General features: G+C 65.8%; 46 protein-coding genes and 1 tRNA gene (1 of these 47 running past the window's edge). 29 read left to right on the forward strand and 18 right to left on the reverse strand.

Annotated elements, in window-relative coordinates; translation table 11 throughout:
- Positions 1–96 precede the first annotated feature (96 nt).
- The 3 genes from L284_RS41840 (at position 97) to clpX (ending at position 2,999) form a co-directional block, all read left to right on the forward strand.
- Positions 97–726 (forward strand): DJ-1/PfpI family protein, encoded by a 630-nt coding sequence (locus L284_RS41840; RefSeq protein ID WP_031342861.1) that lies wholly within the window; start codon positions 97–99, stop codon positions 724–726.
- 159 nt (positions 727–885) lie between these two features.
- Positions 886–1,554, forward strand: coding sequence for an ATP-dependent Clp endopeptidase proteolytic subunit ClpP (gene clpP, locus L284_RS41845; RefSeq protein ID WP_021235378.1), 669 nt, complete (start codon positions 886–888; stop codon positions 1,552–1,554).
- Positions 1,555–1,736: 182 nt separating this feature from the next.
- On the forward strand, positions 1,737–2,999 hold the full coding sequence (clpX, locus tag L284_RS41850; protein WP_021235379.1) for an ATP-dependent Clp protease ATP-binding subunit ClpX: 1,263 nt from the start codon (positions 1,737–1,739) through the stop codon (positions 2,997–2,999).
- Between the two features lie 201 nt (positions 3,000–3,200).
- On the opposite strand, the gene L284_RS0124710 is transcribed toward clpX, so the two are convergent.
- Complete coding sequence (locus L284_RS0124710) at positions 3,201–4,022, reverse strand: cation diffusion facilitator family transporter (protein WP_235054506.1); 822 nt, start codon at positions 4,020–4,022, stop codon at positions 3,201–3,203.
- 11 nt (positions 4,023–4,033) lie between these two features.
- Positions 4,034–4,159: a hypothetical protein gene (locus tag L284_RS48940; RefSeq protein ID WP_021235381.1), complete on the reverse strand. Its 126-nt coding sequence runs from the start codon at positions 4,157–4,159 to the stop codon at positions 4,034–4,036.
- Positions 4,160–4,541: 382 nt separating this feature from the next.
- Here L284_RS48940 and L284_RS41855 point away from each other — a divergent pair, with 382 nt between their 5' ends.
- Together L284_RS41855 and L284_RS41860 are read left to right on the forward strand one after the other, a co-directional pair.
- Positions 4,542–7,052, forward strand: coding sequence for a TonB-dependent receptor (locus tag L284_RS41855; protein ID WP_021235382.1), 2,511 nt, complete (start codon positions 4,542–4,544; stop codon positions 7,050–7,052).
- 120 nt (positions 7,053–7,172) lie between these two features.
- Positions 7,173–7,565 (forward strand): DUF1801 domain-containing protein, encoded by a 393-nt coding sequence (locus tag L284_RS41860; protein ID WP_021235383.1) that lies wholly within the window; start codon positions 7,173–7,175, stop codon positions 7,563–7,565.
- 12 nt (positions 7,566–7,577) lie between these two features.
- Here L284_RS41860 and mtgA read toward each other — a convergent pair whose 3' ends face one another.
- Together mtgA and L284_RS41870 are read right to left on the reverse strand one after the other, a co-directional pair.
- Entirely contained in the window at positions 7,578–8,237 is a 660-nt protein-coding gene (gene mtgA, locus L284_RS41865; RefSeq protein ID WP_407635854.1) for a monofunctional biosynthetic peptidoglycan transglycosylase, read from the reverse strand.
- A 134-nt stretch (positions 8,238–8,371) separates the two neighbouring features.
- Entirely contained in the window at positions 8,372–8,752 is a 381-nt protein-coding gene (locus L284_RS41870; protein WP_040714020.1) for a winged helix-turn-helix transcriptional regulator, read from the reverse strand.
- Between the two features lie 103 nt (positions 8,753–8,855).
- Here L284_RS41870 and L284_RS41875 point away from each other — a divergent pair, with 103 nt between their 5' ends.
- Both L284_RS41875 and L284_RS41880 read left to right on the forward strand, forming a co-directional pair.
- Entirely contained in the window at positions 8,856–9,605 is a 750-nt protein-coding gene (locus L284_RS41875) for an SDR family oxidoreductase (protein ID WP_021235386.1), read from the forward strand.
- Between the two features lie 86 nt (positions 9,606–9,691).
- On the forward strand, positions 9,692–10,723 hold the full coding sequence (locus L284_RS41880) for a patatin-like phospholipase family protein (RefSeq protein WP_160172148.1): 1,032 nt from the start codon (positions 9,692–9,694) through the stop codon (positions 10,721–10,723).
- A 144-nt stretch (positions 10,724–10,867) separates the two neighbouring features.
- On the opposite strand, the gene hutU is transcribed toward L284_RS41880, so the two are convergent.
- The 4 genes from hutU to hutI form a co-directional block, all read right to left on the reverse strand.
- Positions 10,868–12,532, reverse strand: coding sequence for a urocanate hydratase (gene hutU, locus L284_RS41885; RefSeq protein WP_021235388.1), 1,665 nt, complete (start codon positions 12,530–12,532; stop codon positions 10,868–10,870).
- A 16-nt stretch (positions 12,533–12,548) separates the two neighbouring features.
- The gene (hutG, locus tag L284_RS41890; RefSeq protein WP_021235389.1) at positions 12,549–13,355 is read right to left on the reverse strand and encodes an N-formylglutamate deformylase; all 807 of its coding nucleotides are present in this window, start codon (positions 13,353–13,355) and stop codon (positions 12,549–12,551) included.
- A 133-nt stretch (positions 13,356–13,488) separates the two neighbouring features.
- Positions 13,489–15,045, reverse strand: coding sequence for a histidine ammonia-lyase (gene hutH / locus L284_RS41895; protein ID WP_021235390.1), 1,557 nt, complete (start codon positions 15,043–15,045; stop codon positions 13,489–13,491).
- Entirely contained in the window at positions 15,042–16,253 is a 1,212-nt protein-coding gene (gene hutI, locus L284_RS41900) for an imidazolonepropionase (protein ID WP_031342867.1), read from the reverse strand. The genes hutH and hutI overlap by 4 nt, the downstream gene beginning before the upstream one ends.
- An 83-nt stretch (positions 16,254–16,336) precedes the next feature.
- On the opposite strand from hutI, the gene L284_RS41905 reads away from it, so the two are divergent.
- Positions 16,337–17,722: a formimidoylglutamate deiminase gene (locus L284_RS41905; RefSeq protein WP_021235392.1), complete on the forward strand. Its 1,386-nt coding sequence runs from the start codon at positions 16,337–16,339 to the stop codon at positions 17,720–17,722.
- On the forward strand, positions 17,719–18,435 hold the full coding sequence (locus L284_RS41910; protein ID WP_021235393.1) for a UTRA domain-containing protein: 717 nt from the start codon (positions 17,719–17,721) through the stop codon (positions 18,433–18,435). The genes L284_RS41905 and L284_RS41910 overlap by 4 nt, the downstream gene beginning before the upstream one ends.
- Positions 18,436–18,516: 81 nt before the next feature.
- Here L284_RS41910 and L284_RS41915 read toward each other — a convergent pair whose 3' ends face one another.
- Both L284_RS41915 and L284_RS41920 read right to left on the reverse strand, forming a co-directional pair.
- Positions 18,517–19,383, reverse strand: coding sequence for an aldose 1-epimerase (locus tag L284_RS41915; protein WP_031342868.1), 867 nt, complete (start codon positions 19,381–19,383; stop codon positions 18,517–18,519).
- Positions 19,384–19,527: 144 nt separating this feature from the next.
- A complete protein-coding gene (locus L284_RS41920) occupies positions 19,528–20,424 on the reverse strand; it encodes a LysR family transcriptional regulator (protein WP_021235395.1) in 897 nt (298 codons plus the stop codon).
- A 216-nt stretch (positions 20,425–20,640) separates the two neighbouring features.
- Here L284_RS41920 and L284_RS41925 point away from each other — a divergent pair, with 216 nt between their 5' ends.
- The 13 genes from L284_RS41925 to trxA all read left to right on the forward strand — a co-directional run bounded on the left by L284_RS41925 (position 20,641) and on the right by trxA (position 42,126).
- Positions 20,641–22,122, forward strand: a complete 1,482-nt coding sequence (locus tag L284_RS41925; protein ID WP_021235396.1) for an efflux transporter outer membrane subunit — start codon at positions 20,641–20,643, stop codon at positions 22,120–22,122.
- 1 nt (position 22,123) lies between these two features.
- Positions 22,124–23,446: an efflux RND transporter periplasmic adaptor subunit gene (locus tag L284_RS41930; protein WP_021235397.1), complete on the forward strand. Its 1,323-nt coding sequence runs from the start codon at positions 22,124–22,126 to the stop codon at positions 23,444–23,446.
- 11 nt (positions 23,447–23,457) lie between these two features.
- Positions 23,458–24,213: an ABC transporter ATP-binding protein gene (locus tag L284_RS41935; RefSeq protein WP_021235398.1), complete on the forward strand. Its 756-nt coding sequence runs from the start codon at positions 23,458–23,460 to the stop codon at positions 24,211–24,213.
- Positions 24,213–25,421 (forward strand): ABC transporter permease, encoded by a 1,209-nt coding sequence (locus tag L284_RS41940; RefSeq protein ID WP_021235399.1) that lies wholly within the window; start codon positions 24,213–24,215, stop codon positions 25,419–25,421. Before L284_RS41935 ends, L284_RS41940 begins: the two co-directional genes overlap by 1 nt.
- A 1,273-nt stretch (positions 25,422–26,694) precedes the next feature.
- Positions 26,695–28,896: a catalase/peroxidase HPI gene (gene katG, locus L284_RS41945; protein ID WP_031342870.1), complete on the forward strand. Its 2,202-nt coding sequence runs from the start codon at positions 26,695–26,697 to the stop codon at positions 28,894–28,896.
- Between the two features lie 150 nt (positions 28,897–29,046).
- Positions 29,047–30,465 (forward strand): adenosylhomocysteinase, encoded by a 1,419-nt coding sequence (gene ahcY / locus L284_RS41950; protein ID WP_021235401.1) that lies wholly within the window; start codon positions 29,047–29,049, stop codon positions 30,463–30,465.
- A gap of 97 nt (positions 30,466–30,562) precedes the next feature.
- The gene (locus tag L284_RS41955; protein WP_021235402.1) at positions 30,563–32,917 is read left to right on the forward strand and encodes a sensor histidine kinase; all 2,355 of its coding nucleotides are present in this window, start codon (positions 30,563–30,565) and stop codon (positions 32,915–32,917) included.
- Entirely contained in the window at positions 32,914–33,375 is a 462-nt protein-coding gene (gene tsaE / locus L284_RS41960; RefSeq protein WP_021235403.1) for a tRNA (adenosine(37)-N6)-threonylcarbamoyltransferase complex ATPase subunit type 1 TsaE, read from the forward strand. Before L284_RS41955 ends, tsaE begins: the two co-directional genes overlap by 4 nt.
- Positions 33,372–34,361: an aminoglycoside phosphotransferase family protein gene (locus L284_RS41965; RefSeq protein WP_021235404.1), complete on the forward strand. Its 990-nt coding sequence runs from the start codon at positions 33,372–33,374 to the stop codon at positions 34,359–34,361. Before tsaE ends, L284_RS41965 begins: the two co-directional genes overlap by 4 nt.
- The gene (locus tag L284_RS41970; RefSeq protein ID WP_021235405.1) at positions 34,358–35,083 is read left to right on the forward strand and encodes a nucleotidyltransferase family protein; all 726 of its coding nucleotides are present in this window, start codon (positions 34,358–34,360) and stop codon (positions 35,081–35,083) included. Before L284_RS41965 ends, L284_RS41970 begins: the two co-directional genes overlap by 4 nt.
- Positions 35,084–35,209: 126 nt before the next feature.
- On the forward strand, positions 35,210–38,215 hold the full coding sequence (addB, locus tag L284_RS41975) for a double-strand break repair protein AddB (RefSeq protein WP_021235406.1): 3,006 nt from the start codon (positions 35,210–35,212) through the stop codon (positions 38,213–38,215).
- A complete protein-coding gene (gene addA, locus L284_RS41980; protein WP_021235407.1) occupies positions 38,212–41,724 on the forward strand; it encodes a double-strand break repair helicase AddA in 3,513 nt (1,170 codons plus the stop codon). Before addB ends, addA begins: the two co-directional genes overlap by 4 nt.
- An 81-nt stretch (positions 41,725–41,805) precedes the next feature.
- A complete protein-coding gene (trxA, locus tag L284_RS41985; RefSeq protein ID WP_021235408.1) occupies positions 41,806–42,126 on the forward strand; it encodes a thioredoxin in 321 nt (106 codons plus the stop codon).
- A 109-nt stretch (positions 42,127–42,235) separates the two neighbouring features.
- On the opposite strand, the gene L284_RS41990 is transcribed toward trxA, so the two are convergent.
- The 4 genes from L284_RS41990 to argJ form a co-directional block, all read right to left on the reverse strand.
- Positions 42,236–42,637: a hypothetical protein gene (locus L284_RS41990; RefSeq protein ID WP_021235409.1), complete on the reverse strand. Its 402-nt coding sequence runs from the start codon at positions 42,635–42,637 to the stop codon at positions 42,236–42,238.
- A gap of 86 nt (positions 42,638–42,723) precedes the next feature.
- A complete protein-coding gene (locus tag L284_RS41995; protein WP_021235410.1) occupies positions 42,724–43,536 on the reverse strand; it encodes an inositol monophosphatase family protein in 813 nt (270 codons plus the stop codon).
- Between the two features lie 23 nt (positions 43,537–43,559).
- On the reverse strand, positions 43,560–44,198 hold the full coding sequence (locus tag L284_RS42000) for a glutathione S-transferase family protein (protein WP_021235411.1): 639 nt from the start codon (positions 44,196–44,198) through the stop codon (positions 43,560–43,562).
- Positions 44,199–44,201: 3 nt separating this feature from the next.
- Positions 44,202–45,428, reverse strand: coding sequence for a bifunctional glutamate N-acetyltransferase/amino-acid acetyltransferase ArgJ (gene argJ / locus L284_RS42005; RefSeq protein ID WP_021235412.1), 1,227 nt, complete (start codon positions 45,426–45,428; stop codon positions 44,202–44,204).
- 75 nt (positions 45,429–45,503) lie between these two features.
- Between argJ and L284_RS42010 the strand changes: the two genes are divergently transcribed.
- The 3 genes from L284_RS42010 to secA all read left to right on the forward strand — a co-directional run bounded on the left by L284_RS42010 (position 45,504) and on the right by secA (position 48,976).
- Positions 45,504–45,788 (forward strand): hypothetical protein, encoded by a 285-nt coding sequence (locus L284_RS42010; protein WP_152524736.1) that lies wholly within the window; start codon positions 45,504–45,506, stop codon positions 45,786–45,788.
- 67 nt (positions 45,789–45,855) lie between these two features.
- The gene (locus L284_RS42015) at positions 45,856–46,134 is read left to right on the forward strand and encodes a hypothetical protein (RefSeq protein WP_021235414.1); all 279 of its coding nucleotides are present in this window, start codon (positions 45,856–45,858) and stop codon (positions 46,132–46,134) included.
- A gap of 103 nt (positions 46,135–46,237) precedes the next feature.
- Positions 46,238–48,976, forward strand: a complete 2,739-nt coding sequence (gene secA, locus L284_RS42020; RefSeq protein ID WP_021235415.1) for a preprotein translocase subunit SecA — start codon at positions 46,238–46,240, stop codon at positions 48,974–48,976.
- A gap of 170 nt (positions 48,977–49,146) precedes the next feature.
- Here secA and L284_RS42025 read toward each other — a convergent pair whose 3' ends face one another.
- A complete protein-coding gene (locus L284_RS42025) occupies positions 49,147–50,505 on the reverse strand; it encodes a GGDEF domain-containing phosphodiesterase (protein WP_235054508.1) in 1,359 nt (452 codons plus the stop codon).
- 121 nt (positions 50,506–50,626) lie between these two features.
- Between L284_RS42025 and L284_RS42030 the strand changes: the two genes are divergently transcribed.
- The 3 genes from L284_RS42030 (at position 50,627) to L284_RS42040 (ending at position 53,098) form a co-directional block, all read left to right on the forward strand.
- The gene (locus L284_RS42030; protein WP_021235417.1) at positions 50,627–51,406 is read left to right on the forward strand and encodes an NAD kinase; all 780 of its coding nucleotides are present in this window, start codon (positions 50,627–50,629) and stop codon (positions 51,404–51,406) included.
- Between the two features lie 133 nt (positions 51,407–51,539).
- Positions 51,540–51,614: transfer RNA gene (locus L284_RS42035), tRNA-Asn, on the forward strand.
- Positions 51,615–51,805: 191 nt separating this feature from the next.
- Complete coding sequence (locus tag L284_RS42040; protein WP_021235418.1) at positions 51,806–53,098, forward strand: ATP-binding protein; 1,293 nt, start codon at positions 51,806–51,808, stop codon at positions 53,096–53,098.
- Positions 53,099–53,182: 84 nt separating this feature from the next.
- On the opposite strand, the gene mfd is transcribed toward L284_RS42040, so the two are convergent.
- The 3 genes from mfd to L284_RS42055 form a co-directional block, all read right to left on the reverse strand.
- Positions 53,183–56,668 carry a transcription-repair coupling factor gene (mfd, locus tag L284_RS42045; RefSeq protein WP_031342873.1) on the reverse strand — a complete coding sequence of 1,162 codons (3,486 nt, stop codon included), beginning with the start codon at positions 56,666–56,668 and terminating at the stop codon, positions 53,183–53,185.
- A 63-nt stretch (positions 56,669–56,731) separates the two neighbouring features.
- Entirely contained in the window at positions 56,732–57,013 is a 282-nt protein-coding gene (locus L284_RS42050; RefSeq protein WP_021235420.1) for an FAD assembly factor SdhE, read from the reverse strand.
- A gap of 47 nt (positions 57,014–57,060) precedes the next feature.
- A complete protein-coding gene (locus tag L284_RS42055) occupies positions 57,061–57,486 on the reverse strand; it encodes a host attachment protein (protein WP_021235421.1) in 426 nt (141 codons plus the stop codon).
- A gap of 108 nt (positions 57,487–57,594) precedes the next feature.
- On the opposite strand from L284_RS42055, the gene recG reads away from it, so the two are divergent.
- On the forward strand, positions 57,595–57,671 hold the beginning of the coding sequence (gene recG / locus L284_RS42060) for an ATP-dependent DNA helicase RecG (RefSeq protein WP_021235422.1). Its footprint extends 1,981 nt past the window's final position; only the first 77 of its 2,058 coding nucleotides appear in the window; the start codon lies at positions 57,595–57,597; the stop codon falls past the right edge of the window.

The raw sequence follows: 57,671 nt of genomic DNA on the forward strand, positions 1-57,671 counted from the left end.
TTTTCGTTTGGGCGACTGTCGCATGCCGCCGGCATTTCCGGCGTAATCGGCCATTCCCGCGCTTCGGCCAGGCGCACGCACTTTGCGGAGACGATAATGCAGATCGCCGTTCTGACGTTCGAAGGCTTCAACGAACTCGATTCCTTCGTGGCCGCCGGCATTCTCAACCGCATGAAGACTGCCGGATGGGCCGCGCACATCACTTCGCCCTCGGCGCGGGTGACGTCGATGAACGGCGTGACGGTGGAGAGCCAGAAGCCCCTGGAGTTCGCCGAGGAGGCCGACGCGGTTCTGATCGGCAGCGGCATGCTCACGCGGGACATCGCCGCGGACGAAACGCTGCTGTCGCGGATCAGGCTCGACCCCTCGCGCCAGCTGATCGGGGCGCAATGTTCCGGCACGCTGCTCCTGGCGAAACTTGGTCTCGTCGGCGATCTTCCGGCCTGCACCGATCTCACGACCAGGCCCTGGGTAATCGAGGCCGGCGTGAAGGTGGTCGATCGGCCGTTCATCGCCCACGGCAACGTCGCCACGGCGGGCGGCTGCCTGGCATCGCAATATCTTGCCGCCTGGATGATCGCGCGCGGCCGATCCTTGCAAGCGGCGCAAGCCGCCTTGCACTACGTCGCGCCGGTCGGCGAAAAGGCCGTTTACGTCGAGCGTGCCATGGCGGCCGTGTCACCGTTCCTTCGCTCCGATCTGACCGCGTCTGCGGAAAATGCGTGAGCTGTCGCGCGGCGGATCGCTCGAAAGCGGTACAAGTTGCGCTGTGCCAGGAGTTTGCCCCCCGATAGTTGTGCGTCCTGCACCGAATGAAGGGTTAAAGCCCTTGAACATCGGGCGGGGGCACGCGACATAGGCGGTCCAAACCAGAAGAGGACTCCCATGCTCGACCTGTTTGGCGCCGCGGGCGCCCAAGGAAAGTTCACTACCGACCCCGTGACCGGCGCCCTCGTGCCGATGGTCGTCGAGCAGACCAGCCGTGGTGAGCGCAGCTTCGACATCTATTCGCGCCTCCTGCGCGAACGCATCGTCTTCATCACGGGCCAGGTCGAAGACCACATGGCCTCGCTGATCGTGGCCCAGCTCCTGTTCCTCGAGTCGGAAAACCCCTCGAAGGACATCTCGATGTACATCAACTCGCCGGGCGGCGTGGTGACGGCCGGCATGGCGATCCACGACACCATGCAGTACATCAAGCCGCGCGTGTCGACCGTCTGCATCGGCCAGGCCGCCTCGATGGGCAGCTTCCTGCTCGCCGCCGGCGAGCCGGGCATGCGCATCGCCCTGCCGAACGCCCGTATCATGGTTCACCAGCCTTCGGGCGGTGCCCAGGGCATGGCTTCGGATATCGAGATCCAGGCGCGCGAAATCCTGCGGATGCGCAAGCGCCTCAACGATCTCTATGTGAAGTATACCGGCAAGTCGCTCGACGAAATCGAGAAGGCGATGGACCGCGACACCTTCCTCGAAGCCGAGGAAGCGCTCGCGTTCGGCCTCGTCGACAAAGTGTTCGAAACGCGCCCCGATGGCGACAAGCCGGCCGAAGCCTGAGCATGACCGCAAGGCCGGAACCTGTCCCTGATCGGGGCAGGCGCCGGCCTTCAGTCCTCGCTGCAGGGTTGTTGGGGCTTTGCAACGGTCATGGGGATACCCATATCGGTCTCAGGATTGCAAAACCGGCCTTGTCCAAGGTAGACTCGACGAGTCGCCTCGAATGGGCCTAAAGACGGAAAATGACGAAATTGAGCGGATCTGACGCGAAAAGCACCCTCTACTGCAGCTTCTGCGGCAAGTCGCAGCACGAAGTGCGCAAGCTGATCGCGGGACCCACGGTCTTCATCTGCGACGAATGCGTCGAGCTTTGCAACGACATCATTCGCGAAGAGACCAAGGCCGGGATCGCGGGCAAGAAGGACGGCGGCGTGCCGTCTCCCCGCGAAATCTGCGAGACGCTTAACGACTACGTGATCGGGCAGGAGCGCGCCAAGCGCGTTCTGTCGGTGGCGGTGCACAACCACTACAAGCGGCTGAAGCACAGCGGCAAGCAGGGCGATGTGGAACTCTCCAAGTCGAACATCCTGCTCGTCGGTCCCACGGGTTCGGGCAAGACGCTGCTCGCGCAGACTCTCGCCAAGACCTTCGACGTGCCCTTCACCATGGCCGACGCCACCACGCTGACCGAAGCCGGTTACGTGGGCGAGGACGTGGAGAACATCATCCTCAAGCTGCTCCAGGCTTCCGACTACAATGTCGAGAAGGCGCAGCACGGCATCGTCTACATCGACGAGATCGACAAGATCAGCCGCAAGGCCGAGAACCCGTCGATCACGCGCGATGTGTCGGGCGAAGGCGTGCAGCAGGCGCTGCTCAAGCTGATGGAAGGCACCACCGCCTCGGTTCCGCCGCAGGGCGGCCGCAAGCACCCGCAGCAGGAATTCCTGCAGGTGGACACGACCAACATCCTGTTCATCTGCGGCGGCGCTTTCGCGGGGCTTGAGAAGATCATCGCCGACCGCCTTCAGAAGCGTTCGATTGGTTTCGGCGCGCATGTCGCCGATCCGGACAAGCGCCGCGTGGGCGAACTGCTCCAGAAGGCGGAGCCGGAAGATCTGCTCAAATTCGGTCTGATCCCCGAGTTCGTCGGCCGTCTGCCGGTGATCGCGACTCTCAACGACCTCGACATCGAAGCGCTGGTCAAGATCCTGCGCGAACCGAAGAACGCGCTGATCAAGCAGTACGCGAAGCTCTTCGATCTCGAAGACGTCGAACTGACGTTCACGGACGAAGCGCTTGAGGCGATCGCCCAGAAGGCGATCGACCGCAAGACCGGCGCGCGCGGCCTGCGCTCGATCGTGGAAGGGCTGCTGCTCGACACCATGTTCGACCTGCCCACCGAAGGTGACATCGCCGAAGTGGTGGTCGACAAGGACGTGGTCGAGGGTCGCAAGGAGCCTGTCCGCGTACTGAAGGGCGACAAGGCTGAGGCCGCAGCCTGAGCCTTGCGAGGCTGAAGCGCAGCAGATCGGCGCTGAGGCGACGGCGGTAGAGGAAAGACCCGTCCGGTTATCCGGGCGGGTTTTTCGTTGGTAGAAGCCTTTCGTCGAGGAGAGTGGCCCGCCGGCGGCCAGGCGGGCAGCATGTTCATATACACGCCGGATCGGGAGCCAAGACCCTCCCGCGATCGCGCCGGAGCGCCTTCAGACCACCTTTTCGCTCTCCAGCGCACAAGGCGATTCCGCATCCGTTTCGATCTGGATCGTCGGATGGCCGATGCCGAAGCGGCGCTCCAGTTCCTGCGCCAGATCATGGAGGAATGCGTCTCCCCGCGCCGCGCCGGGTATGACGAGGTGCGCGGTGAGCGCGGTTTCCGTGGTGCTCATCGGCCACACGTGCAGATCGTGCACTCGGGTCACGCCGGGAAGGGCGGCCAGAAAGTGCCGCACCGCCGCAATATCGATGCTGTCGGGCACGGCCATCATCCCCATCCGCAGCGACTCGCGAAGCAGGCCCCAACTGGACCAGGCGATCACGGCCGTGATCGTCAGCGAGGCGATCGGATCCACGGCCTGCCAGCCGGTGAAAAGGATCACCACGCCGGCGATCACCACGCCGGCCGAAACGGCGGCATCGGCCATGAGGTGGACGAATGCCGCGCGCAAGTTGAGGTCGGACTTGCTGCCTCTGGCAAAGAGCAGCGCCGACAAGGCGTTGACCGCGATGCCGAGGGCGGCGACGGCGATCATCGTCGTACCCATGACCGGCGCAGGCTCCGCGAACCGGCGGATCGTCTCAACCAGGATCGCCCCGATCGCGACCCAGAGCAGGGCGGCATTGGCGATTGCCGCCAGGATGGAGGAGCTTTTCAGGCCATAAGTGAACCGCTCCGAAGGCGGCCGGGCTGCCAGGATGCTTGCGCCCCAGGCGAGAAGTAGGGAAAGCACGTCGGAAAGGTTGTGCCCCGCATCGGCCAGGAGCGCCATCGATCCGCTGAGAAGACCAGCGGCCGCCTCGGCAATCACGAAGACGACGTTCAGCCCTGTTGCGAGTGCGAAGGCTTTCCCGATATCGCCCGGCGCCAGCGGGCCGTGATGGTGATGACCATGAGAATGCCCATGCCCATGAGAATGCCCATGCCCATGAGAATGTCCATGCCCATGAGAGTGTCCAGGAGGATGATCGTGTGTGACGCTCATGACGAATTCATCGCATGCGCCGGAACTTAGCAGCAAGCGATGACGTAACATTACATGCCACGAAATCGCTCGCTGTCGGAGCCGAGATGCCGCGCTGCGTGACATTTATGCCGCACCCATAATTGTCATATTGGGCCTTAAACGGCAGAAATCTCGGGAAAATGGACTAATCCTGAAGGGTGGTTCCCGCTCGAGTCAGAAAATTGCGCGGCCGAGATCGGAAATGAATCCCTAGCGTCAGAAGATTGTCATATTGCGCTGCTCTTAGCAGCCGCAGCAATTCTGCGGCAGGGCAACCTATTCCGCATTTGGCACCACCACTCTGAAGGTTTCCAGGGGGCTAAGATGAAGTTTCAATCCATTCTCTCCACCGCGACCAGCACGCTCGCCGTCGGCGCCGCGTTCCTCGCGGTTCCCGCGTTCGCGCAATCGACCGGCGCGGTCGACTTCGAAGAAGGCGCGATCGTCGTCACCGGCCAGACGCAGAACGGCGTCGCCGGCGTCAAGCTGCCGAACACCTCGAAGGCCAAGCAGGTCCTGACGCAGGAGATCATCCAGACCCAGGTTCCGGGCCAGACGATCAACGACGTCATCAACCTGATGCCGGGCGTCAGCTTCCAGAACAACGACGCCTTCGGTTCGGGTGGTGGTACGCTGACCATTCGCGGCTTCGACGATTCGCGCATCTCGCAGACCGTCGACGGCATCCCGCTTAACGACACGGGCGGCTACGCGCTCTATTCGAACCAGCAGATCGACCCCGAAATCATCGAGCAGGTCAACGTCAACCTGGGCACCACCGATGTCGACTCGCCGACCGCCGCCGCTTCGGGCTCGACCGTCAACATCCGTACCCGCAATCCCTTCGACGATTTCGGCGTGCGCTTCCTCGGTTCGGCCGGTGACTTCGGCTTCTTCCGCATGTTCGGCGAAATCGACACGGGCGTGCTGAACTCGAGCGGCACCAAGGCGTTCTTCTCGGCTTCGAAGGCAGTCAACAACACCGTCTACGGCGGCATTGGCGAGATCGACAAGACCCAGTTCAATGCCAAAATCTATCAACCGATCGGCGACAATGGCGACTTCATCTCGGTTGCCGGCCACTGGAACCGCAACCGCAACAACTTCTTCGGCTCGACGCCGCTGCGTACCGACCCGACTCGCGTCGTCGGTCCGGATTCGAGCAACCGCTTCCCGCTGACGAAGAAGGAGCGCTTCTACAAAATCGCCGACTGCCAGATCCCCGCTGGCGTGACCGGCGTTGCGGACCCGGCGAGCAGCTGCGGATCGCTCTACGACTTCCGCTACAATCCGTCGGATACGGGCAACATCCGCATCAATTCGCGCTTCACGCTGAGCGACAAGCTGACGCTGAACGTCGATCCGAGCATCCAGTACACCAAGGCCAATGGCGGCGGCACGGTGGATGCGCGTGAATTTGGTTATGAGCGCGGCGTTGCGGCTCCGATTTCGGGTTATATCGGCGGCAAGCCCTACTTCAACGGCGTCGATCTCAATGGCGACGGCGATACGCAGGACACCGTGCGAATCCTGGCGCCCAGCAACACCGAAACGTGGCGCATCGGCGTCATCGCGTCGCTTCGCTACGACATCAACGACTTCAACCGCGTCCGCGTTGCTTACTCGTACGACCGCGGCCGTCACCGTCAGACCGGCGAAACCAGCCTGCTGAAGTCGAACGGTTTCGGTTCGGACGTGTTCTCGGACAACGCGCTGGCCGATGCCGACGGCAACATCCTGCAGAAGCGCGATCGCCTGTCTTACGCGATCCTGCACCAGGTCTCGGGCGAATACACCGGCGACTTCATGAATGACCGCGTTCACCTGAACCTCGGCGTCCGTGCTCCCTTCTTCAAGCGCAACCTGACCAACAACTGCCTGGCGAGCAGCTCAGGCGGCTTCGTCGATTGCTTCACCACGAACACCGCCGATCAGGCAGCCTATGCTGCGGCAAATCCCACCTACAAGCTGCCGCAGCAGCGCATCCTGAACTACAACAAGGTCCTGCCGACTGCGGGCGTCGTCTTCGATGCTACCGATAGCGCCAGCCTGTTCTTCAACTACTCGAAGGGCGTGCAGGTCCCCGGTACGGACAACCTCTACCAGTCGTTCTGGTATGCGCGTGACCAGGATGCGGCCAACCCGGTTCCGGAGACCACCGACAACTTCGACCTCGGTGTCCGTTACTCTTCGGGCATCATCCAGGCCTCGCTTACCGGCTGGTATACCCGTTACAGCAACCGTCTGGCGTCGGCGTTCGATCGTGAACTCGACGTCACGATCTACCGTAACCTCGGCCGCGTGGACAAGTACGGCATCGACGGCAGCTTCGCCGTGCAGCCGATCCCCGAGTTCTCGCTCTATGTCTTCGGTTCGTACCTGAAGTCGAAGATCAAGGAGAACGTCGAGATCGACACGGATGCCAGCGGCAACCCGGTCTACGCGATCACCAAGGGCAAGCGTGAAGCCGGCGCTCCGGTCTACACGCTGGGCACCCGCGCACAGGGAACCCTGGGTCCGGTCGAACTGGGCGTGCAGGTCAAGCGCACCGGTCCGCGCTACGTGAACGACCAGAACCTGCCGATCCTGAGCGGTACGACGCAGATCTATGGCAAGAAGACCCCGGCCTATACCCTCGTCGACCTCGACGCGAAGGTGAAGCTGGACTTCATCGGCCTGGGCGATCGCACTTTCCTGCAGCTCAACGTCGTCAACCTGTTCGACAAGCTCTATGTCGGCGGCTTCGACGGAGCAGGCACCTCGCAGACCAACGTGCCCAACGCCTTCATCGGCACCCCGCGCACGTTTATCGGTTCGGTCAGCTTCGGCTTCTAAGACCGCTTCCGATCGCGGAAACAGAGAAGGGAGGAAGCGCAGGCTTCCTCCCTTTTTCTTTGCCCGCTCCCCTCCTGAGGCCTAGCTTGAGGGCCGCATTTACCAGGGAGTGGATCGCGCATGGGGCCGACCGAACAGACGCCGTCGCAGCGCATCGATGGGCGCATTGCCGAACTGGGCGACTGGCGGGGAGAGATGCTGGCAAGGCTGCGCCGGGTGATCCTGGCGGCGGACCCTGAAGTGATGGAAGAGTGGAAGTGGCGCGGGGTGCCGGTCTGGTATCGCAGCGGCATGATCTGCACCGGGGAAACCTACAAGTCTGCGGTGAAGGCGACTTTTGCCAAGGGGGCGGCGCTCGACGATCCCGCCGGGCTGTTCAATGCCAGCCTTGACGGCAACCAGCGCCGGGCCATCGATTTCCACGAGGGCGACATGGTGGACGAGGCCGCGTTGACCGCGCTGGTGCGCGCGGCAATCGCGCTCAATCTAGGGAAGAATCCTGCGCGCCGCTGAGTGCGGTGCGCCTCATTCGTAGACGCAGGAATCCAGCCCTTGCGTCCTGACCGTGCCGATGCGGGCGGCGATGGTGTTGCCGTAGCGGCGGGTGAAGCCCGAGGGGCTCTTGACGCTGCGGGTCTTGGGGCTGGGCAGGGCGGCTGCCATGCGGCCCGCTTCGGTACGTGTAAGGTTCGAGGCGGACTTGCCCCAGTAGCGCTGGGCGCCTGCCTCCACGCCATAAGTGCCGATGCCGGTCTCCGCCACGTTGAGGTAGACTTCCATGATCCGCCGCTTGTCCCAAAGGTTTTCGATCAGGAACGTGAACCAGACCTCCAGCCCCTTGCGCAGGTAGCGCGTCCAGCCGTCACCCTGCCAGAGGAAGACGTTCTTGGCCGTCTGCTGGCTGATCGTCGATCCGCCGCGCAGTCGGCCGCCGGCGGCGTTGCGCTCGAAGGCCTTTTCTATCGCGGTGGTATCGAACCCGCTATGGGTGCAGAACTTGCCGTCCTCCGCAGCGATGGCGGCGGCGACCATGTTGCGGTCTATCCGGCTTAGCGGCTGCCAGTCCTTGGTGATGCCGTTGCCGTCCACCAGCATCGTCACCGTCACCGGCGGGGGTACGAAGCGGTAGAGCAAGGTCAGTCCAGCGCTGATCGCGACGAACCAGAAGGCGGTCTTGGCAAAAATGCGCAGCAAAGGAAGGAAGCCCCGTAATCGGCGACCGGCACGCGGGAATGCGGCCGTCCGGCGCCCTGACTAGCGATATCGGGCGCGGCGGAAAAGATGCCGGGACACCGGATTTTCACGGCGCGGCGTGGAAGTCAGTCGCGCGTGTCGAAATCGGCGCGTGCGGCGGCGACGGTGTCGAGATGGGCCTCGGCCCAGTGCCAGACGCTGCAGAAGGCTTCTCCCAAGGTGTGGCCGAGTGGGGTGAGGCGGTAATCGACATGGGGCGGGATCACCGGGTGCACTGTACGATGGACGAAACCGTCGCGCTCCATCTGGCGCAGGGTCTGGGTGAGCATCTTCTGGCTGATCCCCGGCACGGCGCGGGCAAGTGCGCTGAACCGTGTCTCTCCGTTCTCCTCCAATGCCTCCAGCACCAGCAGAGTCCACTTGTCGGCAACGCGGCCGATCAGTTCGTTGACCAGAGCATCCACGCCCGGCACGTTAGAGTGGCTGGTGACCGGTGGATTTGTCATTTCTTACCTTCCTGTCAGTACCGCACTTTCGGGTGCCTACTTTCCAAGGGGAAGTATAGGTCTACAGTCCGCTTCGCAATCTCTTCTCTCAGGAGCGCATTCCATGAAGACCAGCGGCAACACCATCCTTCTCACCGGCGGCGGCAGTGGCATCGGCCGCGAACTGGCGCAGCGCTGGCATGACGCCGGCAATGTGGTGATCGTCACCGGGCGGACGCTCGCCAGCCTTGAGGAAACCGCGAGTGGACGTGCCAATATCCACGCCTTCGCGCTGGATGTTGCCGATCCTGCGGCCATCGCGGCGTTCGCCAGGGACATTCTCGCGCGCTTCCCCGCGCTGAACGTGCTGGTCAACAATGCCGGAATCATGCCGCTTGAAGATGTATCGGTGCCGCGCGACCTGTCTCGCGCGGAGGCTTGCGTGGTGACGAACCTGCTCGGCCCGATCCGCATGACCGATGCGCTGATCGGTCATTTGCGCGCGCAGGACGATGCGGTGATCGTCAACGTCAGTTCCGGCCTTGCCTTCGTGCCGTTGGTGAGCGCCGCGGTCTATTCGGCCACCAAGGCCGCGATCCACTCCTGGACGGATTCGCTGCGCTTATCCTTGCAGGGCGCGGTCGAAGTGATCGAATTGGCACCGCCTGCCGTGCAGACCGAGCTGACTCCCGGCCAGTCGACGCGCAAAGGCTACATGCCGCTGGATGCCTTCATCGATGAAGTGATGGGCCTTTTTGCACAAGTGCCGACGCCCGGACTGATCGGCGTGGAGCGGCTCGCGTACTTGCGCAATGCCGAAGCGGAAGGGCGGTACATGGAGACTTTCGCGGCGCTCAACGCGCCGGGACATTAAGCGGTTCTCCGCTGGTCGTGGTCCTTCGCCGCTGCTATGAACTTGCATGTTGCAATGCAGCATGAGTGAGCACGCGAATGGCCCCCATGGACAAGCCTCATAGCCTCGATCTCGCGCTCCAGGGCGGAGGCGCACACGGCGCTTTCACCTGGGGTGTGCTGGACGGATTGCTCCAGGAACCGCGCCTTGCCGTGGGCGCGGTCAGCGGCGCCAGTGCAGGGGCTATGAACGCGGCAGTACTGGTTTCCGGCCTCGTCTGCGGCGGTGCGGAAGGCGCGCGTGAACGGCTGCGCTCATTCTGGAAGGAATTGAACCGCTCAGGCCGGGAGGCGGGGCCGCTGATCCCGATGATCGAGGCCTTTCCGGAGACATCGCGCGCCATGTCCTCTTGGTGGAACACGATGTTCGGCAATCTGGGCACGGCCCATGGCTCGCCGGGAATGGGGCGAGAACTGCAGGAGATCCTGCGAAAGATCATCGAGGAACATGTCGATTTCGCGGCCATCGCCAGCGATGCGGCGCCGCCGCTGTTCATTTCCGCGACGAATGCGCAGAGCGGCACGGCGCGTATCTTCGACAAGCAGGACCTGACGACCGAGGCCTTGCTCGCCTCGGCCTGTCTGCCGCTCTATTTTCCGCCGGTGACGATCGATGGCAAGGATTATTGGGACGGCGGTTACAGCGCAAATCCGCCGCTCGTACCCCTGGTGCTGGAAAGCGCGAACGACGATCTGCTGCTGATCACCGTCAATCCGCAGTTGCGCGATGAGACGCCGCGCAACGCCGCCGGGATCGTCGACCGGATCACCGAGATCGGCTTCAACCAGTCGATGCGCAAGGAGATGCAGGGGCTGTTCCTGCTGCAGTCGTCGATCGGGCGTAATCGGGCAAAGGAAGGCCTGATCGCGCAAGTCGAGCGGCTGCGTTTCCACGAGATCCATGACGAGGCGACTCTGAGCGCCATGCCCGCTCAGAGTAAGCTGCTGCCGGTGCGGCATCTCTTGTTGACGCTGCGCGATGCCGGTGAGGCGGCGGCCAAGCGCTGGTGCGAGACGTCGATCGAGCGGTTGGGCAAGGAGAGCACTGTCGATCTGGCGAGCCGTTTCGGGCCGGGGTGAGGTAGCGGTGAATGCTTGCGACGGCTCCGTTCTGAGAGTTCCGCTGCAACCACGCCGTCTCGTCATCCTGAAACAAGTTCAGGATGACGGTGGAGGGAGGGCGGAGCGCGTCAAGCTCGAGGTCTGCGTGCCCCGATCAGATCGTCAGACAATACCGGGCAGATCCAGGCCCTTCTCGCGCCCACAATCCAGAGCGATGTCATAGCCCGCATCGGCATGACGCATCACGCCGGTCGCTGGGTCGTTCCACAGAACGCGCTCCAGTCGGCGAGCCGCCGCTTCGGTGCCGTCGGCGACGATCACCATGCCCGAATGCTGCGAATAGCCCATGCCCACGCCGCCGCCGTGGTGCAGCGAAACCCAGGTCGCGCCGCTGGCGGTGTTGAGCAGAGCATTGAGCAGCGGCCAGTCCGAAACCGCGTCCGAACCGTCGCGCATGGCCTCGGTCTCGCGGTTGGGCGAGGCGACCGAGCCGCTGTCGAGGTGGTCGCGTCCGATGACGACCGGAGCCTTGAGTTCGCCCCTGGCGACCATCTCGTTGAAGGCGAGGCCAAGGCGGTGGCGGTCACCCAGGCCCACCCAGCAGATGCGCGCGGGCAGCCCCTGGAACCGGATCTTCTCGCGCGCCATGTCTAGCCAGTTGTGCAGGTGCGCGTCATCCGGCAGCAGTTCCTTCACTTTGGCGTCGGTCCTGTAGATATCCTCGGGATCGCCGGAGAGTGCGGCCCAGCGGAACGGGCCCACGCCGCGGCAGAACAGCGGACGGATATAGGCGGGCACGAAGCCGGGGAAGTCGAAGGCGTTCTCCACGCCTTCGTCCTTGGCCATCTGGCGGATGTTGTTGCCGTAGTCGGTGGTGGGCACGCCCGCCGCCTGGAAGTCGAGCATGGCCCGGACGTGGACGGCCATGGATGCCTTGGCCGCCCTGGCGACCGTTTCGGGCTCCCGCTCCCGCTTCTCGATCCATTCGGCGACGGTCCAGCCCGCCGGGAGGTAACCGTTGACGGGATCATGGGCGGAGGTCTGGTCGGTCAGCAAGTCGGGCCGGATACCGCGCGCGAACATCTCCGGCAGCAGCTGCGCCGCGTTGCCGAGCAGGCCGACCGAGACCGGCTTCTTCTCGGCATTGGCCTTGTCGATGATCGCCATGCCCTCCTCCACGGTCGAGGCAGCGGCGTCGAGATAGCCGGTTCGCAGGCGCATTTCGATACGACTGGGCTGGCATTCGATAGCAAGACACGAGGCGCCCGCCATCACCGCCGCCAAAGGCTGCGCGCCGCCCATGCCGCCAAGGCCCGCGGTCAGCAGCCACTTGCCCGATAGGTCGCCGTCATAGTGCTGGCGGCCCATCTCGACGAAAGTCTCGTAGGTACCCTGAACGATGCCCTGCGTGCCGATGTAGATCCAAGAACCGGCGGTCATCTGGCCGTACATGGCAAGGCCGCGCTTGTCGAGTTCGTTGAAGTGCTCCCAGTTCGCCCATTGCGGCACGAGGTTGGAATTGGCGATCAGCACGCGCGGTGCATCGGCATGTGTGCGGAACACGCCCACCGGCTTGCCCGACTGCACCAGCAGCGTCTCGTCATCGTTCAGGCGGCGCAGGGTCTCGACGATCTTGTCGTAGCTTTCCCAATCGCGTGCGGCGCGGCCGATGCCGCCGTAGACCACCAGTTCCTCCGGCCGCTCCGCCACGTCGGGGTGGAGGTTGTTCATCAGCATCCGCAGCGGCGCTTCGCTCAGCCAGCTTTTCGCGCTGAGCTCAGTGCCGGTCGCGGGCTTGATGACGCGGCTGTTGTCGAGGCGGCTCATGGGCGTGTTCCTCAGGTCAGGTGCGCGCGAAGGCAAGAGCGGCCTTCAGCACGTCTTGTAGGATCGGGGTGAGAGCGGCCGCACGGGCGGCAAGGAAGGGAGGCGGCCAGTTGGTCTCGTCCGGCTCTTCGGGCTCGTCCATGTAGCCGCGAATGGCGAGTTCCATCTGGATCGCGTGGACGTCGCTTGCGGGGCGGCCATAGTGGCGCGTCGTCCAGCCCCCACGGAAGCGGCCGTCGAGAACGTGGCCGAGGCCGCTCCCGGCGCAAATGTCGACGACGGCGGCGGAGAGCGCCGGGTCGCATGTCTGGCCGAGGTTGGTGCCCACGTTGAACTGCGGCAATTCGCCGTCGAAAAGGCGCGGCACATGGCTGCGGATCGAGTGAGCGTCGTAGACCACGACTTTGCCGTGAAGCTTGCGCAGCCGCTCGATCTCCTGCGCCAGTGCGGCGTGGTACGGATCGAACCAGAGCGCGCGGCGACGGGCGATCTCGGCCGGGTCCGGCCTGTCGTCCTTGTAAAGGGGGGCACCGTCGAACGTGGTCGTCGGGCATAGTTCCGTGGTCGCCTGCCCGGGATAGAGCGAGGCGCCCGAGGGGTCGCGGTTGAGGTCGATCACGCTGCGCGAGACGCGAGCGGCTATCGTCGTTGCACCGAGGTCGCGGACGAAGGCATAGAGATCGTCCACCCACCAGTCGGCATCGCGCCGCGCCAGCCATTCCGAGAGGAACAGCGGGGCGACATCGACCAGATCGGTGCCGACATGGGGGAAAGCCACGATGAGCGGGGCTTCTCCGCGATGGAGGGTAAAGCTCGGGCTCATGTCGGCACTCCTCCGATCCTCGTCGTTGCGAGCGTAGCGAAGGATTCCAGAGACGCGCAGAGCCGCTCCGGATTACCGCCTCGGCCTCGCCTCCTCGCAATGACGAAGGTGGGGGCGGGATGAGAGAGAAGCATTACGAGATCGCCGGGAGCAGGTCGGCCGCCGTTTCGGCCAGTGCACCGGAGCGGATGAGCCGGTTGGCGGCTTCCATGTCCGGGTGGAAGTGGCGATCGTTGTCGAGCGCCGGAACCTGGGCGCGGAGCACGGCGCGGGCCGCTTCGAGCGAGGTGCTCGACGCCAGGGGCGCATGGAACTCGATCCCCTGTGCGGCGGCGAGGAGTTCGATGCCGATCACGGCGGTGGCGTTCTCCACCATCGACAGCAGACGTCGGGCGCCGTGGGCGGCCATCGAGACGTGGTCTTCCTGATTGGCGGATGTGGGAATCGAATCCACCGAGGCCGGGTAGGCCCGCTGCTTGTTCTCGGAAACGAGCGCGGCGGCGGTCACTTGCGGGATCATGAAGCCCGAATTGAGGCCGGGGCGCGGCGTCAGGAAGGCGGGCAGCCCAGACAGCGCCGGGTCCACCAGCATGGCGATGCGGCGTTCCGAGATCGAGCCGATCTCGCAGACCGCGAGCGCGATCATGTCGGCGGCGAAGGCGACAGGTTCGGCGTGGAAATTGCCGCCGGACAAGGCCTCATCGGCTTCCGGAAAGATCAGCGGATTGTCGGAAACGCCGTTGGCCTCGATCTCGAGGGTCGTGGCGGCCTGGCGCAGCACGTCGAGTGCGGCCCCCATGACTTGCGGCTGGCAGCGCAGGCAGTAGGGATCCTGCACGCGGGCGTCGTTCTCGACATGGCTGGCGCGGATCGCGGAACCGGCCATCAGGCCGCGCAGGGCATCGGCCACCTCGATCTGGCCGCGGTGGCGGCGCAGGGCGTGGATGCGCGGGTCGAACGGCGTGTCGGAGCCTTTGGCCGCCTCGGTCGAGAGGGCGCCGGTGACGAGGGCGGAGCGGAACAGCAGTTCGGCCTCGAACAGTCCGGCGAGCGCGTTGGCGGTCGAAAACTGGGTGCCGTTGAGGAGGGCGAGGCCTTCCTTGGGGCCAAGCTCCAGCGGCGCGAGACCGGCGCGGGAGAGGGCTTCCACAGCAGGCAGGCGGGCGTTCTCGAAGAGGATTTCGCCGACGCCGATCATCGTCGCGGCCATGTGCGAAAGCGGGGCGAGGTCGCCGCTGGCGCCGACCGAGCCTTGCGAGGGCACCACCGGCGTCAGCCCCTTGGCCAGCATCGCTTCGAGCAGGTCCACGGTCTCCGGCCGCACGCCCGAGGCGCCCTGGGCCAGACTGGCGAGCTTCAGCGCCATCATCAGGCGGATCACCGGCACCGGCGAAGGCTCGCCCGTACCCGCCGCGTGGCTGAGCACGATGTTGCGCTGGAGCGTGGCGAGATCCTCGTCGCCGATGCGCACGCTGGCGAGCTTACCGAAGCCGGTGTTGATGCCGTAGACCGGCTCGCCCTTGGCCAGGATGCGCGCCACGGCGGCGGCGCTTTCCGCCACCCGCGCAGCGCAGGCCGGGTCGAGCTTCACGCCCGCGCCGCGATAGACCGCGCGCCATGCCGCGAGGCTCACGTCACCGGGTGTGAGCGACACGCTCACGAGGCCAGGACTGAGGAGGATGTCGTTCATTGTCCACTCCAGATGCGCGCATGGAGCGGATTGAAGCCCATGCGGTAAACGAGGTCGGCCGGGCGCTCGATGTTCCAGATCGCCAGGTCGCAGGCCTTGCCGGCTTCGAGCGAGCCGAGCCGATGGGAAAGGCCGAGCGCCTGCGCGGCGTTGCGGGTCACGGCGGCGAGGCATTCGGGCACGGTGAGACGGAACAGCGTTGCGCCCATGTTCATCGCCAGCAGCAGCGAGGTGAGCGGCGACGTGCCGGGGTTGCAGTCGGTCGCCAGCGCGATGGGGACGCTCGCCGCGCGCAGGGCGCCGATCGGCGGCAGCACGGTCTCGCGGCAGAAGTAGTAAGCGCCGGGAAGCAGTGTGGCGACGGTGCCGGATGCGGCCATGGCCGCCACGCCTGCCGCGTCGAGGTGTTCCAGATGATCCGCCGAGAGTGCTCCGTGCCGCGCGGCGAGGGCGGCGCCGTGGAGGTTGGAAAGCTGCTCGGCGTGGAGCTTTACCGGCAGGCCGAGGGCAGTGGCGGCGCGGAACAGGCGCTCGGTCTGCTCGGTCGAGAAGCCGATGCCCTCGCAGAAGGCGTCCACGGCATCGGCAAGGCCCGCCTGTGCCACCGCGGGAAGCATGTCGTTGCAGACATGGTCGATGTAACCGGTCGCATCGCCTGCGAACTCCGGGGGAAGGGCATGGGCGCCGAGGAAGGTCGTGACGATCCGCACGCGCCGCACCTCGCCCAGACGACGCGCGGCGCGGAGCATCCTGAGTTCGCTTGCGAGGTCGAGGCCATAGCCGGACTTTACCTCGACAGTGGTGACGCCCTCCGCCAGCAGCGCATCGAGCCGGGGCAGGGCGGACGCGACAAGCGCGTCCTCGCTGGCGGCCCGGGTGGCCTTCATGGTCGAGACGATGCCGCCGCCGGCCCGGGCGATGTCCTCGTAGGAAGCCCCTTCCAGCCGCAGCTCGAATTCCCGCGCGCGATCGCCGCCGAAGACGAGGTGGGTGTGGCAGTCGATCAGGCCCGGTGTGATCCAGCGGCCCTCGCAGTCGGTCACTTCGGCAGGGTCGAATGCAGGCGCATCGGCTTGCGGACCGGCGTACAGGATCGTGCCGTCCAGGGAAGCGATCACGCCCTGTTCGACGACACCCAGCTCAGGTGTCAAACCCTTGCCTGTCATCGTCGCCAGTCGGGCATGTTTCCAGAGCCTGTCGCAGCGCATGGCGAGTCGATCCTTGTTGATAGCTGCTGTTATTGCACCTGTTCATTTTAATGTATAGACAAAATGCTGAAAGGAACTTCCCGATGCCCGATGTCGCGACGCGCACCATCTTTGCAGACAAGGCGATGTTGGCCGACGGCTGGACGTCCGGCGTGCGTTTCATACTCCGGAATGGACGGGTTTCCGGCATCGAGAGCGGCGTTGCGGCGCGGGCGGGCGACGAGCGTCATGCTTGCGTGCTCCCCGGGCTGGGCAATCTCCATAGCCATGCCTTCCAGCGCGGCATGGCCGGACTGGCCGAGCGTCGCGGCGACAAGGCTGACAGCTTCTGGACCTGGCGCGAGGTCATGTACCGCTTCCTGGACCGGATGACGCCGGACGACCTCCAGGCTCTGGCAGCGATAGCCTACCTGGAGATGCTCGAAAGCGGCTTCACCCGCGTCGGCGAGTTCCACTATCTTCACCACGACCCGCAAGGCCGGGCCTATGCCGATCCGGCCGAGATGAGTGCCGCCATCGCGCGCGCGGCAGCCGAGACCGGCATCGGACTGACGCTGCTGCCGGTATTCTACGCCCATTCCGGCTTCGGTGGCCAGCCGCCCAGCGAGGGACAGCGGCGCTTCCTGCACGATCTCGACGGTTTTGCGCGGCTGTTGGACGGCGCTGGATCGGTCGTGGCCGAGTTGGAAGACGCCGTGGTCGGCCTGGCGCCGCATAGCTTGCGCGCGGTGTCGCCCGAACAACTCGCCGCGCTGGAGACGATGGCCCCCGGCCTGCCGATCCACATTCATATCGCCGAGCAGGTCCGCGAGGTCGAGGACTGCCTCGCCTGGAGCGGACAGCGGCCGGTGGAGTGGCTGCTCGACCATTCAGCGGTGGACCGGCGATGGTGTCTCGTTCACGCCACGCACATGACCGAAGACGAGACGCGCAGGCTGGCGCGAAGCGGCGCGGTGGCAGGGCTCTGCCCCATTACCGAAGCCAATCTGGGGGACGGGCTGTTCCCGGCGCAGATCTTTCTTGCCGAGGGCGGCAATTGGGGCCTCGGCAGCGACTCGAACGTGCTGATCGATGCTACCGAGGAACTGCGGTTGTTCGAATATGGCCAGCGCCTCCAGCATCGCGGGCGCAATATCGTCAGCAGCAGCCATGTGCGCTCCACCGGCGAAATGCTCTGGAGCCAGGCCGTGCGAGGCGGCGCGCAGGCGCTTGACGTGAAAGAGGGCGGCGCAAAGGCCGGTCTTTCCATCGGCTTGCCGTTCGATGCCGTCTCGCTGAACCTCGACCATCCCTCGCTGGCGGCGCGCGGCAGCGACCGCCTGCTCGACGGGCTGGTCTTCGCCGCCGGGCGCAGCGGCGTGGATTGCGTCTGGCGCTTCGGCGCGCAAGTGGTAAGCGGTGGCCGTCATCGCGCGCGAGACGAGGTCGTCCGGCGTTACAGGGACAGGTTGGGCAGGCTGATCGGGTGAACTTACCGCTCCACGAACGCATCCGTCAGGATTTCGAGACGCGCATTCTTTCCGGCGCGCTGGGTCCGGGCGCGCGCCTGCCGACCGAGCAGGCCCTGATGGCGCATTACGACTGCGCGCGCATGACGGTGAACAAGGCCCTTTCCGCGCTCGCCACGGCGGGGCTGGTGGACCGGCGGAAGAAGGCCGGCACTTTCGTCGCCCGGCCGCGCGTTCATGCGATGGCCATGGATATTCCCGACATCGGCGCGCAAGTGGCCGAACGCGGGCAGAGCTACCGCTTCGACCTTGGCTTGCGCCGTGAGCTTGATGGTGGGCAGGCGCGGCCCGAATGGCGGGTGGACCGCACGGTGCCGCTGCTGGAACTGGAAGGGGTGCATTTCGCGGACGGCACGCCTTTCGCCTGGGAGCACCGCTTTGTGAACGTGGCCGCAGTGCCGGAAATGCTGCTGGCCGACTTCACCGGCTCCTCGCCTGGCACCTGGCTGCTCGAGCATGTCCCTTGGACCGAAGCCGACGCCCATATCACCGCCACCGGCGCCAGCGCCGCGCAGGCCCGCGCGCTCACCGTGGCACTCGGCGCGCCCTGCCTCTGCGTGGAGCGCAAGACCTGGCGAGGCTCCGAGGCGATTACCTATGTTCGCCAGCTTTTCCTTGCGGGAGCCTACGAACTGACCGCGCATTTCGGGCCGGGTGCGCGCCGGGACGGCTGACGCTGCGTTTTGCCGGGATCGGCAGATGCAAAGCCGTCAATCGCGATGTTGCAGGATGTAGCGCAGTCGCCGGGATGCAGGTCAGGCCAGGGTTCTTGCCGTGATTGTCATGCTCACTTCCGCAGTATCGCCGGGGTCCAGCCAGATCATCGTCTCCGGGGCGCGGTTGATGGCGTCGGTGGCATGGCTGACCGGCTCGACGCAGAAGAAATCCTGGCCTTCCGGCGAGAAGACCACCGTGGTCGTCAGTTCCCGCGAAGGCGCGATCGTGACGCCGAGCCCGCGCGAGGGCCAGTCGATTTCCAGCAGGCCCTCGCGCCCGGTATAGGCAGTGTCGACGGCGCGGGCATCGACCGGCTGGCCCTGCCACCAGTCGATCGCTTCCTCATGTTCGTCGAGCGAACTGGGCAGGCAATCGGGTGTGTTGTACCATTCGCCCCGGTGCAGGCCCCGATAGACGGTCACGGCGTCGCGCGGGAAATAGGGGTGGAAACCCAGCCCCGCGGGCATCGCCGCATCGCCGAGGTTGATGACGGAAAGCCTTGTCACCAGACCCTCTGCGCCCAGTTCGAACGTCTGGCGGGCGCGGTAAGGCCATGGCCACTCGCCGCCGGGATAGCCGTGTTCCAGTACGGCGCGGTTCTCGGCCAGCTCCATCAGTTTCCATGCAGCGAGCCAGCCGAAGCCGTGAAGTGGGTGGGGATGGTCGGAACCGGGGAAGTTCGGCGCGATCGTGCCTTTGCGCAGGCCGGTGTTGAAGCGGCCCCGCGCGATGCGGTTGGAGAAAGGTACCAGCGGAAAGCTGGCGACATCGAAGATCGTGTTTCCGCATAGGGGCCGCAGCAGCGGCTCTCCGCGCCAGTCCAGCCGCAACACGGAGCCGCCGCGTTCCGGCGCCAGTTCCAGCCGATAGCCCTGTGCTTCGAGAGTAAGCGCTTCGAGAGTCATCATCGCTTCCAGTCCGCTCCCATGCGACGGGCCTACCGCCTCGATCGCGGTTCGGCATGAGCGGAGGTAGTGCTAACAAGGTATCACTGGCAAGTGTGGGATGCTTGAGGGCATGCTCTACCCTTTCGGCGCTGCAAAGGCGATCTAGTCCCCGCGGTAGCGCAAGGCGTCCACGAGCAGCCGGAACGCCGCCGAAGGCTGGCGGCGGCTGGGGTAATAGAGATGGTAGCCTGAGAAAGGTTGGCACCAGTCGTCCAGCAGGGGAACCAGCCTGCCGGCTTCGATATGATCCCGTGCGTAAGTATCCATCATCATGGCGATCCCTGCGCCGTCCAGAGCGGCTCGCAGGATCATCGCCATGCTGTCGAACGTAAGCTGGCCATCGACGCGGACGGTCAACTCGCGTCCGTCCTTCTCGAACTCCCAGGCGTAGATGTTGCCGCGCGAGCGAAAGCGCAGGTTGATGCACTGGTGCGCGGCAAGATCGTGCGGCGTCTCCGGCATTCCGTGGCGAGCGACATATTCGGGGGAAGCCACCGGCACCAGCCTTGCGCGCGGTCCTATGCGTACGGCGATCATGTCTCGGGCGATGGACTCGCCCAGACGGACGCCGGCATCGAAACGCTCTGCGACGATATCGACGAAGCCGGGGTCGATGTTCAGCTCTACGTTGATATCGGGATAGAGCGGGAGGAACTTGCGCAGCACCGGCCAGACGACCGAGTTCGCCGCATGTTCGGAAACCGTCAGGCGCACGGTTCCCGCCGGCTTGTCGCGCATCTCGCTGACCGTGGCCAGGCCCATGGTGATCTCGTCCATGGCGGGGCGCAAGGTAGCCAGCAGCCGCTCGCCCGCCTCCGTGGGGGAAACCGCGCGGGTAGTCCTGGACAGCAGCCGCACGCCGAGGCGCGCTTCCAGTCGGCGGATCGTGTGGCTCAAGGCCGATTGCGAGGAGCCAAGCTTGGCGGCGGCGCGCGTGAAGCTGCCTTCGTCGGCGACGGCAATGAGGGCGGTGAGGTCGGCCAGATGTTCGCGGTGCATTGATGAGCCCGTATCATGGCTATCATGCGAAGGGCAGTATGGAACGACGGCGTGGGGGGAGGCGCTCCGTTGCCGGCCTCGGAAAATTTGCGCTGCGCGATCCTGCAACCGGGAACCACAGGAGAGGACAAGACTTTGTAATCGCCGCAGCTTCTTCTTGACCTTGGTTGCAGAAACGGACCATCTTCGCTTTCGTCGAGGATCACCTGGAGCCCGATGACTTTGCGAGCCGGAATCGATCGCCTTCTTCTCGTCCCGCTCGCGGCAGGCTTGCTGGCCTCTTGCGCGGCAGGCCCCGATTACAAGCCGCAGAGCGCCGGGCAACTGGGTGTGCCGGAGCAGTGGTCGGTCACTGCAGCAGCGCAGGCCGAAGATATAACGCGCTGGTGGCGCAACTTCGACGATCCCGTTTTGACGCAGCTCGTGGAACAGGCAGCGGCGGCGAACCTCGATCTGGAGCAGGCCCTCGCACGGCTGCGGCAAGCGCGCGAATCGCTGGTGATCAGCCGTGCCGCGCTGTTCCCCTCGCTCAGCGGCTCGGGAAGCGCCGGCCGCAGCGAGGCGCTGCGCGGCGGCGGCACGGCGATCACCTTGCCCGACGGCACCGTGACCCAGACCGGGGGCGGCGGTCGTTCCAGCCTCGCTCTCGGGCTCGACGCCAGCTACCAGCTCGACCTGTTCGGCGGAAATCGCCGCGCGGTGGAAGCGAGCCGGGCGCAGTTCGAATCTTCCGGGTTCGACTATGCCACCACTCTGCTGACGGTGGAGAGCGAAGTTGCGCGCAATTACGTGCTGGCGCGCGCTTACCAGGCGCAGCTTGCCAATGCCCGCGCCAGCCTGGCGATCCAGGACGAAAACCTCCAGATCGCCGAGTGGCGGGTTCTTGCCGGCCTGGTCTCCTCGGTGGATCAGGAGCAGGCCCGCGCAAGCCGGGCGCAGACCGCGGCGGGCATTCCGCAGATTGAGCAGCAATACAATGCCGCCGTGTCGCGGATCTCGGTCTTGACCGGCCAGGCGCCCGGCGGCGTGAAGCCGCTGCTTGAATCCGTCCGGCCGATCCCCAGGGGGCCGGGGCAGGTCGGCGCGGGCATCCCCGCCAACGTGCTGCGCCAGCGGCCGGACGTGCGCGCGGCGGAGCGCCAGCTGGCGGCCACGACCGCGCAGATCGGGGTGGCCAAGGCGCAGCTTTTGCCGCAGCTCACCATCAGCGGCAGCCTCGACACCAATGCCTCCGGCTTCGGCAGCCTGTTCGACACGATCACCGGCGGGCTGTTCGGCGGCATCAGCCAGGCGATCTTCAACGCCGGTCGCCTGGGCGCGCAGGTCCGCTCCAGCCGTGCGGCGGCGGACGGGGCTTTTGCGGCGTACAAATCCTCGGTCCTGGTGGCGCTGGAAGATATCGAGAACGCCGTGATCGCCCTGAGGTCCGCCGAGGAGCGCGAGCGGCAGTTCGCCATCGCCTTCGACGCCTCGAACAACTCCGCCCTGCTGGCGCGGGCGCAGTACCGCAGCGGGCTGACCGACTTCACCACGCTCAACACGCAGGAAAGCGCGCTGATCTCCGCGCGGAACGGTCTGGTCCAGGCCCGCTCGGACCGGGCCACCGCTCTGATCGCGCTTTACGACGCGCTCGGCGGCGGCTGGGATCCGACATCCGATTACACCGAGCTGGCAACCGAGCCCCGGGGAACCGACTGAAATGGCCGACGATAAACTCGATGAATTCCTGGGCGTGGAGAAGAAGCCGGTCTGGCGGCGCAAATGGGTGTTCTTGACCGGACTGGTGCTGCTGGTGCTGCTTTGCATCCTGCTCGCGCGCTGCCTCGGTCCGGCGGAGACGCAAAGCTATGCCACCACCAAGGCGGAGAGGGGCCGGTTGATCACCAGCGTCTCGGCCACCGGCAAGCTGGCGCCGACCAACCAGGTCACCGTGGGGTCGCAGCTATCCGGCCTCGTGGTGAAAGTGCTCGTCGACGTGAACGACCGGGTGACGGCGGGGCAGGTGCTGGCAGAGATCGATCCCGAGCAGATCGAGGACCAGATCCGGCAAGGCCAGGCGCAGCTCAATGCCAATCGCGCGCAAGTGGACCAGGCCCGGGCAACCGTCGCGGAATCGCAGGCTCAGCTTGCACGGTTGGAGGAAGTGTCGCGCCTCTCGGGCGGCAAGGTTCCTTCCAGGACCGAGCTTCAGGCAGGCCGGGCCGACGTTCAGCGCGCCGTTGCCGCATTGAAGACGGCGCAGGCCAACGTGGTCGCCGCAGAGGCCTCGCTGGCCCAGAACCAGACCCAGCGAGCACGGGCGCGGATCATCTCGCCGGTCTCCGGCGTCGTGCTGGCACGGCAGGTCGATCCCGGCCAGACCGTGGCCTCCTCGTTCAACACCCCGACGTTGTTCGTCATCGCCGAGGATCTCAGCCAGATGAAGCTGGAAGTGGCTATCGACGAAGCGGACGTCGGCACGGTGAAGGAAGGGCAGAGCGCCAACTTCACCGTCGATGCCTTCCCCGGTCAGACCTTCCCCGCGAAGATCACCCGGGTGGAGATCGCGTCCAACCTGACGGCCTCTTCGGCCGGCTCGTCCAGTTCCTCGACGAGCGCGACCAGCACCAGCGGCCAAGTGGTTTCCTATGCCGCCGATCTTTCCGTCGCCAATGCCGACTTCAAGCTGCGCCCCGGCATGACCGCCACGGCCGATATCGTCACCTCGGACAAGCGGAACGTCCTGCTGATCCCCAACGCGGCGCTTTCCTACACGCCGCAAGTAACCGGAAAGGCCAAGAAGGGCGGCGGCGTGACGGGTGCGATCAGCTTCCGACCACGCCGTGGCCAGCGTCCCCCAAAGAGCGCGACTCTCGACCGGGGATCGCGGCAGACCATCCATGTCCTCACGACGGAGGGTCAGCCGCAGGCCATCGAGATCGTCACCGGCAGCACCAACGGCCAGCAGACCGAAGTGCTTTCGGGCGGTCTGAAGCCCGGCATGCAGGTCATAACCGGCGAACTTGCCGGCACGGGAAGCTGAGGTCGCCGCGCATGGCCGGAACGGAATCGCCCGCAGCGCCCATCATCTCCCTGCGCGGGATCACCAAAGTGTTCGGCACCGGGGAGACGGCGTTTCGCGCGCTCAAGGGCGTCGATCTCGACATCGCGGCCGGGGACTTCGTGGCGGTCATGGGGCCGTCCGGGTCAGGCAAGTCGACCATGATGAACATTCTCGGCTGCCTGGATGTATCGACTTCGGGCGCCTTCCTGTTCCACGGCCACCATGTCGAGGATCTCGACCGCGACCAGCGGGCGCTGCTGCGGCGCAGATACCTGGGGTTCGTGTTCCAGGGCTTCAATCTGCTGGCGCGCACTTCCGCGCTGGAGAACGTCGAGCTGCCGCTGCTGTACCGGGGCGATGCCAAGCAGAACCGCCGCCAGGAAGCCATGGCCGCCCTCGAGAAGGTCGGCCTTGCCGACTGGGCCGGGCACACGCCGGGCGAGCTTTCCGGCGGCCAGCAGCAGCGCGTCGCCATCGCCCGCGCCATCGTCACCAACCCGGAGATCCTGCTGGCGGACGAGCCGACCGGCAACCTCGACAGCCAGCGCTCCGTGGAGATCATGGAATTCCTTGCCACGCTCAACCGCGATTCCGGAATCACCGTGCTGATGGTCACCCATGAGCCGGACATGGCCGAATATGCCCGCCGCATCGTCCACTTCAAGGACGGGCTGATCGACCGGATCGAAGAGGCCGGTCGGCGTCCCGAGGCGATGGGCGGAACAACCGGCGGAGTGACCGGCTGATGCTGGGCACGATCCTTCTTCTCGCGCTGCGCTCCATCCGGCGGCACGTCCTGCGTTCCTTGCTGACGATGCTGGGTATCGTCATCGGCGTGGCAGCCGTCGTCTCGATGGTCACGCTCGGCAAGGCGACCACGGCGGCCGTCACCCAGCAGATCGCGGCGCTGGGCACCAACATTCTTCAGGTCCGCCCTGGCCAGGGGTTCGGACGCGGCGGTGGCGGCCCGGCGCCGCGCGACTTCGAACCGGCCGATATCATGGCGATCCGCCAGCAGGTGGGCGGCGTCACGGCCGTCGCGCCCCAGGCCTCTGCCAGCGGCACGGCGATCTACGAGGGCGCCAACTGGTCGACGACGATCAACGGCACCACTTCGGATTTCTTCAAGATCCAACCCTGGCCGTTGCAAACCGGGCGATCGTTCAACGAGGACGAGGAAACGGCGGGCAAATCTGTCTGCATCATCGGCTCCACAGTGAGCACCAACCTGTTCCGGGGCGCGGATCCGATCGGCAAGCGCTTTCGCATCGGCGAGGTGTCCTGCGACGTGATCGGCCTCCTTACCACCAAGGGCCAGGCCGGGTTCGGCGGAGACCAGGACGATATCGTCATCATGCCGATCAAGACGGTGCAGCGCCGCTTCCTCGGCACGACCGCGATCCGCACGATCCTGGTCGGCGTGGACCAGAACTATTCCACCGAGCAGGTCCAGCAGACTTTGACCCGGCTGCTGCGCGAACGCCGCCACATCACCGAAGGCAAGGACGACGATTTCAACATTTTCGACACCAAGCAGATATCCGACACCCTGACGCAGACGACGACGATGCTGACCCGGATCGTCGCTGCGGTCGCCGCGATCAGCCTGGTCGTGGGCGGGATCGGCATCATGAACATCATGCTGGTCTCGGTGACGGAGCGTACGCGCGAAATCGGCATACGTCTCGCCATCGGCGCCGTCGCCAGCGAGGTCCTGCTGCAGTTCCTGGTGGAAGCCGTCGTGCTGTCGTGCCTCGGCGGGCTGATCGGACTGCTGCTGGCGCAACTGGTGGTAGGCGTGGCGACGCCGTTGATGGACCTGCCCTGGATATTTGATCCGGCCGTGAATCTCGGCGCTTTTGCGGTGTCCGCCGCGATCGGCGTGATCTTCGGCTATTTCCCGGCCAGACGCGCGGCCAGCCTCAATCCCATCGACGCACTTCGCCACGAGTGACGCGGTCGAAGCCCGCGGGCACGGCTCCACGCTGCGTCATTCCGCCGAAAACGGCCCCGGCGCATTTGGTCCGCGTGAACGCGTCCGGACGGTCTGCAAGCGCCCCATTGCGGACATACAAAATCCGTGCATTCTTGCGCCATGGATCAGAAACGGCGCTGGATTATGCCACTTTTGTCAGTCGCTATGCTGGCAGTTAGCCTCATTACATTATTCCAGAATAGGCCGGCTGTATATTACGCAGCATGCATAATTGGACTTCCCAATGCGACTCTTCCGGAGGCCTTGTCTCCAAAGGACGTTGGCTGTGCAATTCTAGGGGAAAGGCGCGCGTACTCTGGCAAGGTAATGACTGGAGGCGAGGCGGCGGCTTTTCACACCGAGACAGGTGAACATGCGTCGTTTCATTGCCCCAAGTACGGATGTGGCGAAGATCTTGAGCGCCAGCTTAGCCTAAATTCATCCGCTACCTGCCCCCATAGTCGGGCCACTGCCGGGATTGCGTATGCGGAAATCGAGGGATGGATGGCCTCATATCCTGGAGATTTTGGACATTTAAACGCGTTTCCCAACGAATTTTTTGCATCTCAAGTAATTAAGGTTGGGCCAGCGCCTCCTTCTTACATCCGTCAGATCGAAAAAAAGCTTCAGGAGCACGATGCATGCATTTGATGGCTGCTTCCCACCCATCCCGGCCATTCGGCGAGCCGAAGTTGTCCACGCTGCGTAGCGCAGGGCCATGTTGCAATTGTTTTTCAAGATGCTGCAATCTTGAGGTCGTCAGTGGTCGTTGCGGCTCCAGTAAAGAGCTGGCGATATCTTTGTGCCGGTGTTGAACGGCATGTCTTGCGAGTGTAACAATTTCATTCGATAGCACGCTCGATAGAAATATCGGCGTTCGTCTGCCGCCGGGCCACAGTCAGGAGTGGCCTTGCAGCCTACCGGGCGCTTGGAAAATGCGGGAGAGCTGCGGCTTTTCCCTTGGGCGTGTGATGGCGGGCATCGACCCTCCATCGCCACTTCCGCCTCCTGTCCTGAAAGTCCACCGAGAGCGGCAGGAGGCGGAAAAACCAGGCGCGGAGGCCTTGCCGCTGATCACTTTCGTCCCGGTCGATAATCGGAATTTCGCGCTGCCGGGCAGGTGCGCAGCGCTTTGAACGCTGCGGCATATCTGGCAAGCTGACCGCGTCGGCAGGCGCGGCACGGGCAGAGTGCCGACCGGCGATTTCACACCGCCCGGTGACAGGGCGGGCACGACCGGAAGGAGAACGACATGGACGCCAAGACCAGTGGTTGCCCGATGAAAGGCACGCCGATACGTTCGCTCTTGGGCCGCACCAATCGCGACTGGTGGCCCAACCAGCTGTCCCTCGACATCCTGCCCCAGGGCGGCGCGAATCCTCTGGGCGACGACTTCGACTATGCCGAAGCCTTCAAGTCGCTCGACTATGCGGCGGTGAAGGCCGATCTTGCCGCACTGATGACCGACAGCCAGCCCTGGTGGCCGGCGGACTACGGTCACTACGGCCCGTTTTTCATTCGCATGGCCTGGCACAGCGCGGGCACCTATCGCACCGGCGACGGGCGCGGCGGCGCCTCTTCGGGCAACCAGCGGTTCGCGCCGCTCAACTCCTGGCCGGACAATGCCAATCTTGACAAGGCGCGCCGCCTGCTCTGGCCGATCAAGCAGAAGTACGGCGCCAAGCTCTCCTGGGCGGACCTGCTGATCCTGACCGGCAACGTCGCCATCGAATCCATGGGCGGGCCGACCTTCGGCTTCGGCGGCGGGCGCGAGGACGTGTTCGAGCCGGAGAAAGACGTCTACTGGGGCACCGAGGAGGAGTGGGTCGGCCAGGGCGCGGAAACGCGCATCCAGCCGGACAAGGAGATGGTCCTCGAAAACCCGCTGGCGGCGATCCAGATGGGCCTCATCTACGTCAATCCGGAAGGCCCCGGCGGCGATCCCGATCCCGTCGGGTCGGCCCGCGACATCCGCGAGACGTTCGCGCGCATGGGCATGAACGACGAGGAAACCGCCGCGCTCACCGCGGGCGGCCACACCTTCGGCAAGTGCCACGGCGCGGGCGACGCGGCCAAGGTCGGCGCCGAACCGGAAGGCGCGGACATCGCCCAGCAGGGTCTTGGCTGGCAGAGCGGCCATGAAAGCGGCTTCGGTGATCACACGATCACCTCAGGCCTGGAAGGTGCCTGGACGCCGACGCCGACCAAGTGGGACATGAGCTTCCTGCACATGCTGCTCGACTACGAATACGAACTGGTGCGCAGCCCGGCGGGTGCGCAGCAGTGGCAGCCGATCGACCAGAAGCCCGAAGACATGGCGCCCGGCGCGCACAGCCCCGAGCGTCGCGTGCCGACGATGATGACCACCGCCGACATGGCCTTCAAGGTCGATCCCGAATACCGCAAGATCATGGAGCGCTTCCGCGCCGATCCCGACTATTTCGCGGATGCTTTCGCACGGGCCTGGTTCAAGCTCTGCCACCGCGACATGGGGCCGAAGGCGCGCTACCTTGGGCCGGAAGTTCCCGAGGAAGACCTGCTCTGGCAGGATCCGATTCCGACCGCGAACGGCCCTGCGATCACCGGGGAGGACATCGCCGCGCTCAAGCAGAAGGTTCTCGGCTCGGGCCTCTCGGTGGCGGAACTGGTTTCCACCGCCTGGGCTTCCGCGTCGACCTATCGCGGATCGGACCATCGTGGCGGCGCCAATGGTGGCCGCATCCGCCTTGCCCCACAAAAGGACTGGGACGTGAACGAGCCTGAGAAGCTCGCCAAGGTCCTCAAGGTCTACGAGGGCATCAAGGACGCATTCGATGGCGGCGCCTCTGGCCGGAAAGTCTCGATCGCGGATCTGATCGTGCTCGGCGGCGGCGCCGGTATCGAGAAGGCGGCGGCCGATGCCGGAACGCCGGTCGATGTGCCTTTCTCACCCGGGCGTACCGACGCTTCTCAGGATCAGACCGACGTGGAAGGCTTCGCCGTGCTCGAGCCGAAAGTGGACGGCTTCCGCAACTACCTCCAGGTGTCGTTCACGGTGCCGACCGAGGAACTGCTGATCGACCGCGCGCAGCTTCTGGGCCTCAGCGCGCCTGAAATGACGGTGCTCGTCGGGGGCTTGCGCGTGCTTGGAGCCAACCACGGCGGCAAGCAGGACGGCGTGTTCACGGACCGGCCGGGTCAGCTTACCAATGACTTCTTCGTCAATCTGCTCGACATGGGCACGGCGTGGAAGCAGGTGGACGATGCGGCGGACGAGACCTTCACCGGCACCGACCGTGCATCCAACCAGACGAAATGGACGGCGACGCGGACGGACCTTGTGTTCGGCTCCAACTCGCAGCTTCGCGCGCTCAGCGAGGTCTATGCCGCTTCGGATGGCGGGCCGAGGTTCCTCAAGGACTTCGTGTCGGCCTGGACCAAGGTGATGAACGCGGATCGCTTCGATCTGGCATGAGTACAAGGGCTTCAGCGCAACTTTCGCGAAGCATATAAAGATATCTTTATATTTGCGTCGCGAAAGCTGACGGGGTAGGGACGATGCATTCGAGACGCCGGGCTTCAGGTCCGGCGTCTCCCGTAACGTCCAACGTACCAGGAGCTTCCCGTGGCCACTGCCCAGATCGCCCACGACTACGCCATCACCGATATTGCGCTCGCCGATTTCGGCCGTACCGAGATCAACATCGCCGAAACCGAAATGCCGGGCCTGATGGCGCTGCGCGAGGAATTCGGCGCGTCGCAGCCGCTCAAGGGTGCGCGCATCACCGGCTCGCTGCACATGACGATCCAGACCGCCGTGCTGATCGAGACGCTGGTCGCGCTCGGCGCCGACGTGCGCTGGGCCACCTGCAACATCTTCTCGACCCAGGACCACGCCGCCGCCGCCATCGCCGCCGCCGGCATCCCGGTTTACGCGATCAAGGGTGAATCGCTGGCCGATTACTGGGACTACGTCGGCAAGATCTTCGACTGGTCGACCGAGGAAAACCCTGACCTCACCGCCAACCTGATCCTCGACGACGGCGGCGACGCCACCATGTTCGCGCTCTGGGGCGCACGCGTCGAAGCCGGTGAGCCGCTGTTCGAGCCCACCAATGCCGAGGAAATCGAGTTCGTCCGCGCGCTGAACGCCTTCCTCAAGGCGAAGCCCGGCTACCTGACCGCCTCGGTCAAGGCCATCAAGGGCGTTTCGGAAGAGACCACCACCGGCGTTCACCGCCTCTATCACCTCGCCAAGGACGGCAAGCTGCCGTTCCCCGCGATCAACGTGAACGATTCGGTCACCAAGTCGAAGTTCGACAACCTCTACGGCTGCAAGGAATCGCTGGTTGACGCGATCCGCCGCGCGACGGACGTGATGCTGGCCGGCAAGGTCGCTTGCGTTGCCGGGTTCGGCGACGTCGGCAAGGGCTCGGCCGCTTCGCTCCGCAACGGCGGCGCCCGCGTGATGGTCACTGAAATCGATCCGATCTGCGCCCTTCAGGCCGCCATGGAAGGCTATGAAGTCGTCACCATGGAAGACGCCGTGAAGCGCTGCGACATCTTCGTCACCGCCACCGGCAACGAAGCCGTCATCACCGGCGAGCACATGGAAGCCATGCGCGACAAGGCGATCGTCTGCAACATCGGCCACTTCGACAGCGAGATCCAGATCTCGGCGCTCGACAACTACGACTGGAAGGAAGTCAAGCCGGGCACCGACCTCGTCACCTTCCCGGACGGCAAGCAGATCATCGTGCTCGCCAAGGGCCGTCTGGTGAACCTGGGCTGCGCCACCGGCCACCCCAGCTTCGTCATGTCGTCGAGCTTCACCAACCAGACGCTGGCGCAGATCGAACTCTACACCCGCAACGATGCGTACAAGAACGAAGTCTATGTGCTGCCCAAGCACCTCGACGAGAAGGTCGCCGCGCTCCACCTCGAAAAGCTGGGCGTGAAGCTCACCAAGCTTTCGAAGAAGCAGGCCGACTACATCGGCGTGCCGGAAGCCGGCCCGTTCAAGCCGGACCACTATCGTTATTGATGGGTAGGGCCTTTATTGGCTAACGATGGGGAGAGTGCCGCAATCGTGGCGCTCTCCCATTGTGTTTATGGCTTCCCCGCATCATAGCCGTGGGTGAATGGACCAGGATCGCCTCGTACCCCTCCTGATCGGCCTTCTGCTCGCTGCCTGGATGATGGCGGCGGCTTGGGCCGTGCTGACCGCCCGCAGCCGCCAGAAGCGGGCCGAGAACCAGCTTCGCTCAGCCCGCAGGCTGGGCCGCATGGTCGAGGAATCGCCCGCGCTGCCGCTGCTCGTTCGCTCCGACGGGCGAATCGAGGCGAGTCCGCGCCTGGCGCAGTGGCTCGGGCTGGACGGGGTTCCGCAGTTCCTCTCGGAACTCGACACCGGCGAGCGTGGCCTTCCCACGGCGAAGCTGGAGGAACTGACCGAGGCGGTGCGCCGCACCCAGAAGACCGCCGCGCCTTTCCGCATGGTGCTGACGCCGCGCGGTTCGTCCCGATCGCTGGCGCTGCGCGGCCATCTGGCCGATCCGCAGATTTCGCCCGGCGGGGCGGCGTTGGTCTGGGTCTTCGACTTTTCCGACAGCGAAACCGAACTCACCCGCCTGCGCGACGAAGCCTCGCGGGCGAAGGGGGATTTCACCGCGCTCGTCTCGCTGATCGAAGCGGCGCCGATGCCGATGTGGTTCCGCCGTCCGGACGGCGAGCTGCAACTGGTGAACTCGGCCTATGTCGCAGCCGTAGGCGGAGACAGCGCGCAGGGGGTGGTCGCCAGCGGCACCGAACTGATCGAGAACGTCGATGGCCTCACTCCCGCGCAAGTGGCGCGCGCCGCGTCCGACAAGGGCGCGCCGATCCAGCGCATCGTGTCGACCACGATCAACGGCCAGCGCCGCGCGATGCGGGTCAGCGACCTGCCGCTGGGCGAGGACGGGGTGGCCGGCTATGCCGTCGACATCGAAGACCTCGAAGAAATGTCGCGCTCGTTCCGCGCGTTCCGCGAGGCGCAGCGCGGGCTGCTGGACCAGCTTTCTGCCGGCGTCGCCCAGTTCGACGCCAGGAAGCGTCTGACCTTCGCCAACCAGCCGTTCCAGCGCCTGTTCAAACTCCCGGCTAGCACGCTTCAGGACTTGCCCGCATTCGAGCGTCTGCTGGATGCCGCGCGCGATGCTGGTCGCGTGCCCGAAGCGCGCGACTTCCCGGCGTGGCGGCGTGAGAAGGCCGCCTGGTTCGCCTCGGGTGAGGCGAGCGAGGAAGCCTGGACCCTGGCGGACGGCACGCATCTGCGCATCGTCGCCCAGCCGGTGCCGGACGGCGGGCTGATGCTGATCGCGGAGGATCGCACCGAGCAGCTGCGCCTGTCCGCCGTTCGCGACACCCTGCTGCGCACGCGGACGGCCACGTTCGACAGCCTGTTCGAATCCATCGCGGTCTTCGCGCCGGACGGACGTTTGCAGATATGGAACCGCCGTTTCGCTGCCGATTGGGGCCTGGACAGCGACTTCCTCGACACCCATCCGCACATGCAGGACCTGCTCAAGAAGATCGCGCCGCACCTCCAGCGCCCGGCTGAGGCGGAGACGGTCGGCGGCGTCGTGCGCAGCGCCACGCTGGATCGCATGCAGAAGGGCGGTCGTATCGCTCTGGCCGATGGGCGCATGCTGGAATTCGCGGGCGTGCCGCTACCCGATGGCAACGGGCTGCTGGCCGTGCTCGACATCACCGATTCGCAGAAGGCCGAGGCAGCCTTGCGCGAAAGCAATGCCGCACTGATCGAAGCGGATGCGATCAAGACGCGTTTTCTGGCCAAGATGAGCTACGAACTGCGCACGCCGCTCACCTCGATCGGCGGTTTCGCGGAACTGCTGGAGGCTGGCGTCGGCGGCGACTTGTCCGAGAGCGGCCGGGACTATGTCGGCGCAATCCTGACGTCGGTGGAGCAACTGGGCGATCATATCGATAGCCTGCTGGACTTGTCGCAGAGCGAGGCGGGCCTGCTGCCGCTCAAGAAGGAAGAGATCGATCCGATGCCTTTCGTCCGCTCCGTGGTGGAGGAGCGCGCCTCGCGGCTGCAGAAGGCGGGCCTTGAACTCGACCTTCAGGCGAGCGGGCTGCTGCGCCCGATTTCGGGCGATCGCAAGCGGCTCGCGCGCGCGCTGGGGCATCTGGTGGACAATGCCATTGCCGCATCTCGGCGAGGAGAGCGCATCCGGGTGCAGCTTGGCCGCCGCAAGTCGGGCGGCGAGGAATGGCTTCAAATTCTCGTGCAGGACCAGGGCGCAGGCATGGACAGCCGCAGCGTCGCCCTGGCGCTGGACGGCATGAAGGCCAGTGCGGACGGCAAGTCGGTGGAGCGCAGCCAGGGCCTGGGCCTGCCGCTCGCGCGCCAGCTTGTGGAGGCCCATGGCGGGGCGCTGCGTCTCGTTTCAGAGCCCGGCAAGGGCACCAGCGCTTTGGTGGAGCTTCCGTGAAGATTGCATTGCCCGATCTCGCCGCGATGGAGCGCTTCGGCCGCGCGATTGCCGATCATCTTCGCGCGGACGACGTCGTGGCGCTCACCGGCGGCCTCGGCGCGGGCAAGACCACGCTTGCCCGGTCGATCATCGCCGGCCTGGGGCACGAAGGCGAAGTGCCGTCGCCCAGCTTCGCCATCATCGAAGTCTACGATCCGCCGCTGTCCGGTCGGTCGGGAGTGCGTCTGCCGCTGGTCCATGCCGACTTCTACCGGCTCAAGGATCCTTCGGAAGCCGACGAAATCGGCCTCGACGACTATCGCCAGGGCGCGGCCCTGATCGCCGAGTGGCCGGACCATGCCGGCGGCTTCGCACATGAGCCGGGCTGCCTCTCAATCGCGCTGGAAGTTGCGGATGAGGGACGGATCGCCATTGTCGAGCCGGGCGCACATTGGGTAGGGCGGGAGCCGAAATGAGCACGAATCTTCCCGCCGATCTCGAATCCTTCCTTGCCCAGGCCGGCTGGGCGAGGGCCCGCATCGAACCGCTTGCCGGAGACGCCTCGTTCCGGCGCTACTTCCGCGTGACCCGCGCCGATGGCGAGACGGCGATGCTGATGGACGCCCCGCCGCCCAACGAGGACCCGACGCCGTTCCTGCGCGCCGCGCGCTGGCTGGACCTCAACGGACTGCGGGCACCGCGCATCCTGGCGGACCGGGTCGACCGGGGCCTCGTCCTCATCGAGGACTTCGGCCATGCCCGCATGCGCGATTACCTGGACCAGTGGCCGGACGACGAAGCGGCGGTCTACAAGGGTGCGGTAGAGGTACTGGCGCAGCTGCGTGAACTGCCGCCGGGGCCTTTTCTCGACTATTCGCTAAGCGAATACTTGCGCGAAGTGCGGCTGTTCGTCGAATGGTATTGCGCGGCGCAGTATCTCGATGTCGATGCCGCCGGGTTCATCTCCGCCTGGGAGGCGGTGCTGGGCGAACTGCTGCCCCGCCAGCGCCCCGGCGTCACCGTGCTGCGCGACTATCATGCCGAGAACATCATGCTGCTCGGCGCGCTGGAGAAGCAAGGCCTGCTGGATTTCCAGGACGCGCTGATCGGGCATCCCGCCTACGACCTCGTCTCGCTGCTCCAGGATGCCCGCCGCGATGTTTCGCCCGAACTGGAGGCCGAGATGTTCGATCACTACATCCAGGCGACCGGCGCCGATCCCGAAACATTCCTGGCCGATTATGCCCGTCTCGGCGCGCAGCGGAACCTCAAGATCGTCGGCATCTTCGTGCGTCTCTGGCGGCGTGACGGCAAGCCGCGCTATCTGGACCTGATCCCGCGCGTCTGGGCCCTGCTCGAACGCGATCTCGCCCATCCGGCGCTGGAGCCGGTGGCGCGCTGGTTCGACGCCAACATTCCCGATCATCTGCGCGCAGCGAATGGCGGGAGCTACGCCGTATGAGCGGGGGGAAGCTGGCCAGCGATACGGCGATGGTGCTTTCCGCCGGCCTGGGCAAGCGCATGCGCCCGCTCACCGCCACCCAGCCCAAGCCGCTGGTGCGGGTAGCGGGCAAGTCGCTGATCGACCACGCGCTCGACAAGCTCGACGCGGCGGGGATCGAGAAGGCGGTGGTCAATGTCCACTACCTGGCCGACGCATTGGAGGGTCACTTCAAGGCCCGCCGCCAGGGGCCGCAGGTCACCGTCTCCGACGAGCGCGCCCAGTTGCTGGAAACCGGCGGCGGCATGGTCAGGGCCGCGCCGCTGCTGCCCGAGACGTTCTTCTGCCTCAACAGCGACAATATCTGGCTCGATGGGCCGGTGGACGTGTTCCACGAACTCTCCCGTGCCTGGGACGAAGAGCGCATGGACGCGCTGTTGCTCGTGGTGCCGCATACGCGGGCGATGCATCACGAAGGTGCGGGCGACTTTCACCTCGATGCCTTGGGCCGGATATCCCGCCGCAAGCCGGGCTATGTCGCGCCGTTCATCTACATGGGCATCCAGATCGTTTCGAAGCGCCTGCTGCGCGACGCGCCGGAAGGCCCGTTCTCGACCAATGTCCTGTGGAACCGCGCGATCGATGAGGGCCGCCTCTACGGTGTTTCCCATACCGGCCTGTGGTTCGAAGTGGGCGAGCCAGGCGCCATCAAGCCGACCGAGGAATGGCTGACCCGTGCCTGAGAGGCTGTTTGAAAATCCGCGTGAAGCGGATTTTGGCGGCACCAGCCCACGCCCTTATCCGACCTCCCATCAAGATACACGCGTGGGGGGGCTGGTGGGGGCGTGGGCTGGTGCCGCACCTGATTTATGAATCCGAAAGTCTACTCCATTGCAGCGCACCGTGGTTTCGCCGATGCCCTCGTGGCCGGGCTGGTGCCGCGCTACTCCGAAGGTGAGCTTGGCCTTGCCCGGCTGACCCTGCTGCTGCCGAGCCGCCGTGCGGTCCGCACCGTCACCGAGGCTTTCGTCCGCCACTCCGGCAGCACGGACAAGCCGGGGATGCTGCTGCCGCGCATGGCGGTAGTGGGCGACCTCGACCTCGACGAAACGCTCGGGCCGCTGCTCGATCCGCTCGGCGCTGCCGATATTCCCCCCGCCGCCGATCCCACGCGGCGCTGGCTCAGGCTGGCCCATTATTTGCGTGAAGTCGAAGGCGCCGAGGCGGGGAAGGGCGCCGCCCTGCTGCGCCGCGCCTGGGAACTGGGCCGCACGATGGACCGCCTGCTGGTCGAGGGCATCGCGCCGCTCGACCTGATGAGCGAGCGGGTGATCGGCATTGTCGGCGACCTTGCCGGGCACTGGACCGACAATACCCGCACATTCCTCAAGGTGCAGCAATACTGGATCGCCGAACTGGCGGAGCGCGGCGAGATCGATGCGCCGGAGCGCCGCAACCGCCTGTTCGAACATGCCGCCGAGGCATGGCGCGCCGCGCCGCCGTCCTATCCCATCGTGGCGGCAGGCGTGACCAGCGCATCGCCGGCCTTGGCCGAATTGCTGCGCGTGGTCAGCGCGTTGCCGGGCGGCTCGGTGGTCCTGCCTGACTTCGATCTTGCGCTTGCGGGGGATGTCTGGGAGGAACTCGGTGTCGCCGGAAAGCCGGAACACGCGGAGGAGCCGCCGTTCGGCAGGAGCGATGCGGTCACCCATCCGCAGTACCATCTCAAGCTCCTGCTGAACCGCATGGGCATCGCGCGTGAGGAAGTTTCCGCGTGGCATCGTTCCGGCTACGGCGCATCGCCGGCCGAGCGCAGCACGGTGATCTCAAATCTGTTCCTGCCGCCGCGCGCGTCGGCGGCCTGGGTGGGACTGCCTGCGGAAAAGCGCCGCCTGTCCGGCGTGCGGCTGATGGAAAGCACTCACCCCGAGCAGGAAGCGCAGGCGATCGCCGTGCTGATCCGGGAGGCGCTGGAAGTGCCGGAGCGCCGCGTCGCGCTCATGACGCCGGATCGCGGGCTGGCCGGCCGCGTGGTGGCGCATCTGACGCGCTGGGGGATCGAAGCGGACGACACCGCCGGACGCCCGCTGGCGCAGACAGCGGCGGGACGGCTCATGCTTTTGCTGGCTGAAGTTCTGGCGGAACAGGCCGCGCCGGTGCCGTTGATCGCCTTGCTGGTGCATCCCCTTGCAGGCGGCGGGGAAGGGCGTGCGCGCTGGCTGGAAGCGGCGCGCAAGCTGGATCTCGCCTTGCGCGGTCCGCGTCCCGGCGCGGGGCTGGCCTCGCTGGGTCAGATCGCCGGGCAGGAGAAGCTGGATGCCTGGTGGGCCGGTGTCGACGCCGTGCTCACGCCGCTGTTCGCGCTTCGGGAAGGCGAGCCGCTGGAAGCGATGCTCGGCGTGCTGGTCGATGCGGCCGAAGCGCTCTGCGGCGAGGCGATCTGGGCGGGGGCGGATGGGCGCAGCCTCAGCGCGCTGGTCGAGGAACTGCGCGCCGCCGCCGGTTCGGCGGGCACGCTGTTCGACCCGCGCGAGCTTCACGCCATGCTGCGCGACGCGATGGACCGCGTATCGGTGCGCCCGCCCTGGGGCGGTCATCCGCGCGTATCGATCTACGGCTTGCTCGAAGCGCGCATGAGCCGCGCCGACCTTGTGATCTGCGGCGGCCTTGTCGAAGGCGTCTGGCCGGCCTCGCCTTCTCAGGATGCGCTCTTGCCGCCTGCCGTGCTGCGCGCGCTCGGTGTGCCGGGAGCGGACTTCCGCATCGGCCTGGCCGCGCATGACCTTGCCGCGGCTTTGGGCGCGCCCGAAGTCGTGCTGAGCTGGGCCTTGCGCGATGCGGGCGGGCCGGTGATCCCCTCGCGCTTCGTGCTGCGCGTCAAGGCGCTGCTGGGCGAGCAGGTGGAACGTCATGTGGAGAGCGAGGCGCTGCGTCTGGCGCGCATGATCGACGATGCCCCCCCGGTCGCAGGCCATCCGCGTCCGCAGCCCATGCCTTCGGCCGAGCAGCGCCGCGTCGATCTGGCAGTGACGGGGCTCGATCGTCTGCGCGGCGATCCTTACGAATTCTACGCCAATGCCATTCTGCGCCTGCGCAAGCTCGACGCGCTCGATGCCGAGCCGAGCGCTGCATGGAAGGGCGAAGTCGCGCACAGGATCCTGGAGGACTGGCACAAGGCGGGCGAGCCCGTGGACGGGCTCCACGCGATCGCGCAGGCCGTGCTGACCGAGAAGAACGCGCACCCGCTGATGCGCGCGCTCTGGTGGCCGCGTCTTTCAGAAGCCTTGAAGACCTTCCATAAACTCGTGCTGGAGCACAAGACGGCGGGCCGCAAGGTCGTTGCGAGCGAGGCCTGGGGCGACATGCGCTACCGTGACATCCGCATCCACGGCCGCGCCGACCGCATCGACCAGTTGCCGGATGGCGCGTTGGCGGTCGTCGATTACAAGACCGGCTCGCCGCCCACGCCGAAGCGGGTGGAGGAAGGCTTCGCGCTGCAACTCGGACTGATCGCGCTGATCGCGCAGGCGGGGGGCTTCAAGGACATGCAGGGCCGGGAGATCGCGGGCATCGCAGACAAGTTTGAATACTGGTCAATGGCGAAGAAAAAGGACGCGATCGGATACACAACTACTCCGCTCAAGGAGGGGAAGAAGCGCTCCGGGATCGAGCCCGACGACTTCCTGCCGGAAACGGAGCGCTATCTCAACGACGCGCTGGATCGTTGGATCCTCGGCAAGGAGCCGTTCACCGCACGCCTCAATCCCGAACTCGGCTCTTACGCGGATTACGACCAGCTGATGCGTCTCGACGAATGGATCACCTCGCTCGGTACCCGTGAGCGCCGCGAAAGCGCTGGGGAGGACGCAGCATGAGCGGCCCCGCCACCGTTCATCCGCTGCACGGCAACCAGATGCTGGCGGTGAACCCGCGCGACACCGTGTGGCTTTCCGCCTCGGCGGGCACCGGCAAGACGCAAGTGCTGTCTTCGCGCGTGCTGCGGTTGCTGTTGCAGGAGGGCGTCGATCCTTCGCAGGTATTGTGCCTTACCTTCACCAAGGCAGGCGCGACGGAAATGGCCGCGCGCATCAACGACCAGTTGGCCCAATGGGTGCGATTGGAAGACACCCTGCTGTTCCAGCGCCTCGATGCGATCGGCGCGCCGACCGATCCCGACACCCGCGCTCGGGCCCGCACGCTGTTCGCCGCCGTGCTCGACAGTCCGGGCGGCGGCCTGCGGATCGATACGATCCATGCCTTCTCGCAGTGGCTGCTGGCGACCTTCCCGCTGGAGGCGCAGCTCGTGCCGGGCACCCGGCCGATGGAGGACCGTGAACGGGCGCTGCTGGCGCGGCAAGTGCTCTCCGACCTGCTCGTCGCGGCCGAAACCGATGCGTTCGACGGGCCGGACCTGCTCGGCGCGATCGCCCAGCTTTCGCTGCGGCACGGGCCGGGCTCGGTAGTCGATTTCCTGCTGCGCTGCGCCGGTGCGCGCGAAGCGTGGTTCGGTCCGGGATCGTGGCAGGCGGGCGACATCCGCAGCCATGTGCTGCGCCTGCTCGGCCTGCCCGCCGAGGCGGATGACGGGTTGCTCGCGGAGATGTGCGGAGACGAGGCCTTCGACGTGCGCTCGCTGCGCAAATGTTGCGAAGTGCTGGCCGAGTGGAACACCGCAACCGCGCACAAGGCCACCGACGTGCTGGTGCCCTGGCTGACCTTGAGCCCGGCAAAGCGCGCGGAGGGGATAGATGATCTCCATGCCGCGCTCTTCACCAAGGACGACAGCGTTCGCAGTCTCAATCATTTGGCCAAGCGCGATCCCGACTACGAAGGCTATGCCCTGCGCGTCGGTGAATGCCTTGCCAAGATCCGCGAGACCAAGGCGCTGCTGGGGCTGGTGGAAAGACTGGTGCCCGCGCTGCGCCTTGGCCGTGCTTTCGCGCTCGCCTGGGACGAGGCGAAGCAGCGCGAGGGGCTGATCGACTTCGACGACCAGATCCGCCGCGCCGCCGATCTGCTGCGGGGGCAGGCGTCGGCCGACTGGATCCGCTACAAGCTCGACCGCCGGTTCGATCACATCCTCGTCGACGAGGCGCAGGATACCAATGCTGCGCAGTGGGACATCGTCTTCGCCATGGCGGAGGAGTTCTGGGTCGGGGAAGGGCAGCGCGAAGGCCATCCCCAGAACCTGATGCGCACGCTCTTCGTGGTGGGCGACTACAAGCAGGCGATCTTCCGCTTCCAGGGCACCAGCCCCGAGAACTTCCGCCGCGCCGCCGACCGCGTGCGCGAGAAGATGCAGGGCGCTGCCGAGAACGCGGTCATGCTGCGCAGCGAGATCGCCGCGCGGCCGCTCATGGAACTGGGGCTGGACCGCAGCTTCCGTACTGCGCAGCCGGTGCTCGACTTCGTGGACGAGGCCATCGCCGGGATCGGACACGCCCGCTTCGGCCTGGACCGTCCCGCCGAGCGCCATGTCGGGCAGGAGCGCCCGGGCTATGTCGCCTTGTGGAAGCCGGTGTCCGAGCAGATCGGCGAGGATGACGACGAGCCGCTCGAAGAAGATGAAAATGACGGCCAGCAGCCGAACTGGCTGTCCCGTCCCGACCGCCAGATGGCCGAGCGCATCGCCCAGCAGGTGCGGGAATGGCTCGACCCCTCGGGGCCGGGATTCACGCTCAGCAAAGGCAAGCTGCGCCGCGCGGGTGCAGGCGACATCATGGTGCTGGTGCGTCAGCGCAAGGAGCTCGCCGGGCTGATCGTTGCGCGGCTTCACGCGGCAGGCGTGCCGGTGGCGGGCGTCGACCGTCTGCGCCTGGGTGCGCCGCTCGCGGTCAAGGACCTGATCGCCGCGCTGCGCTTCGCGGTGCAGCCGCTCGACGATCTCAACCTGGCCGCGCTGCTGGTTTCGCCGCTGGTGGGCTGGAGCCAGGAGCAATTGCTGCGCTTCGGCTATCGCGACAAGCACCGGCGTCTCTGGGAGCACTTGCGCATGCAGTCTGGCCCGGAGATCGGCGCCGTGCTCCAGCAACTCGGGGAACTGCTGGCGCGCGCCGATTTCTCGCCGCCGCAGGACATGCTGCACTGGCTGCTGGTCGGCCCCTGGCAGGGGCGGCGCAAGCTGGTGGCGCGGCTCGGCAGCGAGGCGAACGACCCGATCGACGAACTGGTCAATGCAGCGCAGGCCTATGTCGCCACCGATACGCCCAGCCTCGCGGGCTTCCTCGCCTGGTTCGATGCGGGCGACGGCGAGTTGAAGCGCGAGGCGGATGCGGCATCGGGGCTCGTCCGCGTGATGACGGTCCACGGCTCCAAGGGCCTTCAGGCACCCATCGTCATCCTCGCCGACGCCACCGGCAATCCGGAAGCCGCGCGGGATCGCGGCTTCGATCTCGCCGATCCGCGCGAGGAGCGCCGCAAGGTGCCGCTGCCGCCGCTGTCGAAGGACGAGAAGGTCGGCCGCATCGCCGCGCAGATCGCCGCCAACCGCGAAGGTGACGAGCAGGAGCACTGGCGCCTGCTCTACGTCGCCATGACCCGCGCCGAGGAAGCGCTCTTCGTCGGCGGCGCACTGGGGCGGCGGGACAAGGACGGGCCTGCGGAAAAGAGCTGGTACGCCAGCCTGCGTGCTCTGTTTGCGCCCGAGGCGGAAGTGGAGGACGCGATCTGGGGCACGCGCTGCGAGAACGGCGCGCCGCCGCCGCCGCTTGCTCCGGAAGTGCGCAGCGTGGAACTGCCCTTCCGCGAGCCGCTGCCGCGCTGGCTGGAGCGCGGGCCGCCCGCCGAGCCGCGGCCGCCGCGCCCGCTTGCGCCATCCTCGCTAGGCGAGGACGATGCGCCCGATCCGCCGTTTCCGCCGGGCGCCGGGCGCGATGCCCTGCGGCGCGGTACTTTGGTCCACAAGCTGCTCGAACGCCTGCCGCAAGTGGGGCCGGACGCGCGCGAGGAAGCGGGCTGGCAATGGCTTGCCCGCAATGCCGCCGATCTGCCGGAAGATGCGCGCCAGGCCATGCTGGACAGCGCCATGGCCGTGCTGGCCAATCCCGAATGGGCGGACCTGTTCGGGCCGGCGAGCCTGGCCGAAGTGCCGGTGGCGGCGGTCGTCGGCGGGCAGGTGGTGGCAGGGACGATCGATCGTCTGGTGGTCGAGACGGATCGTGTCCGTCTGGTCGATTACAAGACCGCGCGGCGCCCTCCCGAGCGTCTGGAGCAGGTGCCGCGCGGTGTGCTGCGCCAGATGGGCGCTTATGCCGCCGCGCTGGAAGTGGCCTTTCCCGGCCGGGCCGTGGAAGCGGCCTTGCTCTACACCGCCGTGCCCCGCCTGATCGCACTTCCGGTCGAAGTGCTGGCCGCGCACAAGCCGGACTTTTCCCCGGTCCAGTAAAGCTATGTGACGGCAGGCGTTGCCTCGAGGCAATTCGTCCCTAGATTGCGTTCAACCGAGATACCCGAGGAGTTTCAATTCATGGCGACCATCGCTGTTACCGACGCCAGCTTCGAGCAAGACGTCCTGAAGTCCGACAAGCCCGTGCTGGTCGATTTCTGGGCGGACTGGTGCGGCCCCTGCAAGATGATCGGTCCGGCTCTGGAAGAGATCAGCGAAGAGCTTTCCGAGCAGGTGACGATCGCCAAGATGGACATCATGGCCAATACCGGCATCCCCGCCGAGATCGGCGTGAAGTCGATCCCGCTCATGGTCCTGTTCAAGGACGGAAAGCCGGTCGCCCAGAAGCTCGGCGCCGCGCCCAAGAGCGCGCTGAAGGGTTGGATCGAAGGCGAACTCTAAACTTCACCGTCCGTCCGGACTGAAATGCAAGACCTCTTCCGCCGCGAGGCGGGAGGGGTCTTTGCTTTGAAGCAAAGCCTTTTCAAAGCTCAGTCCTGCCGGACCTGGTTCAGCGGTTGGCCTCTGCGCTGCGGTGGTAGCTCTGGGCCGCCTCGCCATCCTGGATGTCGTAGGCGAACCAGGCGTTTTCGGCGTGGTCGAACACTTGCACGAGACCTTCGCCCACGCGGGCCTCGTAGAAGGTTGACGAGGCGCGGTCGTAGCCTTTCGCTGTTTTCCCGTCGATTTCGAAGGAGATGTGAGCCGCGTCCCCGGCGTCTTGGATTTCCGGGAGAGTTCCGCTGAACCTTGAGCCGCGTTCGCCGTCGAAGCCTTGCAACACGGCTCCGCGAGCTTCCGCGGCGATGCGGCGGTCCTGTCCGGCACCGTGATCGTAGAGGCCGGCGACTTTCTTTCCGGTGATGAAGGCGAAGGCGGCGGCGGCGACGAGGGCGCGGGTGTGAGGCTGCATCGCGCCACTTGGCACTGTGCATGGCCGCAGATCAAGCCGTTATCGATATGCGTCGTCCCGGATCAAATCGGGGACGAGAAAGGCGCTCAGTCCTCCAGCGCCGTCAGGCGCGTGGCAAGGTCTTCGAACAGGGCCGGGGATGCCGCGCCGATCAGGCCTTTGCGCCCGATTTCGTCCACGCGGTAGGCGCTGCCGTCCGGGCGGGCGCATCGGCCGCCGGCTTCGTTGAGGAAGAGGGCACCGGCCGCGTGGTCCCAGGGAAGGGTGCGCTCGAACACCGCCACGTCGTTCTGGCCGAGGGCGAGGCGGGGATACTGCTCGGCGGCGCAACGGGGAATGTCGACCATCCGGTAGTGCGGGGCGACTTCGGTGCGCAGGCGCTCGCGGCGGGACTCTTCGGTGAAGATCAGCGAGATTGCCGCGACCGGCGGCTGCTCTCCGGTGCCGCGGGCAGTGAGGCGCTCGCCGTCCACCCAGGCGCCGCCGCCTGCCGAGGTGTGGCAGAAGCGGCCGGTCAGGCAGTCGAGTATCCAGCCGCCCAGCGTTTCGCCTTTGTCGGCCAGGGCGATCAACATGCCGAAGGGCGCCTTGCCCGAGGCGAAGTTGTTGGTGCCGTCCAGCGGGTCGACGATCCAGCAGAGCCGGTCCTTGAGCTTGAGCAGTTCGTTTTCGTCGGCGAAGGTGGCTTCCTCGCCCACCACGGCGGCCTCGGGCAGCAAGGCGGTGAGGCGCTCCGTCAGGATCGCCTCGCTTTGCCGATCCGCCACGGTGACCACATCGTTCACTGCCTTGCTGACGATCTGCTCGCTCGAAAGCGACTGGTAGAACGGCAGGATCACCTCGCGCGAAACTGCGCGCATGATCGCTTCGACGGCGGTGTTGAGCGTGGGCGTGATCATCCGGGGTGCCTTCGGTGAGCGTGTCAGGTAAGCGGGATCATGACCTGCTGGGCATAGCCCTTGCGCTCGCGGAGGCGGGCGTACCACGCGGTCATGGCCGGGAATTCCGGCCGGTCCAGCCCGAACCGGTCGAGCGGCAGGCTGAACCAGGTATGGGCATAGACGCCCATGGGGATGTCGCCGATCCCGAACTGGCCGCCGGAGAGCCAGGGCTTGTCGGAAAGGGCACGTTCCAGCACGTTCAGGTGCGCGATGCAGGTCTGCACGTCGCGGGCGATGGCGGGGATGTCCCACTGTTCGCGCGGCGTGCGCGCCATCGCAAGGAAGGGCAGGCGTTGGGCCTCGGCGTAGGTGATCTGCCAGTCCATCCAGCGGTCGGCCAGCGCCCGGTCGATGGGGTCGTGCTGGAACCAGCGCTCGCCGCCGTACTCGGCCGCCATGTAGCGCAGGATCGCGTTCGATTCCCAGAGCGAGAGCTTGCCGTCCTCGATCATCGGCACCAGCCGGTTCGGGTTCTTGGCGAGATATTCGTCGGTATAGCCGAACTGGCCGCCGATATCGTGGCGCACGTAGTTGAGGCCCAGTTCCTCGGCGAACCAGGCGACTTTCTTGACGTTGTGGGAGTTGAGGCGACCCCAGATCGTAAACTGCGGAGCGGCCAATGGTCAGCTCCGGTAGTCGGCGTTGATCGAAATGTAGCCGTGGGTCAGGTCGCAGGTCCACACGGTGGCGGCGCCTTCGCCGAGGCCGAGATCGACCTCGATGGTGACGTCCTGCCCGTTGAGGTGGGCTGCGACCGGCGCTTCGTCGTAGTCTGCCAGCGGCAGGCCCTCGCGCGCGGCCCAGGTCCCGCCGAAACCGATGGAGAGCTTGTCGCGGTCGGCCGGCTCGCCCGCCTTGCCAACGGCCATGACGACGCGGCCCCAGTTGGCGTCCTCGCCGGCGATGGCGGTCTTCACCAGCGGCGAGTTGGCGATGGCCATGCCGACCTTGCGCGCGCTTTCGTCGGATACGGCGCCGGAAACGGCCACTTCGATGAACTTCTGCGCGCCTTCGCCGTCGCGCACGACGAGGTGGGCGAGCTGGCGGCAGACGTCATGGATCGCGGCGGCAAAGGCGTGGGCGCCGGGCGAGGCGATCGACGCGATCGGCGCATTGCCCGCTTTGCCCGTGGCGAAGGCCAGCACGGTGTCGCTGGTCGAGGTATCCGAATCGACGGTGATGCAGGAGAAGGTGCGGAAGTTCGCGGCCGAGAGGCATTCCTGAAGGAAGCTAGGCTCCACGGCGGCGTCGGTGAAGATGTAGCCGAGCATCGTCGCCATGTCCGGTGCGATCATGCCGGAGCCCTTGATGACGGCCGCGAGCGTGACCTTGGTGTCGCCAATCATCGCGGTGGCCGTCGCGCCCTTGGCGAAGGTGTCGGTGGTGGCGATGGTGTTGGCCACGTCTTCCCACGAGCACGGCGCCGCGGTGAGGGCCTTCTCCACGCCTTCGCGCGCCTTGTCCTTGGGCAGCGGCACGCCGATCACGCCGGTGGAAGAGACGAAGACCTGTTCGCGCGGGCAGCCGATATGCGCGGCGACCTGGTCCATGATCTGCTCGACGGCTTCACGGCCCCGGTAGCCGGTGAAGGCGTTGGAATTGCCGGCGTTGACCACCAATGCGCGGGCGTGGCCCTGCTTCACGTTGTCACGGCCGAGCTCGACTTCGCTGGAGCAGCACAGGTTCTTCGTGAACACGCCTGCGACGGCCGTGCCTTCGTCCAGTTCCACGTAAGTCAGGTCGCATCGGCCCCAGTCCTTGTATCCGGCGCGGACGATGTGCGGCGTCACGCCGGCGATCTGCGGCATCTCGGGGAAGGGCGAGGCGAGCGGGGAGGTGGGATAGGCCATGGCCGGTGGGTAGCGCGTGGGCGGGACAGGTCAAGCGCCCCTCGCCGGTTTACGGAAGGAGATGGACGGGGCAGATTGCGCAAGATGATGTCCCTGCTGCCGATGACGGCGCTGGCCGCCACCTCTTTTCAGGGAGACGGAATCCCTCTCAGGGCTGAAGCGCTCAACCGGGGTGAGTGGGCCTATTCCCATGACTTGCCCGCCTTCGGATGCCAGGGGACCGGCAGCAGCGGTTTCATCGCTGCCGACGAAGCGATTTGCAGCGCCGTGACGCGGCGCGCCCGCTTTCGCCCTGCGCGCGACGCGGCAGGCATCCCGATCGAGAGCGAATATCCTGCTTGCGTCACCTTCAGTATCTAGAGACGAAACCGGAGACCCGTGCGATGGGTTGTGGACTATTCATACTTCGGCCCTTATCTGATCCGCGATGGCAAACCGCCTGCTCCTGACCTTGCTGGCCCTTCTGACGGGCCTCGCCGCGCAGATCGGCCCTGCCGACGCGCGTGCATCGCAGGTGGCCAGCCTGCAGGTGGTGCTGACCGAAGCCGCCGTCGCCGCCAAGGCGCCGCGCGCGCCGGTGGCGCTGGCGCAGTTGCCCGAGCCGGGTTTCCGCTCGGTTCGGCGGCAGGCGCCGCCGCTCGTCGAAACCCCGGATTCGCTGGCGATTCCTGCCGTCCTCACCGGGATAGACCGCGCGCGCGAATAAGCGCGCCGACCATTCGCTCTTTCGCGAAACCTTTCCCGTGCCTGCGCGCTACGCAGGCGCGCATCTCCGACATACGCATTCACGAAAAACAGGGATCTCCGCCATGTTCGGCGCCATCGCCAAGTCCATCTTCGGTTCGTCCAACGAACGCTACGTCAAGTCGCTCGACAAGGTCGTCGCCCAGATCGCCGCCTTCGAGCCCGTTCTCGAAGCGATGAGCGATGAGGAACTCGCGGCCCAGACGCCGAAGTTCCGCGAACTGCTGGCCAGCGGCAGCACCCTCGACCAGATCCTGCCGGAAGCCTTCGCCACCGTGCGCGAAGCCTCGAAGCGCGTGTTCGGCATGCGCCACTTCGACGTGCAGCTGATCGGCGGCATCGTGCTCCACCGCGGTGAAATCGCGGAAATGCGCACGGGTGAGGGCAAGACCCTGGTGGCGACGACCGCCACCTATCTCAACGCCATTGAGGGCAAGGGCGTCCACGTCGTCACCGTCAACGACTATCTTGCCCGCCGCGACGCCGAGCAGATGGGCAAGCTGCACAACTTCCTCGGCCTGACCGTCGGCGTGATCGTGCCGAACCTCAACGAGTACGAACGCCGCGAAGCCTATGGCGCCGACATCACTTACGGCACCAACAACGAGTTCGGCTTCGACTACCTGCGCGACAACATGAAGCACGAGCGCAGCCAGATGGTGCAGCGCCCCTTCAATTTCGCGATCGTCGACGAAGTGGACTCGATCCTCATCGACGAAGCGCGCACGCCGCTCATCATCTCGGGTCCGACCGACGACAAGTCGGAACTCTACATGCAGGTCGACGCGGTCGTTAAGCAGTTCGTCCCCGAAGACTACGAGATGGACGAGAAGACCAAGAACATCAGCCTGACCGAAGACGGCGTCGAGAAGGCCGAGCGCATGCTCGAAGCCGCGGGGCTGCTGGTTGGCTCCAACCTCTACGATGTCGAGAACACGCAGGTGGTCCATCACCTCGACCAGGCGCTGAAGGGCGTGGTCATGTTCAAGCGCGACATCGACTACATCGTCAAGGACGGCAAAGTCGTCATCATCGACGAGTTTACCGGCCGCATGATGGACGGACGCCGCTGGTCGAACGGGTTGCACCAGGCCGTGGAAGCCAAGGAAGGCGTCCGCATCGAGCCCGAGAACCAGACGCTCGCCTCGATCACGTTCCAGAACTACTTCCGCATGTATCCCAAGCTCTCGGGCATGACCGGCACCGCCGCCACCGAGGCGCCGGAGTTCTACGACATCTACAAGATGAACGTCGTCACCATCCCGACCAATGTGCCGATCCAGCGCATCGACGAGGAAGACGAGTTCTACAAGAACACCCACGACAAGTTCGGCGCCATCGCCAAGCTGATCCGGGAGAAGCATGAGATCGGCCAGCCGGTCCTCGTCGGCACCGTGTCGATCGAGAAGTCGGAACTGTTGTCGGACTTCCTCACCAAGGAAGGCGTCAAGCACTCGGTGTTGAACGCTCGCTTCCACGAGATGGAAGCGCATATCGTTGCGCAGGCGGGTAGTCTCGGCGCGGTGACGATCGCCACCAATATGGCCGGTCGCGGCACCGACATCCAGCTGGGCGGCAACGTCGAGTTCCGTATCGAAGACGAACTGCGCGAACTGCCCGAAGGGCCGGAGCGTGACGAGGCCATCGCGCGCATCAAGCTGGAAGTCGCCGAGCAGAAGCGCCTGGTGCTCGAAGCCGGCGGTCTCTGCGTGATCGGCACCGAGCGCCACGAAAGCCGCCGCATCGACAACCAGCTGCGCGGCCGTTCGGGCCGTCAGGGTGATCCGGGTCTTTCGAAGTTCTACCTCTGCCTGGAGGACGATCTCCTGCGCATCTTCGGCCCGGACACGCTCTTCGCCAAGATGATGAACAGCAACCTTGCCGATGGCGAGGCGATCGGTTCGAAGTGGCTGTCCAAGGCCATCGAGACCGCGCAGAAGAAGGTCGAGGCGCGCAACTACGAAGTGCGCAAGCAGGTCGTCGAATACGATGACGTGATGAACGACCAGCGCAAGGTCATCTACGAGCAGCGCGCCGACATCATGGACTCCGAGACGGTCGACGAAGTCGTCGTCGACATGCGCAACGACACCGTCAACGCGCTGGTCGCCGATGCCTGCCCGGCCGGGTCCTACCCCGAGCACTGGAATGTCGAAGGTCTCAAGGCCAAGGCGCTGGATATCCTCGGCATCGACGTGCCGCTCGAAGCGTGGATCGAAGAGGACGGGGTCGATCCCGAACTCGTCGAGGAGCGCATCGCCGCCATGGCGGCCGAGCACATGAACGCGAAGATGGCGCAGGACGATCCGGCGATCTGGCGTCAGGTGGAGAAGTCGATCCTGCTCGACCGCCTCGACCACTACTGGAAGGAGCACCTCTCCACGCTGGACGCGCTGCGTCAGGTGGTATTCCTGCGCGCCTACGCCCAGAAGACGCCGATCAACGAATACAAGACCGAGGCTTTCAGCCTGTTCGAGCGTCTGCTCGACCAGATTCGCGAAGACGTGACGCGCATCCTCTCGGTCAGCGAACTGCGCATGCCCGAGCCGGCCGGGCTGCCGGAACTGCCGGACTTCCTGACCGGCCACATCGATCCGCTCACCGGCCTCGACAACTCCAACGACGGTGACGGCTCGGCCTTCATGCCCGAACTGTTCGGCACGCTGGCGGGCAGCCCGCAGGCTGCCGTCGGCGCGGGTGCCTCGGGCGAGAACCCCTACGCAGACCTGCCGATCAGCCGCAACGCGCCGTGCCCCTGCGGTTCGGGCCAGAAGTACAAGCACTGCCACGGCGCTCTGGCGTAAGCGCCAAGCTGGCGTATGAACCGTCGTCCCGGACTTGATCCGGGACCGCTGGCAAAGCCACGCGCGCTTTCGGGAGAGCCGAAAGCGCGCGTTTCGCTTATGGGGTGGCCGCGCGCGGAACGTAGCGCCTGAAGATCGGCCAGCGGTCCCGGATCAAGTCCGGGACGACGTTAGCTGCCTTGGCCGCCACCAACCCGCGCCAGCTTGGCGAACATCGCCACCGACATCGGCTGTGCCCGCAGAAAGCCCTGGTAATAGGTGCAGCCCTCGCGCGCGGCGACTTCCCGCTGCGCTTCCTCCTCGATCCCTTCGGCGATGACCTGAAGGTCGAGCGCCCGCGCCATGGCGACGATCGCGCGCAGCACCGCCACGTCGCGGCGGTCCGTACCGACGCCCTCGATCATCGTCCGGTCCAGCTTCAAATAGTGGATCGGCAGCACCTTGAGATAGCGGAAGTTGCAGAATCCCGCACCGAAGTCGTCGAGAGCGATGCGGATGCCCTGCGAAGAGAATTCCGCCATCATCTGCGCCGTCTGGGTGATGTCGCTGATAAGCGATTGCTCGGTGATCTCCAGCGTCAAGCGTCGGGGCGGGAAGCCGCTTTCGCGCACGAGGTCGAGCATCTGGCGCACGTATGTGCCGAAGGCAAGATCGGCCGGCGTGACGTTGATGGAAAGGCGCAAGTCCCCCGGCCACTGGCCTGCAGCGGACATGGCCTTTGCGGCGATATGGCGCGAGAGCGGGCCGATGTGGTCGGCGCGCTCGGCAATGGCGAACAGGGCTCCGGCGCCGATGCGGCCGAGCACCGGATGGTTCCAGCGGGCAAGGGCTTCCGCGCCGGTCAGCGTATCGTCGGTGAGGCTGAACTGCGGCTGGAACAGGATCTCGATCTCGTCGCCATCGATAGCGCCGAGCAGGTCCGCTTCGAGCTGCGCGGCGGATCGGCCGGGCACGGTGACTTCGCCATCGGCCCAGCCCAGCCGCGTGGCGGACTGATCCTGCAAGGCGGCCAGGGCATGGCCAAGCCGGTCGAGCATCGAATCCACGCTCTCGCCGGTAAGCGCACGAATCAGGGCAATACGGGGAGAGAGGCGCAGAACGCCGGTGGGCAGGGCGATCGGCCGCGCAATGAAATCGGCCAGCTGGTCGGCCACCAGATGCCAGCGCTCCCGGCTGCAGGCCTCGTTGGCGGCCAGTACGAAGGAGCCGCCGCCCGCCCGCGCCACCAGCCAGGGACCGTCGAGTTCCTCACCGGCGAAATGGGCGATGCGTCCGGCCACTTCCTCCAGGGCGCCGTCTCCGGCTTCCGCGCCATAGGCCATGTTGATCGTGTCGAGGCGGCGCAGCGATACCAGCATGGCGTGAACATGGGCATGCTGCGGCGCGCTCTCGGCATCGGTACGCCAGCCCGCGATGCGTTCGCGAACGGCATCGAGGCCGGGGATTCCGGTCAATCTGTCTTCCAGCCGGCGGGCATGGCCGCGCGGTAGGCTCTTGCGTCGTTCGCCCATCGCAGCGGCTATAGCCAAAGGCCTTGCCAAACGATGCAAAATTCGAAAGGTCCGCGGCATGAAAAAGGCTTCAAAATGAGACGGGGGCCGGCGGACCGCCGCAATCCGAACTGCGCGCCTCTTCGCACCGGGGATTCGAATGAGTGATGCACCCAGGCTGGGCCTCATAGTCTCGGACACCGCCAAGGCGCAGCTCGGGGCCATCGAACTGCGCCGCGCTCATGACTGGGTCGAGCTGGAGGAAGCCGATGTGTTCGTGGTCGTCGGTGGCGACGGCTTCCTGCTGCATGTCCTGCACGAGATGCTGGACCGGGACATGATCAAGCCGGTCTACGGCATGAACCTGGGCACCGTGGGCTTCCTGATGAACGGCCCGCATGACGGCGTTCCCATTGCCGAGCGCATCGCCGATGCGCATCCCGTGCCGGTGCGCCCGCTTCAGATGCACGCCACCAGCCACGATGGCCGCAGCTTCGTCTATTACGCGATCAACGAAGTTTCCCTGCTGCGGGAAACGCGCCAGACGGCCAAGCTGGAAGTGACGATCAACGGCAAGGTCCGGATGGAGGAACTGGTGGGCGACGGCGTGCTTGTCGCCACGCCGGTCGGATCGACGGCTTACAATCTGTCCGCCAATGGCCCGATCCTGCCGCTCGGCTCGCGCATGCTGGCGCTCACACCGCTGAGCCCGTTCCGCCCCCGCCGCTGGAAGGGCGCGATCCTGCCGGAAAGCGCGGAAGTCGAATTCCGTATCCGCGAGCCCGGCAAGCGTCCAGTGGCGGCCGTGGCGGATCAGAAGGAAGTGCGCGACGTGAAGACCGTGCGCATCGTCGCCAATGCCGAAAAGGAGCTGACCTTGCTGTTCGACCCGGGCTTCACCCTGGAGGAGCGCATCTTCGCCGAGCAGTTCCAGGTGTAAAGCAAAGTCCGGAAGTCGGCGCCGACCCTGTGGAAAAGTTTTCTCGACATTTTCGTGACTGAGTGCTTGCCAACCCTGAGGACCCCTTTTATAGGCGCACTCCTGCCCGGCGGTGGAAACACTGACAGGCTGCTCCCCGATAGCTCAGCGGTAGAGCATTCGACTGTTAATCGAATGGCCGTAGGTTCGAATCCTACTCGGGGAGCCACTTTCTTCCTTCCGGAATGCGGAAGCGGGAAAGTCGCTCGGCACCAGATGCGAGCGTTGCGAATGGCTTCGCAAATTTCAAAATGTTTCCCGGATCGACTTCGCATTGACGAACGCTGCTTGCGGTGAGAGCGCTGCATGTGGATGCCTACGCTTAGACGCGCAGAACAGTCGGGCGTCGTGAGAGGACATGTGCACCGAATCAGTATCCCGCGCCTGGCTGTTCTGGCGGCCGTCGTCTTCCTGGCGCTCTGCGTGGTGCAGTTGATCGGCAGCCTGCTGTTCTATCAGGCCATAGATCGTCAGACCCAGCGGGCCGACCATGCGCGCCGGATCGCGGAGCTGATCGTCGTCAGCGATCGTATCCACGCGCTTCAGCCGAACCTTGCCGCCCCGATCATGACGACGGGCCATCTCAAGGCGGAATTCGCGCCGGAGCCGGCTGTGCGAAGGATGATGGATTCGGATTCGCTGCGCCGGATCGCGGCAGAAGTGACCGAATGGGAGCCTTCGCTCGCCGCCCGCCCCTTGAACCTCGCAATGGCTAAAACGCCGGACGGCAAGAGCGATCTCGTGGGATCGGTCCGGCTTGCGGATGGCAAGTGGCTGAACTTCCGTTCCCGCGACATCACCTCCATGTGGCCGATCGCCTTGCGCGCCAGCATGCTCATGCTCTGCACGGCCCTGGCCTGCATCGCGATCGGGCTGATCCTGCTGCGTCTGCTCACCAATCCGCTGCGCCGACTGACCCAGGCAGCCGATGCCATCGGTCACGGTCAGCAGGTCGAGATCCGCGAAAGCGGGCCCGAGGATCTGCGCAACCTCGCGCATTCGATGAACGTCATGCAGGAGCGGATCGCGCGGCTGCTGGAGGATCAGGCGCGCTCGTTCGAGGCGATCAGCCATGACTTGCGCACGCCGCTCTCGCGCCAGCAGATCGCCGCCGATCTCATCGACGACGCCGAGATCTCCGAGATCCTGCAGACCAGCATCGACGAGATGGAAGGGTTGCTGGCATCCTTGCAGGGATACTTGCGAGCGCAGCATATTTCCTCGGAGCCGGAGCCGGTCGATCTGGGGGAACTCGTGGCCGGTGTCATTGCGCCCTACGAGGACAGCGCGCGGCTTACCGGTGTAGGCAAGTCGGTGGTCGAGAGTTTTCCCGAGCCGCTTGCCCTCGCGACCGGCGCGCTGGTCGAAAACGCCATCCGTTTCGGCGGGCGAGCGGAAGTGGCCGTCCGCCGCGAAGGGGCGGACTGGTTCATCGATGTCGAGGATACCGGGCCGGGCATCCCGCCCAGCCATTTCGAGGATGTGTTGACGCCGTTCTTTCGGCTCGACGAGGCTCGCACACGGGATACGCCGGGTTTCGGTCTCGGTATTCCAACGGCGCACCGGCTGATGATGCGGTTCGGCGGTCAGCTTTCCTTCGCGACTTCGCCTTGCGGCGGGCTGATTGCGCGGATCAAGGTGCCGCTGATGTAGGACAGGGCGTTTTCGCTCACGGGTTGGCCATTGCCCTCGGACGACTGCTCCGATGACGAGCGGGGATGGGTCCTCTTTCGGGCCTCAGCCCTTTCGTGCCACCGCCGCCAGGCCCTTCGTCAGTTGCAGCAGCCCGTTCAGGCGGCTCTTGGGATCGCCCCAGGCGCGGGCCAGCACCAGCTTGTTGTCCGGTCGCAGCTTGACCGTTCCCTGAAGACGCTCGGCATATGCGATGAGACCGGCGGGGTTCGGGAAGCTGTCGTTGTGGAAGCTGACCAGGGTGCCGCGCGGCCCCACATCGATCTTGGCGATGTGCGCCGCGATCGCCTGGCGCTTGATCTGGATGAGCTGGACGAGATTGGCCGTTGCCGGGGGCAGCGGGCCGAACCGGTCGATCATCTCGGCCGAGAGCGATTCGATCTCGTCCTTGCTGTCGGCATCGTTGAGGCGGCGATAGAGGGCCATGCGCACGGCCAGATCGGGAACGTATTCCTCCGGGATCATGATCGGCGCATCGACGGTGATCTGCGGGCTGAGGCGCGAGGTGTCCTTCTCCAGCCCGACGCCGCCCGCGCGGGCTTCGAGGATCGCGTCCTCCAGCATCGACTGGTAGAGTTCGAAGCCGACCTCGCGGATATGGCCGGACTGTTCGTCGCCCAGCAGGTTGCCCGCGCCGCGAATGTCGAGGTCATGGCTGGCAAGCTGGAAGCCCGCGCCCAGCGAATCGAGGTCGCTCAAGACCTTGAGGCGCTTTTCGGCGACTTCGGAAAGGGCGCGTCCGGCAGGCGTCGTCAGGTAGGCATAGGCTCGCAGTTTCGAGCGGCCCACGCGCCCACGCAGCTGATAGAGCTGGGCCAGGCCGAAGCGATCGGCGCGGTGGATGATGATCGTGTTGGCACGCGGAATGTCGATTCCGCTTTCGACGATCGTGGTGGAGAGCAGTACCTCGTACTTGCCCTCGTAGAAGGCGCTCATGCGTTCTTCCACTTCGCCCGCGCTCATCTGGCCGTGGGCGGAAATGACCTTCACTTCGGGAACGCTCTTGGCGAGCCATTCCTCGACTTCGGCCATGTCCGAGATGCGGGGAACGACGATGAAGCTCTGACCGCCGCGATGGTGCTCGCGCAGCAGCGCCTCGCGCATCACCATCTCGTCCCATTCCATCACATACGTACGCACCGCAAGGCGATCGACCGGCGGGGTCTGGATGGTCGAGAGTTCGCGCAGGCCCGACATCGCCATCTGCAGCGTGCGCGGGATCGGCGTGGCGGTGAGGGTGAGGACGTGGACGTCGGTGCGCAGCTGCTTGAGGCGCTCCTTGTGATTAACGCCGAAGCGCTGCTCCTCGTCGACGATGACCAGGCCGAGGCGCTTGAAATTGACCGTCTTCGAGAGGATCGCGTGGGTGCCGCAGACCACGTCCATGGTGCCTGCGGTCAGCCCCTCGCGGGTCGCCTTGGCTTCCTTCTCGGGCACGAGGCGCGAAAGACGACCGACTTCCAGCGGGAAGCCGTTGAAGCGTTCCGCGAAGCTCGAATAATGCTGGCGCGCGAGCAGGGTGGTCGGCGCGACGACGGCGACCTGCTGGCCGGCCATGGCGGCGACGAAGGCGGCGCGCAGGGCCACTTCGGTCTTGCCGAAGCCGACGTCGCCGCAGACGAGGCGATCCATCGGCTTGCCCTCGGCAAGGTCGCCCAGCACGTCATTGATGGCGTGCTCCTGGTCCTCGGTTTCCTGCCAGGGGAACCGGTCCACGAACTGGTCGTAGGAGGACTTTTCAGGCAGCAGTGCAGGGGCGACGCGCAGGGCGCGCGCGGCGGCGGTCTTCATCAGTTCGCCCGCGATCTCGCGGATGCGTTCCTTCAGCCTGGCGCGGCGCTTCTGCCAGGCCTCGCCGCCCAGCTTGTCGAGCGCGACACCTTCCGCTTCGCTTCCGTAGCGCGAGAGAACGTCGAGATTTTCGACCGGGATGTAGAGCTTGTCGCCGCCCGCATAAGTCAGCATCACGCAGTCGTGGGGCGACTTGCCGACCGGGATCGACTGGAGCCCTTCGTAGCGACCGATGCCGTGGTCCATGTGGACGATCAGGTCGCCCGGCGTCAGCGCCGCCAGTTCGGCGAGGAAGGCGTCGGAGTCCTTCTTCTTTTTCTTCCGGCGGACCAGACGGTCGCCCAGGATGTCCTGCTCGGTGACGACTTCGACCGATTCGTTGGTGAAGCCGGTTTCCAGCGGCAGCACCAGCGCGGCGGAGCGGCCCTGAACGGCAAGGCCGAGCGCTTCCTGCCAAGTGTCCGCCAGCTTGGGTTCCGGCCCCTGTGCTTCGCCGAGGATCGAGACGAGGCGAGCCCGGCTGCCGGTCGAGTAGGCGGCGAGGATCGCCTTGCGACCCGATTTCGCCACGGCGTGAAGATGCTTGGCGGCAGCCTCGTAAGCATTGTCGCCGCGCGCGCGTTCGGGGGTGAAGTCGCGGGCATTGCCGAAGCCGAAATCGATGACCGTCTTCGATTCGGGCTGTGCGAAGGGATCGGCGCGGTGGACCGGGAAGCCGGAAACGGCCTGCTCGAATTCCTCGCGTCCCAGATAGAGTGCGTCGGTGGCGAGCGGGCGATAGGATCCCGCCTTCTGGCCCGAGGTTTCCAGGCGGGCCTTGTGATAGTCCGCGATGTCGGTGAAGCGCTCGTCCGTGGCGCCGAGCGCGGAGCTGTCGATCACCAGCAGGTCGTCGTCCGAAAGGTGGTCGAACAGGGTGACCAGCCGGTCCTCGAACAGCGGCAGCCAGTGCTCCATGCCCGCGAGGCGGCGGCCGTCGCTGACCGCCTGGTAGAGCGGGTCCGCCGTGGCATTGGCGCCGAACATCTCCCGGTAGCGGGTGCGGAAGCGCTTGACGCTGTCGTCGTCGATCAGCGCTTCGCTGGCCGGGAGCAGCAGGTGCTCCGGCACCGAACCGGTGGTGCGCTGGGTGCCGGTATCGAACAGGCGCAGGGTTTCCAGTTCGTCCCCGAAGAAGTCGAGGCGCAGCCCGCCTTCCAGACCCGACGGGACGATATCGAAGATCGAGCCGCGCACCGCGAACTCGCCCGCGTCGATCGCGGTATCGCTGCGCTGGTAACCCTGACGGCGCAGCAGGGCGATCAGGCTCTCGTGGCCGATCTCGGTATTCGGCTTCAGCAGGCGCACCGATTCGCGGATGCGGAACGGCGTGAGCACGCGCTGGAGCACGGCATTGGCAGTGGTGACCAGAAGCTGCGGGCCGCTGCGCTTCTGCTGGAGCCGGTGCAGGGCGGCGAGGCGGCGCGCGCTGACCGAAAGGGCCGGGCTGGCACGGTCGTAGGGCAAGCAGTCCCAGGCGGGGAATTCGACGACATCCAGTTCCGGGGCGAAGAACTGCGCGGCCTCGGCCACGGCGCGCATGGCGCTTTCGTTGTCGGCGATGAAGACCGCCCGGCCTCCCGCGGCCGTACCAGCGGCGGCACGGGCCAGGTCGGCCATGACCAACGGCTGCGCGCCGCGCGTTACCGAAGCAAGGGTAAGGGGCGCAGTCGCCGCGAGAATGCGTTGTATGTCTGCCATGCCGGCGTCAGGTCAGCCCCTAATGGATCGAAGGTGTTTAGTCGAAGGTGGTCGATCGAAAGATCATCGCGGGATCTCGACGTAATCGAGCTTCATCATGCGGTCCATCATCGGCCCGCGATATTCCTCGGGGATGCTCAGGGTGCCGAGCGCCCAGGCCATGATATCGACATCCTCCTCGTCGATCATCCTTTCGAAGAGATCGAGGTCGGCGTCGGTCCATTCGCTGTGGAAGCGGTCGAAGAAGCAGCCGATCATGTAATCGGCCTCACGCGTGCCGCGATGCCAGGCGCGGAACTTGAGACGGGCGAGCCGCTCCTGCCTCTGGGGTGAAAGTTCGGTCATGCCCGCGCCGTTACGATACGGCGCGGGCATGGGCAAGTTCGGGTTGGTTACGGCTGGAACACCTTGATGATCTCTTCGCTGCGACGCCCGGTCATCGTCTTGGGAACTTCGGTGAGCAGGGCGCTCTTCAGTTCCTTGTGATAATGGCGCCGCATCTCGCCTAGCGAGCGCGGATCTGCGACGATCACGAGCCGGTCGATCTCGCGGTCGAGCACCTGCTGGTTGAGCCAACCCGCCACGGCGGCGGCATGGGCGCTTTCGTCCAGCGAGTCGTTGCTGCCGTCGCCCGTGCGAGCCTGATGGCGCGAGACGGCATCGTCGCGGCGGCGGAAGCCGGCGCTGAAGTTGGTGGCCTCAAGGTCGGGGGTGTCCAGCGCGGTGAGTTTCGGCGCGGCTTCGCGTCCCGCGTTGCGATAGAGTTCGAAGTTTTCACCGTCGACGATCGCAAACACGGTTCCGTGCGGAAGAAGCATGCATTTCTCCTATGCTGGTGAGGGGGACACCGAGCCAACGTGGCTGTCCGCAGATCCGTTCCCCAACGGTCTGGCGAACGGAGCCGTTCTCGCGCTAAGAGGCCCGGCATGCGGCCCGAAGCTCTGAATTGCCTGTTCACCGAGACCGATTCCCTGGATGGCGTGGGCCCCAAGCTCAAGCGCCC

The organism is Novosphingobium lindaniclasticum LE124 (genome assembly GCF_000445125.1).
In the GTDB taxonomy this organism is placed as follows: Bacteria; Pseudomonadota; Alphaproteobacteria; order Sphingomonadales; family Sphingomonadaceae; genus Novosphingobium; species Novosphingobium lindaniclasticum.

Coding starts and splice junctions, on each gene's coding strand:
- L284_RS41840 (WP_031342861.1), top strand. CDS start 97: ATGCAGATCGCCGTTCTGACGTTCGAAGGCTTCAACGAACTCGATTCC.
- clpP (WP_021235378.1), top strand. CDS start 886: ATGCTCGACCTGTTTGGCGCCGCGGGCGCCCAAGGAAAGTTCACTACC.
- clpX (WP_021235379.1), top strand. CDS start 1,737: ATGACGAAATTGAGCGGATCTGACGCGAAAAGCACCCTCTACTGCAGC.
- L284_RS48940 (WP_021235381.1), bottom strand. CDS start 4,159: ATGGGCATGGACATTCTCATGGGCATGGGCATTCTCATGGGCATGGGC.
- L284_RS41855 (WP_021235382.1), top strand. CDS start 4,542: ATGAAGTTTCAATCCATTCTCTCCACCGCGACCAGCACGCTCGCCGTC.
- L284_RS41860 (WP_021235383.1), top strand. CDS start 7,173: ATGGGGCCGACCGAACAGACGCCGTCGCAGCGCATCGATGGGCGCATT.
- L284_RS41870 (WP_040714020.1), bottom strand. CDS start 8,752: ATGACAAATCCACCGGTCACCAGCCACTCTAACGTGCCGGGCGTGGAT.
- L284_RS41875 (WP_021235386.1), top strand. CDS start 8,856: ATGAAGACCAGCGGCAACACCATCCTTCTCACCGGCGGCGGCAGTGGC.
- L284_RS41880 (WP_160172148.1), top strand. CDS start 9,692: ATGGACAAGCCTCATAGCCTCGATCTCGCGCTCCAGGGCGGAGGCGCA.
- hutU (WP_021235388.1), bottom strand. CDS start 12,532: ATGAGCCGCCTCGACAACAGCCGCGTCATCAAGCCCGCGACCGGCACT.
- hutG (WP_021235389.1), bottom strand. CDS start 13,355: ATGAGCCCGAGCTTTACCCTCCATCGCGGAGAAGCCCCGCTCATCGTG.
- hutH (WP_021235390.1), bottom strand. CDS start 15,045: ATGAACGACATCCTCCTCAGTCCTGGCCTCGTGAGCGTGTCGCTCACA.
- hutI (WP_031342867.1), bottom strand. CDS start 16,253: ATGCGCTGCGACAGGCTCTGGAAACATGCCCGACTGGCGACGATGACA.
- L284_RS41905 (WP_021235392.1), top strand. CDS start 16,337: ATGCCCGATGTCGCGACGCGCACCATCTTTGCAGACAAGGCGATGTTG.
- L284_RS41915 (WP_031342868.1), bottom strand. CDS start 19,383: ATGACTCTCGAAGCGCTTACTCTCGAAGCACAGGGCTATCGGCTGGAA.
- L284_RS41920 (WP_021235395.1), bottom strand. CDS start 20,424: ATGCACCGCGAACATCTGGCCGACCTCACCGCCCTCATTGCCGTCGCC.
- L284_RS41925 (WP_021235396.1), top strand. CDS start 20,641: ATGACTTTGCGAGCCGGAATCGATCGCCTTCTTCTCGTCCCGCTCGCG.
- L284_RS41930 (WP_021235397.1), top strand. CDS start 22,124: ATGGCCGACGATAAACTCGATGAATTCCTGGGCGTGGAGAAGAAGCCG.
- L284_RS41935 (WP_021235398.1), top strand. CDS start 23,458: ATGGCCGGAACGGAATCGCCCGCAGCGCCCATCATCTCCCTGCGCGGG.
- L284_RS41940 (WP_021235399.1), top strand. CDS start 24,213: ATGCTGGGCACGATCCTTCTTCTCGCGCTGCGCTCCATCCGGCGGCAC.
- katG (WP_031342870.1), top strand. CDS start 26,695: ATGGACGCCAAGACCAGTGGTTGCCCGATGAAAGGCACGCCGATACGT.
- L284_RS41955 (WP_021235402.1), top strand. CDS start 30,563: ATGGACCAGGATCGCCTCGTACCCCTCCTGATCGGCCTTCTGCTCGCT.
- L284_RS41965 (WP_021235404.1), top strand. CDS start 33,372: ATGAGCACGAATCTTCCCGCCGATCTCGAATCCTTCCTTGCCCAGGCC.
- L284_RS41970 (WP_021235405.1), top strand. CDS start 34,358: ATGAGCGGGGGGAAGCTGGCCAGCGATACGGCGATGGTGCTTTCCGCC.
- addB (WP_021235406.1), top strand. CDS start 35,210: ATGAATCCGAAAGTCTACTCCATTGCAGCGCACCGTGGTTTCGCCGAT.
- addA (WP_021235407.1), top strand. CDS start 38,212: ATGAGCGGCCCCGCCACCGTTCATCCGCTGCACGGCAACCAGATGCTG.
- trxA (WP_021235408.1), top strand. CDS start 41,806: ATGGCGACCATCGCTGTTACCGACGCCAGCTTCGAGCAAGACGTCCTG.
- L284_RS41990 (WP_021235409.1), bottom strand. CDS start 42,637: ATGCAGCCTCACACCCGCGCCCTCGTCGCCGCCGCCGCCTTCGCCTTC.
- L284_RS41995 (WP_021235410.1), bottom strand. CDS start 43,536: ATGATCACGCCCACGCTCAACACCGCCGTCGAAGCGATCATGCGCGCA.
- argJ (WP_021235412.1), bottom strand. CDS start 45,428: ATGGCCTATCCCACCTCCCCGCTCGCCTCGCCCTTCCCCGAGATGCCG.
- L284_RS42015 (WP_021235414.1), top strand. CDS start 45,856: ATGGCAAACCGCCTGCTCCTGACCTTGCTGGCCCTTCTGACGGGCCTC.
- secA (WP_021235415.1), top strand. CDS start 46,238: ATGTTCGGCGCCATCGCCAAGTCCATCTTCGGTTCGTCCAACGAACGC.
- L284_RS42030 (WP_021235417.1), top strand. CDS start 50,627: ATGAGTGATGCACCCAGGCTGGGCCTCATAGTCTCGGACACCGCCAAG.
- mfd (WP_031342873.1), bottom strand. CDS start 56,668: ATGGCAGACATACAACGCATTCTCGCGGCGACTGCGCCCCTTACCCTT.
- L284_RS42050 (WP_021235420.1), bottom strand. CDS start 57,013: ATGACCGAACTTTCACCCCAGAGGCAGGAGCGGCTCGCCCGTCTCAAG.
- L284_RS42055 (WP_021235421.1), bottom strand. CDS start 57,486: ATGCTTCTTCCGCACGGAACCGTGTTTGCGATCGTCGACGGTGAAAAC.